The organism is Microbacterium trichothecenolyticum, from assembly GCF_030818955.1.
GTDB lineage: Bacteria > Actinomycetota > Actinomycetes > Actinomycetales > Microbacteriaceae > Microbacterium > Microbacterium trichothecenolyticum_B.
Window position 1 is genome coordinate 2110242 of record NZ_JAUTBF010000001.1, and the last position, 56820, is coordinate 2167061.

Genomic DNA, 56820 nt, shown 5'->3' on the forward strand with positions numbered 1-56820 from the left:
GATCCCTGGCGCTCCTGCGACATCGACTGCAACGAGACCGGTGATACCGTGCTGCTTTGCCAACACCCACGCCCACGTGCGCTCAACCGCCTGCTCATCGGCGGATAAGCCGTAGAACTCTCGGTAGCCGGCATACAAGCGCTGCCAAGACTCAGCGTCCGTCGCCACGGCGGGCCGGACAGTGACTGACATGACCCGAGCGTACAACGACCGGCCTCAGAATGGTCGCCGAGTTCGCAGCCGAACGCATCCGTGCCTGCACGGGTGAGGGGAAGACGACCGCCAGGAACGCGGGCAAGCACCTCCGAATGAAGCCCGAGCTTTCCGAAGCAGCCGCATCGAAGGTCACCGCGTATATAGCAAGGGGTGTTTCTTCAATTGGGACTGTCAACGTGCGAGCCTTGACTGCACCCGTGAAGTACTCCGTCGGGAGAGTCATCGTGCACTCCAGTTACGGAGGAGTTCCGCAGCACCGGCGACAGCCGCATCGAAGGCAGCTGGATCCTGCTGGGCGCGAGCCAGCACGTAGCCGCCCTGGACCGTGGCGACCACCATCGACGCGAGTTGATGTGCATCTGTGCCGGTAGGAAATTCATGTTCTTCCACGCCTCGGCTGATCACCCTGGCGATGGTGGCGACCACCCACTGCAGAGTCTCCGCAACCGGATGGAGAAGCTCCGGTGTCGCCAGCACGTCCGCGTCGTAGGTCATGCGTCCCATGCGACATCCGCGCAAGGAATCGCGCTGACGCTCTAGGTAGGCGATCACCCGCTCCGACGATGAACCCTCGCTCGCCAGCAGCACGTCCACGTCGGCGCGCATCACCGCTGCGCTCTGCTCGAGAGCCGCCGTCGCGAGGTCCTGCTTCCCTGCGAAGTGGTGGTACATGCTGCCTTGCCCGGCGCCGGCGCGTTGCAGGATGTCCTTCGGGCTGGTCGCCGCGTAGCCGCGTTCCCACAGAAGCTCATGCGTCGCTTCCACAAGCCGAGTACGTGTATCCACACCCATAGTGTGGATACCAGTAGTTACAGGTTGTCGATCAAGCTCTCGGTCAGTACAACTGGCCGCAGTGACTCGTCGAACCCCTGACCTTCGTTGAAGCCGCCCGCAGCACCCTCGTCATCGGCATCACCTGACCTGACACAGACCGCAGCGAAAACGACGACACGAAGCGAGGCTGCTCACAGAAGGGCGCTTAGCGCAGCTGCGGATGGGAGTCTCACGAGACGATCCCCAAACGAACACCCCAGGGCCGGTGAAAGCGGCGCCCACAGTGCACATAGTTCAGCAGGCTTGGCCTCGATCGCGGCACCGTCCTTGGGGCATTCGATCGCTCATCCCTAGCCAGCGTGGAGGTCGCGACGAGTCTCCCGTCTGAGCACCATCCCCCGAGGGGGGAAAACTTTACCCGAGAAGAGGGAGCGGAAATTTCGATGATCGCGTTGGCTTACGAATGGAAATTGGCACTGCAACTGGTAGGAGAATCACATGAGACTAGTTACTCGTTCCGCACTCGCTTCGGCACTGATAGTGGGACTTCTCGCGACAGGTCTTCCGGCTTCGGCCAGCACAACTACGACCACTCTGCCCCTGGCACGGGATGTCGTGGGCGCCGTCTTACCCCAAGCAGAAGATTCACAGGGCGAAGCGGAAGCGGCAGATGCGGTACCCACCGAGGAATACACCGTGAGCATCGGCGACGCAGTCTATGACGACAGGGATACTGGGATGATGCTGTCCGCGCCAGGATGTAATGCAGGAGATCCTGAATCTAAGCGGGTTACGAACTGGCAACGCCGCAACCCCAACGGAGTCGCCAAGCTGGTGTGCGGAAACTCTCAGTTTGGCTGGCGCCACATTGCCGGAAGACACGGCCAGGACTACCAAAACATCGTTACCAAATACCGGTTGGGTCGTTCTTGGGACGACTTCGCCAAATGGGCGATGTCCACCACGGTAGGTGCGCCGCAGGCGGCCCCGGTTCGGAACAACAACACCTGGGGGTACACCGCACCAATCCAGATCAAGAACAAACAGGGCCAGGTCGTGCGCACCTATTCGATGCTCGTATCTGTTTCGCGCAGCGATGAGAAAATCATCACCGCCTTCCCCCGATGAGTCACTCCGGATAAGGGGTCAAGTCGAGGCGTATCCCCTTTAATAACCCGCCCGGCTCATCCACTGGAAAATGAGCCGGGCGGGTTGTCGATGAGAAATGTAAGCTGCGTGTGTGGCTGGCCTGAGACTGCTGCGAGCTGTCAGCGTCAGCTTCGGACTGCTGTTTCCCAGTACATCAAGGCAACGTCGTGGCCAGGTAACGCCTCTTTCACCTTCCTGTGCAGCAGCTCCCCCTCCGCTCGGTGAAAAGCGGCCGTCTCCTCATCGGGCCAGCCATGCTCCCAGCTGAACTTGGCATTGAAGCGTGCAGCCCACGCGCGTACCGCGACCGCCAGATCCGTAGGAAGCGAAGGGTCACCGTCAGCGCACAAGCCGGGGTCCTCTTCGCCCCCCCAGAACGGCCAGTCCACCGAATAGTCGTTCATCAAGCGATATCGCATTACGGCACGATATCGGGAAAAATTAAGAATTTCCACGGAGTTCGGATGGAACGAGTGGCTCGTGACATGAGCAAAGCCAAACTTCGCCTTCGTCTCTGAAGCGCCCTGTGAAGCGCCCTGAGTTTGTTGGAGGCTCCTGACCTTGGAAACGAGGATGGAGTTATGCCGAGAGAACAGGCGATCGGGAAACCGACGACGCGTCGCTACTCGCCCGAGGAGAAGGCCGCCGCGGTGCGGATGGTCAGGACCTTGCGGGCGGAGTTGGGCACCGAGCACGGGACGGTGCAGCGGGTTGCATCGCAGCTCGGATACGGCGTCGACTCGGTGCGGACTTGGGTGAAGCAGGCCGATATCGATGACGGCGTCGCGCCCGGGGTGAGCAGCAGTGAAGCGGCTCGGGTGCGGGAGCTGGAGCAGGAGGTCCGGGAGTTGCGTCGCGCTAATGAGATTCTCAAGCGTGCGGCGAGTTTCTTCGGGGCGGAGCTCGACCGCCAACACCAGAAGTAGTTGCGTTCGTCGACGCCAACAGAGACGACGTCGTCGAGGGTCGCCCGCTCGGAGTCGAGCCCATCTGCGCACTGCTGCAGGTGGCTCCGAGCACGTACTACGCCGCCCGTAATCGGTCGCCGTCGGCCCGCGCGGTCAGCGACGCGGTTGTGATGCCGGAGTTGGTGAGTCTGTGGACGGCGAACTACTGCGTCTACGGGGTCCGCAAGCTCTGGAAGACGGCTCGCCGCGCCGGGCTTGAGATCGGCCGGGACCAGACCGGGCGGTTGATGGGTGCCGCCAGCATTCAGGGCACCAAACGGTCGAAGCGGGTCAAGACCACCCGCCCGGATCCGATGGCAGCGCGGCATCCGGACCTGGTGCAGCGGCAGTTCACCGCGACCGCGCCAAATCGGCTCTGGGTGACAGATCTCACGTTCGTGCCCACCTGGGCGGGCGTGGCGTACGTGTGCTTCATCGTCGACGCGTTCTCCCGCATGATCGTGGGCTGGCGGGTCGCGTCGCACATGCGCACCGAGATGGTCCTCGACGCGATCGAGATGGCCCGCTGGTCCCGCGGCGCCCGCCACGATGACCTGCGGTGTCACAGCGATGCGGGCAGTCAATTCACGTCGATCCGCTACGGCGAACGGCTCGCGGAGATCGGCGCGACCCCGTCGATTGGGACCGTTGGCGACAGCTATGACAACGCGCTAGCTGTACCCGGTCAGCACGTTGGTGACATTCGGATAGGGAGAAGGCCTCCACGATTGGTGGTGTCTAACGTCACCGAAGTGGAGGCCTTCTCTTGGTCCACCGTAATGCGCGGCTCACGGTCGCGGGTCGTCTGATTCTCGTGCGCCGGGTTCTCGGCGGACGTCCCGTCTCGCACGTTGCCAAGGAGATGGGCGTCTCGCGCCAGTGCGCTCATCGCTGGCTGGCCCGTTACCGCGCTGCGGGCGAAGCAGGGCTGTCCGATCGGTCTTCGCGTCCGGTGTCGTCTCCGACGGCGACTGCCGCCGCGACAGCAGCCGCCGTCGTTGAGCTGCGCTCGCGTGAGCGGCTCGGGCGCGACAACATCGCCCGCGCTTGCGGGACCAGTCCGCGCACCGTTTCCCGGCTGATCGCGAAGTCGAAGCCGTACCTCACTCACCGCCAGGTCGCCACGCTCGCCGCGTCTTCCGCTCACCCGGAGCTCGTGACGTTCCTGGCGTACACGGGCCTCAGATGGGGTGAGGCGACCGCCCTGCGGGTTCGGCACATCGACACGCTTCGGCGCCGCGTGAGCGTCGAAGAGAACGCGGTGATGGTCGGGACGGTGATCCACGTAGGCACGCCGAAGACGCACGAGACGCGCTCGGTCCCCTACCCGGCCTTCCTGGCTCTGTCGATCGCGAAGCTCTGCGAGGGCAAGGGCCGCGATGATCTGCTCTTCGGTGACGGTCGACTGCACATGCGACTGCCGAACAGCCGCGACGGATGGTTCGCGGCGGCCGTGCGTCGCGTGCTCGACAACGAGGAGCGAGCTGCAGCCGAGGCGAAAGCTCGAGGCGAGGATGAGCCAGCGCGGATGCCGCGCGTCACCCCGCACGACCTCCGGCACACGGCCGCTTCCCTCGCGATCAGCTCGGGCGCGAACGTGAAGGCCGTGCAGCGGATGCTGGGCCACGCGTCCGCGAGCATGACGCTCGACACCTACGCCGACCTCTTCGACGACGATCTGGACGGTGTTGCCACGGCGCTCGACAAGGCGCGGCGCTCGGCAGGTGTTGCCGAAATGTTGCCACGGACACCCGCGACCTCGTGACGAAGGCCCCGGCTTCCGCGTCATTCCGCGGGAGTCGGGGCCTTCGTGGTGGCGGTGACGGTGGGATTTGAACCCACGGTAGGGGGTTACCCTACACAACTTTTCGAGAGTTGCACCTTCGGCCGCTCGGACACGTCACCGCCGACCAGCTTACGACAGATCGAGGGATGCCGCGAATCCGGCCCCGCGCCACCTCGACGGCATCCATTCGTCCACCGTCGAATCACCCCACTGGAAGCCGCCGGAGGCCGCTGCCAGGATCGAGCCATGAGCGTGATCGAGAACTCCAAGCTGACGGTCGTGGGCGCGGGAAGCGTGGGCGCGAGCGTGGCATACGCGGCCCTCATCCGGGGATCGGCGCGGCACGTCGCCCTCTACGACATCGCCGAGGCGAAGGTCGAGGCCGAGGTGCTCGACCTCGCCCACGGCACGCAGTTCACGGGCTCGAGCGACATCGCCGGCGGCCGCGACGTCGCCGTTGCCGAGGGATCTCACGTCGTCGTGATCACCGCGGGCGCGAAGCAGAACCCCGGTCAGACACGGACCGAGCTCGCCGCGACGAACGCCCGCATCATCCGCGACATGATGCCGAAGCTGCTCGAGGTCGCCCCGAACGCGGTCTACGTCATCGTCACCAACCCGTGCGACGTGCTGACCGTGCTCGCGCGGGAGGCCACCGGCCTGCCGACGCGCCGGATCTTCGCCTCCGGCACCGTGCTCGACACCTCCCGCCTGCGCTGGAAGCTCGCCCAACGCGCAGGGGTCGCCACCTCGAGCGTGCACGCGTGGATCGTCGGCGAGCACGGCGACACCGAGTTCCCCCTGTGGTCGACCGCGACGATCGGCTCGGTCCCGATCACCGAGTTCGAGCTCCCCGACGGCAGCTTCTTCACCACGGAGGAACTGGATGCCATCGCCGTCGAAGTCCGCGACGCCGCGTACAAGGTGATCAAGGGCAAGGGCGCGACGAACCACGCGATCGGCCTCTCGAGTGCGCGCATCGTCGAGGCGATCCTCCGCGACGAGCGGACCATCCTCCCCGTCAGCACCGTGCTCGACGACTTCCACGGCATCAGCGGCATGGCTCTGTCGGTCCCCTCGCTCGTGAGCGCCAAGGGGGCGGTCCCGCTGGCCGGCACCCCGTTCTCCGACGACGAGCTGACGCTGCTGCGCCGTTCCGCCGATGCGCTGACCACGGTGGCGGACTCGCTGCGCGGGTGACGCGCCGGTAGCATCCCCGCCATGAGCGATCTCGAGGAACGCTTCGCCGACGCCGTCGCCGCGATCGGCCGCGTCTTGAAGACCCACGGTTTCCGCAAGAAACGCTACGTCTGGACCCGTGTCGGCGACGGGGTCGTTCATGAGGTCGACTTGCAGCGCAGCCACGGCAACAGCCCCGACAGCGTGCGCTTCTACGTCAACGCGTCGGCGTACGTGGCAGCCTTCGCCCGCGCGATCGGCGACCGGGTGCCCGAGAACCTCGCCTCGGCGACCGCGCAGTACTCGACGCGTTTCGAGACGATCAGCGAGTGGCCCACCGATCGGGTCGACATGGAACGAGACGCCGAGGCTGTGAGCTCCGCCCTTCCCTCCGCGATCGAGCAGGTGGTGACGCACCTCGACGGGATCACCGACGAGGCGTCTCTCGCGCGGACTCTCTTCGACAGCGGAAGCTTCCTCGACGACGACCTCTTCGCCTGGTTCTGCGCGACCGGGCGCCTCGCCGACGCTCGCGCCCAGTTCGCCGCCGCCCGCGAGCGCTTCGGGACGCAGGATCGCTGGCCGCGCCTCGCGGCGAACTTCGACGAGACCGCGCAGAAGTACGGCGTCGCACTGTCCTGACGTCGGCCCCTTCCGGATGCCGTGACCCCGGCGCCGACGATGTCGGGGGCCCCGCGTAGCCTGATGCCATGGCATCCCGACGTCCCACCGCAGCCCCCGCGCCCTACCGGTGCACCGAGTGCGGATGGACGACGCTGAAGTGGGTGGGCCGCTGCGGGGAGTGCCAGTCGTGGGGCACGGTGGTCGAGGCGGCGGAGCAGACGGGCATCGTCCGTCGGCCGGCTACGACCCTGCCACCACTCTTCGATCCGCGTACCGTCAGCGGGAGCTCGACACCGCCGACGACGCACCGGCAGTGCTGCACCACCAGATCGAAGCCACGCTCGACCGGCGCCGTACCGCCGACGAGCGTCAGCCGCAGGCGGCCGAACCACCGCCGGTTCCCGAGTGGATCACTGACCCCCATGTTCTCGCCAGCGCGACCCTGCCCGACGAGTGGCGGACACACCTACAGGAACGCTATGACCGCCTCGCTGAGCTCCTCACCAAGCGCGGTGAAGCAGTCGCAGCCGAGCAACCAGCGTGGGCGGCTCAGCTGGGGCGCGTCCCCGACGATGAGGATCGGCGCCGCGCGTGGGTATTGGGGCCCCGACCAGCCAGGTGCGCCCACGCAGACCCGTGGCCCCCGTCTCTAGCGTGCTGGGCGGCCCGGGAGTGTCCGTGACCGAACGTAGTGTGGGGGAGTGCCGCTCGACTCCTACCGCGCCTTCATCGACGAGTCGTCAGCGGTCCGGTCCAGCACCCGCCAGGAGTATCTGATCGGCGCAGGTTTCATCCCCTTCGAGGCGTGCGATGAGATCCGGGAGCAGCTTCGCTGCCTTGCTCTGCCAGGTCAGGTGAAGTTGCACTGGACCGATGAGAGCGAGCCGCATCGCCGCAACATCGTCGAACGAATCTCCGCGCTGGCCCCGATGACCAGGGTCGTCACTCACCGCAGCGAACGGGTGAAGAAGAACGAGCGGTGCCGACGCAACTGCCTCGAAGCGCTGTATCACGACATGGCCGGCATGGAAGTGTTCGATCTTCTGCTCGAGGACCGTTCTCCCAGTCAGAACAGCCGGGATGGTGAACGCATCGTGGCCCTGCAAGGCCAAGGCCTCGACAGCCGCGTCCGGATCGCCCACCGGCGAGGTGGTGACGAGCCACTGTTGTGGATTGCCGATGTTCTTCTGGGGGCGATCAACGCGGCGGCGCTCGGCCAGCCGGCGCACCTGGAGACGCTGCAGGAGACCGTGGTGCTTCGCCGCCGCACGGTGGATTCGTTGGAGTCCTGAAAAGCGAAGGGCTCCAGATCCAGTCGTCCGGCTGGGGTTCTGGAGCCGCGAGAGTCAGCAGCGCTATGAGTACGGTAGGGCGTAACGCCGTCCCGGGTGCAACCGGCCTTCGTGCGTCGATGCCCGATCTCACTCGAACTGAGATCGGGCATCGAACTTTTCCCTGCTGCACCTAAACGGAGTCGACTGATGAACTCTCCGCGACTGTCTAATCCAGGCGAATCACCGCGCCATGGCCGTAACGTCCCGGCGCGATCGCGAACGCGAATCGATCGCCGGGCATAAGCGATTTCAGCATCGTCCGGGGTCCCCTGTTACACGGGATGCGTTGCCCCGTCCCAGAATAGCCAGACCCGCTCAGAGCTCGTCGAGGAGTCGCACGATGAACGCGGCGAAGGAGTCGGCGTACGCGACCGGCACGGCACCGTCACCATCGAGACGATCCACATGCACCATGGGAGTCTCCCCCACCCGGGTACACCCGTAAGCCGAGATCGGAAGCGAACGCTTCGTCGTCGTCCTGCGCATAGAAGACGAAATACCGCGGGTCGGCGCCGCCGAGGCGGATCCGGTAGCGGACGTCGGTGTCGGCGTCGGCGTCGATCTCCGCGGGCACGAGCGAGAACATCTCACCCACCCTGATCCGCGTGTCGTTCATGACGCGCAGCCAGTGTCAATAACTCGGGGGAACCGAATGCGGAGTTCGTCCTCCGCCGCGGCGAGCCTTCCAGACAGGCGTCCGTCACGACCAACCACCTTCTCCCTGTGCGCCCGCATCCGGCAAGTCGCAGTCCATCGATCCGAATCTCCGGGGGAGATCGACAACCTCGTCTACTGGAATTCTCTCACCTGGTCGGTATCCGCCCGACGGTTAGCGCGGTAAGAGGCGCGCCGCGGCCTCGTCGACGATGACGACTACGTCGGGATGGAGCCGAAGGAAGGACGCAGGGCAGGATGCGTCGATCGGGCCGACCACCGCACGGGCCACGGCACCCGCCTTCCCCTCGCCCACAGCCAGGGCGACGATCCGCCGGGCCTCCAGGATCGTCGCTATGCCCTGGGTGACCGCCCACCGCGGCACAGATTCGGCCATCTCGAAGAAACGCGCATTATCGCGACGGGTGCGTTCGTCGAGCTCTACCACGCGTGTGCGGGAGTCGCGTGCGGAGCCGGGTTCGTTGAAGGCGAGGTGTCCGTTGCCCCCCAACCCCACAATCTGCACGTCGACACCGCCCGCCTCGCGGATGTCGGCCTCGAAGCTGGCGCACTCCGCGTCGAGGTCGGCGGCTCGGCCGTCGGGAACCCTGATGCGCCCGGCATCAAGCCCCCATGATTCCGTCACTTGGCGTCGCAGTGTGGCCGCGAAGCTGCGCGGGTCTGCAGGGTCGATACCGACGTACTCGTCAAGCGCGAACGCGCGCAGGCGGGAGGCATCAAATCGGCCGTCCGCACACGCCTGAGCGAGTAAGCGATAGAGCCCCTCGGGGCTCGACCCGGTCGCCACCCCAAGCACCGGACGCTCGAGCCGGGAGAGGGGATCGGCGACGGCGGTGAACGCGTACGCGGCGACCGCTTCGGAGTCGGGAACTATACTCAGGTGAAAATGGATACTCATTATGTTGAGTATAATGAGTAACTGCGAATGTTCCGTTCTTATTCCAGGGCGCAAACGGGACTATGTTTGTCGCCGAGCGTCGATGATCGACGTCGCATTGCGGAGGGACCTCATGCCGCTTTCACCGGACCACGGAGACGACGAGCCAGAGGGCAGCCGCCCGGGGCGGGTGCTGCGCTACCAGCACGTGTACGACCTCGTCGTCGATTTGATTCGCGACCGTGATCTCAAGCCGGGCAGTCAGCTGCCCAGTACCGCCGAACTGGCCAATATGGCCGGGGTGAGTATCATCTCCGTTCGGCGCGCTTTAGATGAGTTGACCCGGCATGGCCGGATTGTGCGCCACCAGGGCGTCGGCACCTTCGTGGCCTCGCCTCGAATCGTGAGCGAGCCCTCTCGGCCCGGAGGGCTGCTGCAGACCCTTCGAGGCCTGGGAGACCACGTTGAGCTGCAAACCGAACTGGTCCGCCTGATCGTGGGGCTGCCCAGCGAGCAGCAGGCCGCCGCGCTGGGCATAGAGACCGGCTCCCCGGTGTGGGAGGTCGCGCGGCTGCGTCGTCTCGGATCGCAGCCGAAGGTCTACGAAACCGCCGTCCTGCCAATCTCGCTCATCTCCTCCCTTGACCAGGAGTACCTCGCCGCCGGCGGATCGCTCTACGAATTGCTTGCCGAACGGCATGGGTTCCGCGACGACCTCGTGGAGCAGGCGTTCGAGGTTGACGAGCCCACCGCCGTCGAGCGTCAGTACCTTCAACTGCCGGGTACCGCTGACGTCGTGCGCATCCGGGGCGTCAGCCTGAACGCCGACGGCGTCGCGTTCGACAGCTTCCAGCAGACATATCCTGCGAAGGAATTCACCTTCTACGTCTCCGGAACCTCCCGCCAACGACTCATCGAGCCGTCGCGGGAGGCCGAGTGGGATGTCCGGCCCCTCGGGCGGTGATCGCGACGGCAGCGATCACCGCAGCAGTGATGCGCACCGAAGTGGCGGGTCTCACGCTCGTCGACGGCGCGGGTCGGGACTAGGCACCGTCTCGATGAGGTGGCGGGTGTAGGGCGAGGCGGGAGAGTTCACGACATCCCACGCGTCTGCCTGCTCGACGACGCGCCCTTCCCTCATCACAACGATGCGGTCGGCATACGCCGCCGCCGTCGACAGGTCATGGGTAATCATGAGGATCCCCATCCGATGCTCGCGGCGGAGGCGATCTAGCAGGGCGAGCACGCCCGTGCGCACCGACACATCAAGCATCGACACCGGCTCGTCGGCCAGCAGCAGGCGCGGCCGAAGGACAATGCTCGCAGCGATCGCTACGCGCTGGCGCTGCCCGCCGGAGAGTTCATGCGGGAAACGTCGCGCCACGACATCCGGGTCGAGGCCCACCTCCCGCAGCGCCTCGTCTACACGCCGTCGCCGGTCGCTGGCGGACGAGGCGATGCGGTGGATACGCAGCGGCTCGGCGACGATGTCGGCGATGCGGTCGCGGGAGTCCAACGCCTCATAAGGGTCCTGATAGATGAGCTGGATGTCGCGCCGCAACGCACGCCAGGTGCGCGCGCCCGCCGCCGATACCTCCTGGCCGCGGAAACGGATGGAACCCTCGGCCACCCTCTGCAAGCCAATGAGTGTCTGCAGGAGGGTGGTCTTCCCGCATCCGGACTGCCCGACCAGTGCCACCAGCTCGCCCTCGCGCACGTCGAGGCCAACGCGGTCGACAGCGGCGCGGCGCGGCGCGTTCGACGCCGTCTCGGTGAGGTCGCGCGAGACATCGTCGGCGGCGACCGAACGGGTCGCGATCATCTCGGTCACTGTCTCGGGGGTGAAGGTCTCGGTGCCGGCGAAGTCGATCGCGCCGGGCGCGCTAAAGGAGCGTCGGCGGCGCCCGCCGTAGACGACAGTGACATCACGGACGCTCAACAGAGTGGTGCCGTCGGCAGCAGGGGTGCGGCGAGGCATCGCTGCCAGGTCGGGCGTCGCTTCGAAGAGCTCCCGCGTGTAGGTGTGAGCGGGAGCGAGGTAGAGGTCCTCAACCCGACCCTCCTCGATTATGCGACCGTCGCGCATAACAGCGGCTCGCGTGCACGCTTGGGCGACGACGCCGAGATCGTGAGTGACCAGGAGCAGGCCGAGCTGCAGCTCTTCGGACAGCTTCACGAGCAGACGCAAGATCTGGTCCTGCACCACCACATCTAGCGCTGTGGTCGGCTCGTCGGCCAAAAGCACTTTCGGTTCGCAGCACAGTGCCATGGCGATGACGACGCGCTGTTTCATCCCGCCGGAGAGCTGGTGGGGATACCTGTCCTCGGTGCCGGCCGGCAGGCCGACCTGGGCGAGTAGTTCGCGAGTGCGGGCCCGAGCGGCTTCGCCGATGGCGACGCCGTGGGCAGCCAGCGTCTCGCGGATCTGCCATCCGACGGTGTGCACCGGGTTCATGGCGCTCATCGCCCCCTGGAACACCATTGCGATGTCGCTCCAGCGATGAGGCCGGATGCCGCGCTCACCTGCTGACAGGAGGTTCGGTCCGTTCGCCTCGAGCGTGACCGCGCCAGCGACGGTTGCGCTGGCAGGGAGCAGTCCCATGGCCGCGAGGATCGTCGTCGTCTTGCCACTGCCGGACTCGCCAACGAGACCGACCCGCTCGCCAGGCGCAACATCAAGGTCGATGCCCTGCAGGGCATGGAAGGCTTGGGCACGTCTGTCATCGCGAGCGTCAAACCACACGTTGAGGTCGCGGATGCGCAGTGCTGTCGGCGACGCTGCGACCGGACCGATGCGGGTGTTCACGACTGCGTCCCTTCTCTCGGAGACATTGCAGCTTGCTCGCTCTGGGGGCCCGGCGCGCGGAAGCGCCACGATCGCAACGCCAGGTGCGACGAGCGCAACCGCGGGTTGAGTGCGTCCTCGAGGGCGTTGCCCATGAGGTAGCAGCCGGTGATCAGCACCGCGACGGCCACCCCGGCCGGGACGATGGCCCACCAGGCTCCGGTGCTAATGGCGTTGCGCTGGAAAGCGTGCTGCATGATGGTCCCCCACGTGATCGCGGTCGGATCGGACAGGCCCAGGAACGCGAGCGCCGTCTCGTTGAAGATGGCGACGGTGATGGCGATGACAGAGGTGGCAACCAGCAGCGGTCCCAGCTGCGGGAGCACGTGGTGCAGCACCACGTGTCCGGCGTTGGCACCTGTTGCTTCGGCGCGGCGCACGTAGGCGCGCTGACGCAGCGCCGCCACCTGCGCGCGCACGATGCGTGCGGCGCTGGTCCACATCAGTAGTCCGATCACGAGGATGACGTGCACGAGGCTCGAGCCCCACACCGCCGCGATGACAATCATGAGCACGATCTGCGGAATGACGATGAAGTAGTCGGTGATGCGCATGAGGAAGGTGTCAACCCAGCCTCCGGCGTAGCCCGCGACGATGCCCACCAGCGTCCCAACCGCAACAGCGATAGCGGCCGCGCTGAATCCGGCGATCATCGAGATCCGACCGCCGATCAGTACAAGGCTCAGCACGTCGATCCCCCCATCGTCACAGCCGAGCGGATGCTGCGGCGACGGCGGCGCATAGACACCACAACTGGGCTCGTTGGTGCTGTAGGGGGAGAGCACGTCGGCGCAGACGGCCAAGAGCATGAAAATCGCCACAGTCACGCAGCCAAGGATGGCGGGGACGGAACGCAGGGCACGCGCCATGTGCATCCAGGCGGAGTCATGAAGGGTGCCGGCCGTGGGACTGGCGGCGCTCATCGGGAGACCCGGGGGTCGAGACGGAAGTACAGCAGGTCGGCGATGTAGTTCACGAGAACGACCGTGATTGTGATCACCAGGAACCCTCCTTGCAGCATGGGGAAGTCGCGTTGCAGGACCGCGTCGTACAAGGCACGGCCGACGCCGGGCCACGAGAAGATCACCTCGACCAGGATGGAGCCGCTCACAATGGAGCCAAGAGAGAGGGCGATCTGGGTCACGGTGGGCAGCGACGCGTTGCGGAACGCGTGCGAGCGGATAATGCGCCCGCGGCGGAGCCCCTTGGCACGCGCGGTGAATATGTAGTCCTCGCCGAGGGTTTCCAGCATCGCCGAACGGACGATGAGCACCGTCTCGGCGGTCAGAGTGAGTGTCAGGGTCACCACCGGCAGGATCATGTGGCGCGCGACGTCGAGAAATTGTTCCCATGGTGAGAGGATCGCCGCGAACGGGTCGCTCATTCCGGCGGAAGGCAAGATGCCCGCGAACAGGATGAGCAGCACGATCCCGAGGAACTGCGTGGAGAAGGCGTAGAAGACCACGGACGTGTTGGTGAGGATGTGGTCGCCGACCGTACCCCGGCGCACCGCGGAAAAAACCCCGATGAGGGTTCCGAGAACGATCGACATCAGCACGCCGGTGGTGACCATGGGGATGGTGTTCCCAAAAGCCTCCAGAAGGTTGTCGACGACCGGCTGACGATTTGCGAACGAGATGCCCATGTTCCCGTGCGCCAGCTGCTGTAAGTAGCGCACGTACTGCTCCCACAGCGGCAGATCGAGACCAAACTGACGTTCGAGAGCCTGCACCATCTCGGGCGACGCGTTCGGCACCCGTGACAGCCGGGTCGCGGCATCGCCGGGCAGGACACGGAAGAGAACGAAGTTCAGCGTGAGGGCGAGGAACACCGTGACGACCGCGAATAGCGTTCGCCTCCAGATGTAGCCCCTCATGCGCTCTCCTCTCGACGGAACGACCGTTGCTCACTTGACCGCGGTGGTCGAGGTCATCATACTAAGCACACTAAGAATAACTAGTTCCAATATTCGTCGACGACCCCTGAGCTGTTGGAGCATGTCATGAAGATGTCCCGCAAGATCTCCGCCTCGTGCGGCGTTGCCGCACTGACCCTGGCAATGCTGACCGCATGTGCCGCCTCATCGGGCGGAAACACTCTTCGGATCGGCGCGACTGCGACCATCGACTCGCTGAACCCGTTCGTGTCGAGCTCTGATTACAGCAATGTGGTCTATCAATATGTCTACCCGCATCTGACCGAGTACGACACCGCAGATATGAGCCTGCAACCCTCATTTGCGAGCTCGTGGACGGAGTCCGACGACAAGCTGACCTGGACCTTCACCACGATCCCGGACGCGAAGTGGTCGGACGGCGAGGCGCTCACCGCGGAAGATGCCGCGTTCACGATGTCAATGGTGTTGGAGTATCAGGATTCCGCCACGGGTCAGCTCGCAGGCTTCCTCACCCATCTCGCCTCGGCGGACGCACCGTCGCCCGACACCCTTGTCCTCACCTACAACGAGCCAGCGTCCAACGTGCTCGCCCAAATGCAGCAGTTTCCCATCCTCCCCGAGCACGTTTGGAAGTCCCTCGCCACAGGGGACGGCGCGGAGATCGCGTCCTTCGCAAACGGCGCACCGATGGTCTCGGGCGGCCCCTTCCTCCTCAATAAATACGAGAAGGATCAGTTCGCGCTTTTCGACCGCAACCCCAACTGGTGGGGACAGACAAAGCCCCAGATCGACGGGTTCGGGTTCCAGTTCTTCGCGAACGACGACGCGATGGTCACGGCTTTAAAGACGGGCCAGGTCGACATGATCGGCGCCACCACGCCGGCGACCGCGGTGCAGTCGCTCAAGGATGCCGGAATGGTCGTGCAGACCGCCCCCAGCGTGGGCTTCTACGACCTGATCATCAACACCACTGCTGGCAAGACGAGGAACCGCGAATTGCTCGATCCTCGCGTCCGCGAAGCACTTGAATATGCCACCGACCGCGCATCCATGGTCGACACCGCCTGGCTCGGCTTCGCCACGCCCGGCTCCACCATCGTTGCCCCGGCGTCGGGATGGCACGACGACTCGATCAGCGGACTGCCGTTCGACCTTGACAAGGCCAACGCGATCCTCGACGAACTGGGATATGCCAAAGGCTCGGACGGCATTCGCAACGCCGACGGTCACCGCATGGCGTACGACCTGATCTTTCCCACAGAGGTCAACGGGGCTGGCGACCGCATGTTCCAGGTGATGCAGACGGGCTTCGCCAAGGCGGGCATTGAGATCACGATGCGCAAGATGGATACCGATTCGGCCACCGCAGCGATCCGCGGCGCAGACGGCTCCTACGCCGACTATGACCTGGCGATGTGGCTGTGGGCACCGCCGGTCGACCCCAACTTCGTACTTAGCGTGCTCACCTGCGATCAGCGGGGCAACAACTCCGACAGTGGCTACTGCAACGCAGATTACGACGCGCTCTTTGCGCAGCAGGCGGCCGCCCCCGACCGGGCGGCGCGGCAGGAGATCATCGACCGGATGCAGCAGGTAGCGTTCGACGAGCGCCCCTACATCGTGCTGCTCTACCAGGACGTCATCGAAGCGCACTCCCCCCAGTGGACGGGATTCACGATGTCGCCCCTGGTGGGCTCGGTGAATAACCTCTCGATGAAAACCCTGCTTTCGGTGCACCGCGCATCATGAGGCACTCCCCGAGGTCGATCGGGGTGGGCGAAGCAGTCGGCCTCCTCGGGGACAACACCACCGTCGTCGTCCCGGTGCGACGGGATACCGACACGGTGCGTCTTGACCCGGCAGCAACCCGTGCCCTCGACGCGTTCCCCGAGGACGTGCGCATCGCTGTTCGATCAATCATGCTCGCGCTGGCTCCGCGCCTGAACGAGGAGATCGCGGTGACGGTGCCGGTGTGCGGTCCTCGCCCGGTCTGGTGGCTCGCGCTATGCGTCCTGGATGACGCGCTGCCGCGGGCTGAGGCGCTCTTCGCTGCCGCGCTCGCCTCCGGCCACCTGGTCGAGTCGGGACGAATGCTGTCGCTTCTTGCGTGCGCCGCGGCATCCGCCCCTGAGGAGGAGGTCGTTGCCGCGGGCCACGCCATTGGCCGCTGGCGGTGGACGAGCGACGACGACGAACCCGTCGAGGTGACGCTGATTGGCGAGACGGACGCCTCGACGGCGTGGGCACTGGAGCGTGCGCGGATCATCGCGACAGAGGCCGATGCAGTGCGCAGGCTGGTCGAGACGCCGCCGAACGCTCTCACGCCTCGCGGACTGGCCGAGCACCTCGCTCGACGGATCGCCGGGAGAGACGAATCGCGGCTGACGGCGGAGATCTGGGACTCCGATGAGTTGCGGCGACGCGGATTTGGCGCCACGCTCGCCGTCGGCGAGGCGAGCGCGCAGGAGCCGTGTGCACTCGTCCTGCGCCTCGACGGCGATGGGCCGCTGTGGGGTTTGGCTGGCAAGGGGATTACCTTCGACAGCGGCGGGCTGAACCTCAAGCGCGACCCTGCTGAGATCGCCTGGATGAAGTCAGACATGGCCGCCGCGGCATCCGTCGCCAGCGCGATGATGGCGGCCGCCGATCTCGGACCCGGACGGCCGGCCCTGGCGGTGCTGCCCCTGGCGGAGAACGCCGTCGGTCCCCAGGGTCTGCGACCGGGGGACGTGGTCACGCACCCGAACGGCCGTCTCACCGAGGTGGTGGACACCGACTCGGAGGGTCGACTAGTGCTCGCCGATGCGTTGGCGTGGCTCGTGCGGGCGGACGTCAAAGAATTGGTCGACGTGGGGACGCTCTCCGACTCGGGCGACGTGGGGACATCATTCTGGGGATGCTGGAGCACAAGCGATGCGCTCGCCCAGACGCTTGTGGACGCCGGGTACCGGGTGGGCGAACCCGGCTGGCGCTTGCCGCTTCATCCGGGATACCGCAGGCTGCTCAGTTCGCGCGTCGCCGACAGTGCCAACGCGCCTACCGGCATCCCCGATTCGGGTCAGCTGGCGGCGACCTTCCTGCGTCCCTTCGCGATGGACGTGCCGTGGGCTCACATCGACAACGGCTCGGGAGCGTACCTCGTAGTCGATGCCGATCCGTGGCCGGCGGGCCCGACCGCAGTCCCGCTGCGGACGCTCATCGAAATTCTGCGTCCGCACTTTCGCTGATCCCGGTTGATACTTAGTATACTAAGAATACTCAGCTCTATCGAAGGAACAGTATGAATGGCCAGCCCAGGTTCGACGAGCGTTTCGCTTCCCGCACCCCTCGCACCCGCGCACTCTTCGAGCGCGCCAAAAAGACCATCCCCGGCGGAGCGGGTAGCACCGCTCGCCTCCCCCGCAACGGCTGGAAGCCATACCCGCTATTCGTCGCCGAGGGCGAGGGCTCGCGACTGCGCGACGTCGATGGAAACGAGTACATCGATTACCTCCTGGGCCTCGGACCGATGATTCTTGGCCACCGCAACCCCGTCATCACACGGGCAGTCTCTGACGCTGTCGCCAACCTCGGCACCTGTTTCGGCCTGCCCTACGAACTCGAGATCGAGGCCGCGGAGAAAGTCGTGGCGGCCGTCCCCGGAATCGACCAGGTGCGCTTCACCAATTCCGGCTCGGAGGCAGTCGGCACGGCGGTGCGCCTGGCTCGCGCGACGACAGGCCGGCGGCTCATCGTGCGGTTCGAAGGGCACTACCACGGCTGGCAGGACACTGTGTACTGGTCGAACCACGTCGACCCCGCACTCGCCGGCCCGATCGAGAACCCCCGGCCGGTTGCGATGGGCGGCGGCGTCCCCACTGAGCTTGAGGACACCCTCGTGGTGCTCAACTGGAACGATCCCGAAGCCCTCATCGCCCTCATGGAGAGCCGCGGCCACGAGATCGCCGCCGTTCTCACTGAGCCCGCCGTTTTCAACACCGGGTGCATCCTCCCCGAACCGGGCTACCTCGAGCTGTTGCGCGAGCAGACCACGAAGTACGGCGCGATGCTCATCTTCGACGAGGTGATCACCGGCTTTCGATTCGCCCGCGGCGGCGCGCAGGAGTGGTTCGGCATCACCGCTGACCTGGTCACCTATGCCAAGGGCCTCGGAGGCGGTTTCCCCGTTGCAGCCGTCGCCGGTACGCGTGAAGCTATGCGACTCATCGCCGACGGCACCTATTCCCACTCCGGCACGTACAACGCCAACGTGGTGCAGTGCGCGGCCGTGTCGGCCACAATGGATTTGCTCGCCGAACCTGGCTTGTACGAGCGCCAGCGCGCGCTCGGCGACCGCCTGGCGACCGGCCTAGAGACCATCGCCCGCGACAGGGGCGTCGCCGCTCACGTGACAGGCATCGGCACTGTGTTCCAGCTATGGTTCGCCGACCAGAAGATTCGCAACTGGCGTGACGCCGCCGCGTACGCTCGAGAGGACGTGTTCACCCGCTGGTACGAAGAAATGGTTTTGCGCGGGGTGCTCTTCCACCCCCTGCAGTTCGAAAACCTCTTCATATCTCTGGTGCACACTGACGCCGACATCGACGCGACGCTGAACGCTGCCGACGATGCCATGAGCGTCATCGCTCGCGAGTTCTAAGCCGTCAGCAGAAAGGACGATGCCCGGATGAGTGTGCACGCAGCGGGGGGCCTGGCCGTCGGGCTCGACCTCGGGACGAGCGGCATGAAGGCCGTCGCCATCGACGACACCGGTGCGGTGGTTGCCCGTGCTTACGCCACGTATCCCACGTCTCGCCCCGAACCCTTTGCTGCGGAGCAGCACACCTCCGACTGGATCTGCGCCCGTGACGTCGTCCTCGACGGGCTGGCCCGCGCCACCGACGCACGTCGGTGGCGCGGGATCGCTCTGTCGGCAATGCTGCCCACCCTCGTCGAACTCGACGACTCCCTCGGCGTCATCCAACCGGCCGTGACCTGGCAGGACGGGCGAGCCGACAACGATGCCAAGCACCTGGTCGCAGCCGTCGGAGCCCATGTCCTCGCTCGCCGCACCGGGCAGCGTGTCGACGGTCATTACCTCCTTCCGATGCACATGCGGCGCCGTGCACGAGACGTCGCGGAGGTGTCCATGCTCGTAGGAGCAAAAGACCTCCTCTTTCACACGCTGACCGGGGAGGTACTCACCGACCCGTCCACGGCGACCGGCTACGGCGCCTTCAACCCGCAGACCGGCGACTGGGACGACACCGTGCTCGCCGCGGCGGGAGTCGATCGACACCGGGTGCCGACCATCGCCCCTTCACTTACGATGCGGTCTCTCCGCGAGGACCTGGCCCGGCGGTGGGGGTGCCCGAAACTAACGCCTGTCGTCCTCGGCGCCGCCGACTCCGTGCTGGGGGCCGCCGGCCTCGGCGTTGGCGGATCCGGCACTGGGGTCTCCCGCTCTGTGGCCTACATCGCCGGCACCAGCACCGTGATCCTCGCCGACGCACCAGATGCCTCGGCCGATCCCGAAGGCCGCTACCTCGTCACCCCGCTCGCCGAGGGCGGTTGGGGACGAGAGATGGACCTGATGGCGACCGGGTCGGCCTTCACGTGGTGGGCGCAGCTGCTCGCCGCGGGGGATGGACCCTCCGACTTGCTTGAGATCGCCGGCGACGCAGACCTCCTGCGCACGCCCGTTTTCGCCCCCTACGTGTCGCCGGGCGAGCAAGGAGCCCTCTGGGACCCGGCCCTGACCGGCATCCTGACCGGACTATCACTGCGCACCACGCGGGCTCAGCTCGCTGGTGCCCTCGCAGCCGGAATCGTCGTGGAGTCCCTCCGCTGCCTGGAGGTGCTCGCGAGCGCCTCGGACGACCCGCACACGCCGGTCGCAGTCACCGGCCGCAGCGCGTCGTCGTCGGTCTTTCTCCAGGCGCTCGCCGACGCCTCCGGCCGTTCCGTACATATCAATCCCGGCGAACACGATCATTCTGCCCTCGGCGCGGCATTGCTCGTCTGGAGTCACCTTGGCCGCCCCGTCCGCGCCACACACTCTCCCGCCTCCTCTCAATTCACTCCCCGGGCGGGCCGCCGCGAAGCCTGGCTCGCCCGACTCGCCGAGCACGACCGCCTTCACGACGCCGCGCGCGCCGGGTAGGCCACACGAATGGAAACCCATGCTCTCCTCGTCCGTCACGTCCCCCTCCGACATCGACCTGTCGCTATACCCTCCGGGCACCTCCCTCGACCCGGCTGGGAGGCTGATGGTCGGCGGCTGCGCCGTCGCCGACGTCGCGGCCGAGTATGGCACGCCCGCCTACGTGCTCGACGAGGGCGCCCTGCGCGCTCGCGCCCGCCAGTACCGAGAGGTATTCGAGAGCCTGCACTCTCGGTCGATGGTCCTGTTCGCTGCGAAGAGCTTCCCGTCTGCCGCGATAATCGGCGCGATCGCTGAAGAGGGGTGCGGTACCGACACAGCCGCAGAGGGCGAACTCCGTCTCACGCTCGCCGGAGGGCAGCATCCGTCGCGCGTCGTTTCTCACGGCAACGCCAAGACCGACGCCGACATCCGTAGCGCAATCGACGCGGGGATTCGCTACATCGTCGTCGACAACGCCGACGACGTGCGCCGCATCGCGCGCTGGGCCACCGCGCCCGTGCCTGTGCTCCTTCGGGTGATCCCCGAGCTCAACGCCCGTACCCACGCCGCGATGATGACCGGTCACTCCGACTCGAAGTTCGGGGTGCCCGCGGCCGCTGTCCCCGCGATGATCGCCGCCATCGCGCGCGAGCCGATGCTCGAGTTGCGCGGGCTACACGTGCACATTGGGTCCCAGCTGACCGACCTGGAGCAGTTTGAGAGCGCCGTCGAAGCGATCGCCAGGTTCGGGCGCTTCGATGTCTACGACCTGGGTGGGGGGCTGGGCGTACGATACGTGTCACGCGACGTCGTGCCGTCGGTGGAGGAGTACGCCGAACGACTCGTGGGAGCCGCACACCGCCACCTCGGCCACGACATCGAGCTACTCGTGGAGCCTGGGCGTTCGATGGTGGCCCAGAACATGCTCACCTGCTACCGCGTCGTCACGGTCAAGCGCGCCGAGCGCGTGCACGTCGCCGTTGATGGCGGAATGGGCGATTCGCTGGAGGTCTCGCTCTACGGCCAGGAATTCGCCCCGTCTATCATCGATCGTTCCGGCCCGACAGAGATCGCCGACATCGTCGGCCGTCACTGTGAGTCGGGTGACTACCTCGCCCACGACGTGCCGGTACCGGCCGCGGAGGTGGGCGACCTCGTCACGGTGCCCGTGACCGGGGCCTACTGTTACACGATGGCGAACAACTTCAACGGAGCCCTGCGGCCCCCGGTCGTGTTCTGCCGCGACGGTCGCACCCGCCTCGCCGTTCGCCGCGAGACTTTTGACGACTTGCTCCGCCGCGAGCAGTTCGTCGGCGTCCGCCCATGACCAATGCGGATGCCGCCTCTGTTGTGGACGCGTGGGCGCGGGTGTGGGCAGTGCCGGGCGTAGCGGTGGCCGTCACGGATGACCAAGGCATCGTCTGGCAGCACGTGCACGGGTTCGCTGACCTCGCCCGCGGCGCGCCTCTCACGGCGGATCACCTGCTACAAATCGGGTCGATCAGCAAGGTCGCCACAGCCATGCTCGTGCTACGCGCAGCAGATGAAGGCCTCCTCGGCCTCGACCAGCCGGTGAGCGAGGCGCTGCCGTGGCTGCCGGAGGCGCTTCGAGGGCCGTCGCTGACGCTGCGCCGGCTCCTCAGCCACACCGCGGGACTGGTAGGCAGCGTCGACGCGCTCCCCGACGAGGGCGCCCAGCTCCTCTCCTTCCGCGGCACGTGCACCCCCGGCGAAACGTTCCGCTACTCCAACGTCGGCTACCTGCTCCTCGGGCAGGCTGTCGCCCGCGCGGTCGGCACTCCCTTCCCGGAGGCGCTGCGGCGCGGCGTCCTGACGCCGTCGGGGATGCGCTCGTCGCCACCGTCGGTCTCGTACGACGACCGTGATCGTTACGCCGTCGGCTGCGAACCAGCCCGGGCGGATCTGCCCTGGACCCCCGGGGATGCGCTCGTTCCCGCGCCGTTCTTCGAGACCACGGCGGGAGACGGCAGCATTGCGGCGACACTCGGTGACCTCGCCGCGTTTGCGCGAGTGCTGCTGCGGCGGGGACGCGGCGACGACGGCACCGTCATCAGCGAGGACGCGTACGCAAAGATGATCGACTCGCTGGCCCCCGAGGGCGAGGAGGTCCTCGTGGTACCGGGCGCTTCAACGCTGAGTTCCAGCCGCTACGGCCTCGGCATCAACGTCGAGACGTGGGACGACGGCGTGGTGCTCTCGCACGGCGGCGGCATGGTCGGGTTCGCCTCCTTCCTCCTCACACGTCCCGGAGACACCCGCGCTGTCGTCGTGCTGACCAACGCCGACGGCGACTCCCCCGTCGCCGAGGCAATCGCCCGCACTGTCGACCTGCTGTTTTCCGACCGCGCGGGGGAACCCGGCGCCGGAGCTGTGCTCGACCCCGAGCTCTGGGCGGGTGCCACCGACGCGGTGCGCACGAGTAAGGGCTACGTCGTGCCACCTCGGCTCCCCCTCGACGCGCACGGCGACTTCGCCACCCCGGGAGGGCGGACGCTGTCGGTCACGGCCACCGAGGATGGCACCCGCGTCACGGCCTCACTCGACGGCGTGTCCGCGCCGCTGCGGTGGACGTGGAACGAGCGCCGGCTGGCCCGGCTCGACGGCGTGAGCCGCTTTGGCCTCACATGGGCCGGCAGGTGCTGGCTCTCGGGAGACGCGGTCTACGCACCCAAAACGACGACTGCAGCAGAGGGGGCGGACGCCGCGACCGCGGTATCCATTTCCAGCGCGGCCGGCGTCGATCCACGCTGCGGGCACTACCGGTCCTACACGCCCTGGTATCCGCATCTGCGGATCGTGCGCCGTGAGGGCGACCTCTTCCTGCTCGCCCCGCGCGGAGTGGAGGCCCCGACCGACGACCAGATCCTGGTGCCCCTCCACGACGGCACCTACCGCATCAGCGCCGACCCTGCCGCCCCGGAGCGGCTGCGCTTCGGGCCCGTCGTGGACGACGCGTGCACGTGGGTCGACCGCGACGGCTGCATCTACTCGCGCACGGCCTCGCCGTGATCCGCGTACGCCCTCGGGTGGTCGGGGCTACAGCTCGACAATCGGGGCGATCTCGACCAGAGGCTTTCTTGGTCCGGCTGCGGCAAACCGGGCACACGGACTCACAAATCCACTCTCGCTCACTCCCGCGCACCTGAAACAAACGGTGCGTGTTTACTGCCAAGACCTCCGACGCCCTCTCAGCCGTCGACGCCGACATCGACAGCCTTCGCGCAGCACCCGACGCCAGCGACCTCACCAGCATCGAGCTCGTGGCGCGTTCCCTCGACCGCATTGCGGCCTACCACCGCTCCGGCATCCGCCTCAACAGTGGGCCAGTGCTTGATCCTCGCGCGTTCGCCGCGGCTCGCGCCTGCGATCGGCGCCGCGCACAAGGGGCGCATGATCGGTCCGCTCGTCGGCGAGTACCTCACATCCGCCCTCGGTCCCGGATTGTCCAACGGATTGGGCACGGCCGCCGAGGCGAGCTTCTGCGCCTCCGGCATGGGCGAGGAGACTTGGTCGTCGAGGCACGCCCCCGCCTCGCACAACGCTCTCGTCGCCTGCACGCCCTCGCGCGGCGTGATCTCGGTGCCCGACAACTGGCCGCTCGTACCCACGATGGGCGTCGGCGCTCCTCAAACGCGCACGATCGGCGACCTGCAGCATGTGCTCGACGCGGTGGTCACCGACGATCCCGAGATTGAGGGCGACCTCCAGCGCACGCAGCCGTTCATTGAGCTGCCGCGCCCGTCCGAGGTGTGTCCCCTGCAGTCGGGGCGCGTCTTGGACGACGACCTCTTCGCCTGGTTCTGCGCGACCGGGCGCCTCGCCGACGCTCGCGCCCAGTTCGCCGCCGCCCGCGAGCGCTTCGGGACGCAGGATCGCTGGCCGCGCCTCGCGGCGAACTTCGACGAGACCGCGCAGAAGTACGGCGTCGCACTGTCCTGACGTCGGCCCCTTCCGGATGCCGTGACCCCGGCGCCGACGATGTCGGGGGCCCCGCGTAGCCTGATGCCATGGCATCCCGACGTCCCACCGCAGCCCCCGCGCCCTACCGGTGCACCGAGTGCGGATGGACGACGCTGAAGTGGGTGGGCCGCTGCGGGGAGTGCCAGTCGTGGGGCACGGTGGTCGAGGCGGCGGAGCAGACGGGCATCGTCCGTTCGATCGTCCCGGTCGCGCCGGGAGCGGCCCGCGCAGCCCGGCGCATCACCGAGATCGACACGCACGACGCCCCGCGACGAACGAGCGGTGTCGGCGAGTTCGACCGGGTGCTGGGCGGCGGCATCGTGCCGGGTGCCGCAATTCTGCTCAGCGGAGAGCCGGGGGTCGGCAAGTCGACGCTGCTGCTCGAGGTCGCCGCGAAGAGTGCGCACGCCGGTCGTCGCGTGCTCTACGCCAGCGGCGAAGAATCGGCGGCGCAGGTACGCCTGCGCGCCGAACGCACGGGCGCACTGCACGACGAACTGTTCCTGGCCGCCGAGACCGATCTCGCCACCATCCTCGGTCACATCGACCAGGTCGAACCGGGCCTGCTCATCGTCGACTCCGTCCAAACGGTGTCGTCGGCCCACAGCGACGGCGCGGCGGGGCAACCGGCGCAGGTGCGCGAGGTGGCCTCCGCCCTCATCCGCGTCGCCAAAGAGCGTGGGCTGCCCATCATCATCGTCGGACACGTCACGAAAGACGGCTCGATCGCGGGCCCCCGCATCCTGGAGCACCTCGTCGACGTGGTCTGCCACTTCGAGGGCGACCGCCAGACGTCGCTGCGGTTCGTCCGGGCGCTCAAGAACCGCTTCGGCCCCACCGACGAGGTCGGCTGCTTCGACATGACCGGCACCGGCATCGCCGAGGTGGCCGACCCCAGCGCCCTGTTCCTCGGGCACGGCGAACCCGAACCGGGAACGTGCGTCACCATCGCGATGGAGGGTCGTCGCGCCCTGCCCGTCGAGATCCAAGCTCTGGCGGTGCGGCAGACGGCCCCCAACCCGCGACGCATCGTCAACGGCGTCGACTCATCGCGCGTCGCGATGGTGCTGGCGGTGCTCGAAAGCCGCATGGGGCTCACCCTCTCCGACCGCGATGTCTACGTCTCGACCGTCGGGGGCGTGCGTCTCGTCGAGCCGGCGGCCGACCTCGCCATCGCGATCGCGGTGGCCAACGCGGTGAAGAACCGCAAGGTGTCGAAACGCCTCGCGGCCATCGGCGAGCTGACGCTGACGGGCGAGATCCGCAACGTCACCCAGGCGGCGCAGCGGGCCTCCGAGGCGAAACGGCTCGGGTATCACACCGTGCTCGACGCCTCGTCGCGCAAGCTGGCGCAGGCGCTCAACGAACTACAGGTGCGCGGTATGCCCCGCGACGACAGCGAGCCCGGCTTCTGAGCTCACGGTCGGCTGGTACGCCGTCCGCGACAGAGCGGTTCAGCGCCCGGGAGGAGCGGAGCGACGACGCCGATGCGGCGACGTCATGCCGAGGACCGCGGGGATGACAAGTCCGGCGGCGCACACGGCACCGGCGATCAGGTACTCCATGCCACGAGTCTTGCACGGGTTCCTCACCCGCGCGAGTCGCGTGCCTCACCCGTAGGGCTCCCGCAGAACGCCCCCGACGCGGCGCGGGAACGGTGCCGCACGGCGAGGCACGACACGGAGCGGCGCAGCGCGCGGCCGATCGACTCAGGCGTCGAGAGCGGCGATCAGGTCAGCGGGCGACGCCTGGATCGGGTGCGGTCCCGCGATGTCGACGAACACCGTGGTGATGGCATCCTGGTGCGCCCCGAGGAACGCCCGCAGCCACTGCGGCGACTGCAACGCCACCTGCAGTGGGAGCGTCGCGGGCTTGTGCGCCGCATCGCTGAAAAGCAGCAGGGCGATCTGTCCCGTGCTCGGGTCGCGATACGTCCACACTTCTCCGACGTCGAGCGGATTGTCGGGATCACCCGCCGTCATGAGCGGCACGACGGTCGGACCGTGCCGCAGAGCGAACGCGATCGCCGCCATGTCCTGGGTCTGCAGGGCATCGGTGAGCGCGGTGTTCTTGAAGTCCACGTCGACCTTCTTTCCCCTGCGCTTCTTGCCTGCGGCCATGCACCGAGCCTATCCACGCGGGGTCGCGCCCCGCGCCCGCGCTCGACGACGTGCAACGGCGGTGCACAACGAGCGCCTATACACCACCACGGCGCGGCCTGATCACGACATTGACAGTGCCGGCCAACGCACGCTTGAGTGAGCACAACCGGCCCGGTCGACACGCATGACCTCCCCAGTGGCACCGGGCGCCGGTGAGACGGACGCGACACCCGCGGTGGAAAGGCGGCTCCCATGACGACAACTCGCAGACCGGGCGCGGGGGTCGTCTGGGCCCGTGTCGAAGAGGGTTTCCACGTCGCGAGCCGCCACGGCGTGTTCATCGGCTACCTCGACCGGGCAGCCGACGACACCTACCTGGCGTTCGACGGGCGTCCCCGTCCGCTCGGTCGCTTCGCGAACCTCGTCGCCGCGATGTCGGCCGTGCTCACCGCCCACGCGCAGCCGCCGTCGCCGGACGACCCGATCGTTCTCCGACAGGTGCACACCTCCGCGCGGAGCCTGCCGTACGTCCGGACCCGCTGATGGGCGGAGGACTCCACGCGATCACGTACGTCAGCACGGCGACGGCGCCCTTCTCTGACACCGAACTCGAAGCCCTTCTCACCTCCAGTCGTGCCACGAACCTCGCCCGCGACCTCACCGGCATGCTGCTGTACCGCGACGGCCGGTTTCTCCAGGTCTTGGAAGGCCCCGAAGACGACGTGCGCGAGATCATCGAGCGCATCGGGAACGACCCGCGCCACCGCGACATGCGCATCGTGTCGTCGGATCCGATCGCTGGGCGCCGCTTCGCGGAGTGGACGATGGGATACGAACCGATCGCCGCGCCCGCGTCTGCGCCGCCGGAGGGGTTCCGCGACAGTTTCGACGATCTCGACGCCCACGATGCGGCCCTCACCGCGCGAGCGCTGGTGGAGCTGACGGTGTGGTTCCACGCCCGCTCGGCCCCCGTCAGCGGCGACCCGGTCGACGCTGCCCGCTCCTAGGCCAGGAATCCCCGCAGGAGGGCCTCGGACCCGGCGAGGTGGTCGCGCATGGCCGCGTGGGCGGCATCCGGGCGTCCGGCGAGGATCGCCGACACCACCGCGGCGTGCTGCGACGTCGAATGATCGATGTTGCGCGGCAGCAGCGGAAAGGTGTCGAGCCAGGCATTCACCCGCGCACGGTTGTCGGCGACCAGCGGCACGAGAGAGGGGATGCCGCTGAGCTCGGCGATCGTGAGGTGCAGCAGCGTGTCGAGCCGGCGGTAATCCCCTCCCCCGGCAGCTGCCGCAGCTTCGTGCCGCGCCCACAGCACCTCGCGATCCTCGGCCGAGAGCGTCCGCTCGGCGGCGGCGCGGGCGGCACCCGTCTCGAGCACGGTGCGGAGAGCCACGACGTCGGCGAGCTCATCGGGCGAGATGGCCGCGGGCACCGTGGGCCGCGGCACGGGGTCGACCACGAACGTTCCGCCGTAGCGTCCGCGGCGCGTCTCGAGCCAACCGGCGTCGGCGAGCTCTCGAATGGCCTCCCGCACCGTGTCGCGGCTCACGCCGTACAGCACGGCCAGCTCTCGCTCAGCGGGCAGGGACTCCCCCGGCGCGACCAGCCCCAACCGCACCGTCTGCACGATGCGCGCCGTGGTGTCTTCGAGCGCGTTGCCGCTGCGCACGGGCCGGTACACGGCCCGGCGCAGGTCGTCGAGGGGCGCTTCGCTCACCCTGTCAGCCTGTCACGCCACGGTTCACAGGGGCGTGACGTACGCGTTGGTGATACCGCCGTCGACGACGAACGCCGTCGCGGTGATGAATGACGCGTCATCGGATCCCAGGAAAGCCACGGCCGCAGCCATCTCCTCCGGCTCCGCGAACCGGCCCATCGGCACGTGCACGAGCCGGCGCTGCGCGCGCTCGGGATCCTTCGCGAAGAGCTCCTGCAGCAGGGGCGTGTTGACCGGTCCCGGGCAGAGGGCGTTCACGCGGATGCCCTGGCGAGCGAACTGCACACCGAGCTCGCGGGTCATCGCGAGCACGCCGCCCTTGGAGGCGGTGTACGAGATCTGCGAGGTCGCCGAGCCCAGCAGCGCCACGAACGACGCGGTGTTGATGATCGACCCCTTGCCCGCGGGCACCATGTGCCGCAGCGCCGCCCGCGAGCACAGGTACACGCTCTTGAGGTTGACGTCTTGCACGCGGTCCCACGCGGGAAGCTCGGTCGTCTCGATCGAGTCGTCGTCGGCGGGCGAGATGCCGGCGTTGTTGAAGGCGATGTCGACGCTGCCGAGGTCGGCGGCGACGCCGTCGAACAGCGCGTCGACGGATGCCTCGTCGGCGACGTTCACCTGCCGGAACACCCCGCCCACCTCGGTGGCGGCAGCGAGCCCGGTCGTCTCGTCGAGGTCGGCGATGACGACGCGGGCGCCCTCGGCGGCGAAACGGCGAGCGGTGGCGAGGCCGATGCCGCTCGCGCCGCCGGTGACGATGGCGACGCGGTCGCGCAGGCGCTGGGTGAGGTCGATGGTCATGTGCGGTGGTTCCTTCTGCGTGTGCGGGTCGGGGAAGGGGGTGAGGTCACTCGGTGGCGTAGAAGACGTTCTTCGTCTCGGTGAAGTGCTCGGCGGCATCCGGTCCGAGCTCGCGGCCGAGGCCCGAGGCCTTCATGCCGCCGAAGGGTGTGGAGTACCGCACCGACGAGTGCGAGTTCACCGACAGCACGCCGCTGCGCACCCCGCGCGAGACCCGGATGCCACGCCCCAGGTTCTCGGTCCAGATCGAGCCCGCGAGGCCGTAGGCGGTGTCGTTGGCGAGGCGGATGGCATCCGCTTCGTCGTCGAACGGCAGCACGGCCAGCACGGGGCCGAAGACCTCGTCGCGCACGAGTCGGTCACCCGGCTGCGCGAGCACGACCGCCGGCGCGAACCAGAAGCCGTCGCCCTCGGGAGCCGAGCCGCGGAAGGCGACGTCGACGCCGTCGAGGAAGCCCTGCACGGTGGAGCGGTGGGATGCCGAGATGAGCGGGCCCATCTGCGTGTCCTCGCTCGTCGGGTCACCGACTCTCCACGCGGCCACGGCGGGTTCGAGCAGCTCGAGGAAGCGGTCGTAGACGCTCCGCTGGACGAGCAGGCGGCTGCGCGCGCAGCAGTCCTGACCCGCATTGTCGAACACCGAGCCGGGGACTCCCGCTGCGGCTTTCTCGAGATCGGCGTCGGCGAAGACGATGTTGGCGCTCTTGCCGCCGAGTTCGAGGGTCACGGGCTTCAGCAGCTGCGCGCAGCCCGCGGCGACCTCGGTGCCGACCTCGGTGGAGCCGGTGAAGACGACCTTGTGCACGTCGGGGTGCGAGACGAAGCGCTGGCCCACGACCGAGCCTGAACCCACGACGACCTGGAACAGGCCTTCCGGGAGCCCCGCCTCGAGCGCCAGTTCGCCCAGGCGGATGGCCGTGAGGGGCGTGAGTTCGGCGGGCTTGAGCACGACGGCGTTGCCCGCGGCGAGCGCGGGCGCGAAGCCCCACGCGGCGATCGTCATGGGGAAGTTCCACGGCACGATGATCCCGACCACGCCGTAGGGCTCGTGGTAGGTCACGTCGAGCCCGCCGGCCACGGGGATCTGCGACCCGATGAGGCGTTCGGGGGCACCGGCGTAGTAGTTGAGCACCTGGGCGACGTGCTGCGCCTCCCACCGGGCAGACCCGATCGGGTGGCCGGAGTTCTTCACTTCGAGGGCTGCCAGCTCCTCGACGTGCGCCTCGACGACGCGGGCGAAGGCGCGCAGCGCGTCGGCACGGGCGACGGGGGCGAGAGCTGCCCAGGCGCGCTGCGCGCGCACGGCGCCGTCGACGGCGGCATCCACCTGGCCGACCTCGGCGCGTTCGAGCGTGGTGATGGCCGACCCCGTCGAGGGGTCGATGACGGTGAAGGTGCTCATGCGGGGACTCCCTGGTGCTCGGAGAAACGTGCGGCCCGGTACGCCGCCGCCGCGGCCACGAGACCGAGGAACAGCCGCCGGTCCTCGGCGTTCTCCTCGGGATGCCACTGCACGGCCACGACGTAGTCGTCGCCCTCGGTCTCGACGGCCTGCACGAGACCGTCGTCAGTGCGAGCGGTCACGCGGAGACCATCACCGACCCGGTCGACGCCCTGGTGGTGGTAGCTGTGCACGGTGAGCGCTCCGGCACCGACGAGGCCTGCGAGCCGGGTGTCGGCATCCACCTCGACGACGTTCTCGGCGAAGACCCCGCCGCCGATGCGGTACCGCTCGGTGCCGAGCGCCTCGGGCAGGTGCTGGTGCAGCGTGCCGCCGAGGGCGACGTTGAGCAGCTGCAGACCGCGGCAGATGCCGAAGACCGGGATGCCGCGCTCCCGCGCCCCCGCGAGCAGCGCGAGCTCCCACGCATCGCGGTCGGCGCGCGCGGGGTCGGTGAGCGGGTGGCGCTCGGCGCCGTAGAGCTCGGGCTGCACGTCGAGGCCACCGGTGAGGATGAGGCCGTCGAGGCCGTCGAGCACGGCCGCGGCGGCCTGCTCGGGCCGGGGCTGCGGGGGCAGCAGCACGGCGGTGGCGCCCGAGGCGGTCACCGCGTCGAAGTACTGCTGGGGCAGGAACGAGGCACGCACGTCCCAGACCCCCTGCTTCGCCCGCTCCAGATAGGTGGTCAGCCCCACGACGGGGGTTCTGCTCGGATCAGAGGCGCTCAAAACCACGCACCCGCTCCCAATCGGTCACGGCGGCGTCGAAGGCCTCGACCTCGATGCGCGCCTGGTTCAGATAGTGCTCGACGACATCGTCGCCGAAGGCTGCGCGGGCGATCGTCGACTCGCTGAAGAGTCGCGCCGCCTCGCGCAGGGTCGTGGGGAGCGTGTCGACGCCGGCGTCGTACGCGTTGCCGGTGAGCGGCGCGGGCAGCTCCAGCTCGTTCTCGATGCCGTACAGACCACCCGCGATGATCGCCGAAATGGCCAGGTAGGGGTTCACATCTCCCCCGGGCACGCGGTTCTCCACCCGCAGCGACCCGCCGTGGCCGACCACGCGCAGGGCGCACGTGCGGTTGTCGACGCCCCACGCGACGCCGGTCGGGGCGAACGAGCCCTTCGCGTAGCGCTTGTACGAGTTGATGGTGGGGGCGTACAGCAGCGTGAACTCGCGGAGGGTCGCCAGAACGCCGGCGATCCAGTGCCCCATGAGCGGGCTGAAGCCGTACTGACCGTCGCCGGCCATGACGGCCGACCCGTCGTCGCCGCGCACCGAGAGGTGGATGTGGCAGCTGTTGCCCTCGCGCTCGTTGAACTTGGCCATGAAGGTGAGCGACTTGCCGTGCCGGTCGGCGATCTCCTTCGCGCCGTTCTTGTAGATCGTGTGGTTGTCGGCGGTCTCAAGCGCCTCGGCGTAGCGGAACGAGATCTCCTGCTGGCCGTAGTTGCACTCGCCCTTGACGCCCTCGCAGTACATGCCGGCGCCGTCCATGCCGAGGCGGATGTCGCGCAGCAGCGGCTCGAGGCGGGTGGTGGCGAGCAGGTTGTAGTCGACGTTGTAGTCGGTCGAGGCGGTCAGGCCGGTGTACTTCTTCGCCCACGCCTCGCGGAACGAGTCGTCGAAGACGATGAACTCCAGCTCCGTCCCCGCGTGCGCGGTGAGGCCTCGCTCGGCCAGGCGGGCACGCTGGGCGTTCAGGATGCCGCGCGGCGACTGCGCCACGTGCGCCCGGTCCTCCCATGCGAGGTCGGCCACGACGAGAGCCGTTCCCGGCTGCCACGGGACGCGGCGGAGCGTGTCGAGGTCGGGCACGAGCAGCATGTCGCCGTAGCCCTTCTCCCAGCTCGACATCGCGTAGCCGTCGACGGTGTTGAGGTCGACGTCGACGGAGAGCAGGTAATTGCAGGCCTCGGCGCCGTGCGGCAGCACCTCGTCGCGCCAGAAGCGCGCGGCCACGCGCTTGCCGACGAGACGTCCCTGGGCGTCGGGGAAGGCCACGACGACCGTGTCGATCTCTCCCGCCTCGATCGCGGCATCCAATTCTGCGGTGGTGAGATTGCCCGCCATGGTCTCCCTCTCACGTGCTGAGCCGCCCTTCGATCGAAGGACGTAACGAGGAACTTACACGTCAAAGGTAGACAGGTCGACCATTAGGCGCCATGATCTTGCGCAAAGGCGAGCCCGAAGCCTGCCCACATCCCTCTGGAGGTCACATGTCCACCTCGAGCAGTTCATCCAAAAAGGTCGCCGGAGCCACCTATGCGGCCACCGACGCCGCATACTTCGAGAAACGCACGCTCAAGCGCTCCGCGGGCGTCTGGGGACTGTGGGGCCTCGCGGTCGCCGCCGTCATCTCGGGCGACTTCTCGGGGTGGAACCTCGGCGTCGGCTTCGCCGGCTTCGGCGGCATGCTGATCGCCTTCGTCATCCTCGTGATCATGTACTACGGCCTCACCTTCTCGATCGGCGAGATGGCCGCCGCCATGCCCCACACCGGCGGCGCGTACTCGTTCGCCCGATCGGCGATGGGCCCCTGGGGCGGCCTGGCGACGGGTCTGGCCGAGACCATCGAGTACGTCGCCACCACAGCCGTGGTGGTCTACTTCTCGGGCCAGTACGCCGACTCCGCGCTCGAACTCCTGACGGGGGTGAGCCTGCCCGCGTTCATCTGGTGGATCATCCTCTACGCGCTGTTCATCGCCCTCAACGCCGCCGGAGCCAACATCTCGTTCGGCTTCGCGATCGTCGTGTCGGTCATCTCCATCGGCATCATCGTGGTCTTCGGCGCGATGTCGGTGTTCTCGGGCGCCTTCGACTGGGGCTCGCTGTGGAACATCGCCCCGACCGACGGCAACACCGAGTTCCTCCCCTTCGGTGTCGGCTCGATCCTGCTCGCCCTGCCCTTCGCGATGTGGTTCTTCCTCGGCATCGAGGAGCTGCCGCTCGCGGCCGAGGAGTCGCACGACCCCGCCCGCGACATCCCGCGCGCCGGCCTCTGGGCCCGCGGCACGCTCATCGTCACCGGCCTCATCGTGCTGTTCCTGAACACCGGCGTCCTCGGCGCCAAGGAGACCGGCGGCTCGCTCGAGCCCCTGCTCGACGGCTTCCGCGCGATGGTCGGCGATCAGGCCGCGGCCCTCCTGTCGCTGCTCGCGCTCGTCGGGCTCCTGGCATCCCTCATGGGGATCATGTTCGCCTACGGTCGCAACATGTACTCGCTCTCGCGCGCCGGGTACTACCCGCGGTGGCTGTCGCTCACCGGTGCCCGCAAGACGCCGTGGGTCGCCCTCGTCTTCGGTGCCGTCCTCGGCTTCCTCGCCCTCGTCGTCGTGCAGGCGGCGGGTGGGGATGCCAGCCCCGCGGGCGCGATCGTGCTGAACATCGCCGTGTGGGGCGCGGTGCTGGCGTACTTCCTGCAGATGGTCGCCTTCATCGTGCTGCGCAAGAAGTTCCCGAACGCCGTCCGCCCGTACAAGAGCCCGTGGGGCCTCTTCGGCGCCTACTCGGCGGCGATCATCGCCGCGGTGGTGTTCGTTGGGCTGTTGTTCAACGAGACCTTCCGTCCGGCGATCGAGGCGATCATCGTGGTGTACGCCGTCATCTTCATCGCTTTCGCGGTCTACGGCCGGCACCGTCTCGTGCTCTCCCCCGAAGAGGAGTACGCCCTCTCGGGCGGCCTGCACGGCGACCCCCAGAAGGAGGGCTACGACGCCATGGAGGGCGAGGTGTTCGGCGACACCCGCCCCTGATCTCGCTCGATTCGGGGCACGTTCTTCCGGTCGGGGCACGGTAGTGCGCGCCCCACACGGAAGAATGTGCCCCGAACCGCGCCGAGCGGCACGCCTCACTGCAGGATGAACGACGCCGTTCCAGCAGAGGGGATGCCACCGATCGACACGCTCAGGTGGTAAGTGGCCCCGCCGCCCGGCGCGTAGGGCCGCTCGCCGCCGCACGATCCGACCGAAGACCGCGTGCGGTCCCACGTGAGCGGCGCCGAACTGCTGACCGTCTGTCCCGCGGCCAGGGTGACTTCCATGTCGCTCGGCTCCGACTGGCAGTCGGTGGAGCGCCACCAGACGTCGGAGCCGCTCGTCACCGTGAACGATTGCGCGCTGGTACCGACGTTCATCGTGCACGGGGCGGCCGAGGTGTTGGTCAGGCGGATCGACAGCTGCGGGTTCTCGCCCTGCGCGTACTCGGTCTTGTCCGAGAGCGCCTCGACCGTGATGTCGGCCGGTGTGCACTCGCGGGGACCCGACGAGGCGCTCTGGGAGGCTGTCGGCGTGAGGGTGGCGGACGGAGTGGTCGCCGCCGGCGGCACCGCCGTCGAGGCGGCGGGGGCGGGGGTGCTGTCGGCGGGAACGGGCGTCGCATCCGCCGTCGGTGCGGAGCGCCAGGGCGGAGCCGCGACGAGCCACACGACGAGGCCGATCACGATCAGGGCGAGCAGCCCCGCCGCGAGACGACGTCGACGATAGACCGCCGGGGACTGCCTCCGCCTACGGGGGGCATCGGTCATGGTTCCAGGGTAGGCGTCACCGCTGACTCCCCGCCGACGGCGCGCTCAGAGCGTGCCGGTCGAATCAACGCTCACAGGTGCTTGAGCATGCGCGTGTTGCCGAGGGTGTTCGGCTTCACATGGGCGAGGTCGAGGAACTCCGCGACACCCTCGTCGGGGCTGCGCACCAGCTGCGAGTAGACGTCGGGATCGACGACCTGCTCGCCGATCGGCGAGAAGCCGCGGCGCGTGAAGAAGTCGACCTCGAACGTGAGGCAGAACAGTCGCGAGACGCCCAGTTCGCGCGCCCGCTCCTCGAGGGTCTCGACGATCGCACGCCCCACTCCGTGGTGCAGCCACTCATCGTGCACGATGAGGGTGCGGATCTCACCGAGGTCCTCCCACATCACGTGCAGCGCACCGCAACCGATGACTTCGCCGTCGGCCTCGGCGACGACGAACTGCTGCACCGAGCCGTAGAGCACGACGAGGTCCTTGCCCAGCAGGATGCGCTTCTGCACGAACGGTTCCAGCAGCTCGTGGATGCGTCGAACATCGGCGGTTCCGGCAGGGCGGACGACGAACGGCGCAGCAGAGGTCATCGAACCAGCGTACGCCGCAACGCAGAAGGGACCTGGATGCCATGGCATCCAGGTCCCTGTCTGTGACGCGTCAGCTGCCCGCGAGCGTGTCGGGCGTCGCGGCGATCTCGCCGACGGTGCCCACCCCGATCGCGACCTTCTCGCCGCGCGGGGCGGTGTCGAACGTGAACTGCCCGTTCTCGACACCGACCTTCACGTGGTCGCCCGACTCGAGCTCGCCGTGCAGGATCTTCTCGCTGAGGCGATCCTCGACCTCGCGCTGCATCGCGCGACGCAGCGGACGGGCACCGAGGGTCGGGTCGAAGCCGATCTCGATGAGCTTGTCCTTCGCGTCGTCCGACAGCTCCACCGTCATGTCGCGGTCGAGCAGGCGATCGGCCAGGCGCTTGACGAACAGGCCGACGATCTGGCGCAGCTCGGTCTTGTTCAGCTGCGGGAACACGATCACGTCGTCGACGCGGTTGAGGAACTCGGGCTTGAAGTGACGCTTGAGCTCTTCGTCGACCTTGCCCTTCATCCGCTCGTACGAGGTCTGGGCGCTGCCCTCGACCTGGAACCCGACCGGGCCACCGGCGATCGCCGACGAGCCGAGGTTGGTCGTCATGATGATGACGGTGTTCTTGAAGTCGATGACGCGGCCCTGACCGTCGGTCAGGCGACCCTCTTCGAGGATCTGCAGCAGCGAGTTGAAGATGTCGGGGTGCGCCTTCTCGATCTCGTCGAAGAGCACGACCGAGAACGGCTTGCGACGCACCTTCTCGGTGAGCTGGCCACCCTCTTCGAACCCGACGAACCCGGGAGGGGCACCGAACAGACGCGAGACGGTGTGCTTCTCACCGAACTCCGACATGTCGAGCGAGATCAGCGCGCCCTCGTCGTCGAAGAGGAACTCGGCGAGCGCCTTGGCGAGCTCGGTCTTTCCGACGCCCGTGGGGCCGGCGAAGATGAACGAGCCGCTCGGACGCTTCGGGTCCTTCAGACCCGCACGCTGACGACGGATCGTGCGCGACAGGGCCGCGATCGCCTCTTCCTGGCCGATGACGCGCTGGTGCAGCGCCTTCTCCATGAACATGAGGCGGCTGGACTCCTCCTCGGTGAGCTTGAACACCGGGATGCCGGTCGCCTGGGCGAGCACCTCGGCGATCAGGCCCTCGTCGACGACCGCGTGGGACGCGACGTCGCCCGAGCGCCACTGCTTCTCGAGGCGCAGGCGCTCGGCGAGCAGCGACTTCTCCTCGTCGCGCAGCGAGGCGGCCTTCTCGAAGTCCTGCTCCTCGGAGGCGAGCTCCTTCTGCTCGCGCACCTTCGCGATCTTCTCGTCGAATTCGCGCAGCTCCGGCGGCGACGACAGGATCGACAGACGCAGGCGGGCGCCGGCCTCGTCGATCAGGTCGATGGCCTTGTCGGGAAGGAACCGGTCGCTGATGTAGCGGTCGGCGAGGTTCGCCGCGGCCACGATCGCACCGTCGGTGATCTGCACCTTGTGGTGCGCCTCGTAGCGGTCGCGCAGCCCCTTCAGGATGTTGATCGCGTGGGGCAGGCTCGGCTCGGCGACCTGGATCGGCTGGAAGCGGCGCTCGAGCGCGGCATCCTTCTCGAAGTGCTTGCGGTACTCATCCAGCGTCGTGGCACCGATGGTCTGGAGCTCGCCACGCGCGAGAAGGGGCTTGAGGATGGATGCCGCGTCGATCGCACCCTCGGCCGCACCGGCGCCCACGAGCGTGTGGATTTCGTCGATGAAGACGATGATGTCGCCGCGCGTGCGGATCTCCTTCGTGACCTTCTTGAGGCGCTCTTCGAAGTCACCGCGGTAGCGGGAACCGGCGATGAGCGAGCCGAGGTCGAGCGAGTAGACCTGCTTGTCCTTCAGCGTCTCGGGCACGTCGCCCTTGACGATGGCCTGGGCGAGACCCTCGACGACCGCCGTCTTTCCCACACCGGGCTCACCGATGAGGACGGGGTTGTTCTTGGAGCGGCGCGACAGGATCTGCATGACGCGCTCGATCTCTTTCTCGCGCCCGATCACAGGGTCGAGCTTGTTGTCGCGCGCGGCCTGCGTGAGGTTGCGGCCGAACTGGTCGAGCACGGCCGAGCCGCCCTGAGCCGCGCCCTGGGTCTGCTCGCCGGCACCGGATGCCACGCCCGCGGGCTCTTTGCCCTGGTAGCCCGAGAGCAGCTGGATGACCTGCTGGCGCACCTTGTTGAGGTCGGCGCCGAGCTTCACGAGCACCTGGGCGGCGACACCCTCGCCCTCGCGGATGAGGCCGAGCAGGATGTGCTCGGTGCCGATGTAGTTGTGGCCGAGCTGCAGCGCTTCGCGCAGCGACAGCTCGAGCACCTTCTTCGCGCGCGGCGTGAAGGGGATGTGGCCGGTCGGCTGCTGCTGGCCCTGGCCGATGATGTCCTGCACCTGCTCGCGCACGGCGTCGAGCGAGATGCCGAGCGACTCGAGCGCCTTGGCAGCGACACCCTCGCCCTCGTGGATCAGCCCCAGCAGGATGTGCTCGGTGCCGATGTAGTTGTGGTTGAGCATCTTCGCCTCTTCTTGGGCGAGGACGACCACACGACGGGCACGGTCGGTGAATCTCTCGAACATCTCAGTCCCTCCAGAAATGGGCTGACAGGCACGCCTCCGCGCGCCGTACATCGAGAGTAACCAGCGGCCGGGAGCCAGGGACGCGTGTTCGCCGTGGGCATACCGCGACCGGGGGGAGCCTTGCGGAACACATCGACATTCGTTATGTTATCGACAATCAATAACACCGATTATCGATAAGGAGCACCATGGGAACGTCGCGCCGTGCACCCCGGATGCAATCCCCCGCAATGTCCGGATCGCCCGGGGATATCCACCCCGCCGACCGCGTCGCCCTTCGCGTCATCCTTGCGGTGGGACTGGTGGCGGGTCTGGGCCTCACCGCGATGGGCGTGTTCACCGCGATCACCCGGGTGCTCGATCCGGCCCGATATCCGGTGAGCGTCCTGGCCGATGTTCCGGTCCCCCTCTCAGGCGGCGACGTCATCGACGCCCAGGCCGACAGCGTGCTCGTGCACACCTCCGGCCTCTCCCCCGAGGCCGTGTGGTTGCTCGCGAGCGGCGACCTGGTCGGCGCGCTGACTCTGGGCGCCGTCACCATGAGCTTCTGCGTCGTGCTCTGGCGCGTGGTACAACACCAACCGTTCCACCGGCACATGTACACAGCCGCCCTGGTCGCCGGCTGCTCGATCGCGCTCGGCTCCCTGCTGTCGCAGGGCCTCGGTGGCCTCGGTCAGCTGATGGCAGCCGCGGAGCTGTCGGATGCGCTCGGTGGGGTCGCCCGGCCCGGATTCCTTTTCACCCCGCTCCCCGTCGTCGCCGGCCTCGGCGTACTGGCGCTGGCGTACGTGTTCCGGGCGGGCAACCGCCTACAGCGCGACACCGAGGGTCTCGTATGACCCCGCCCGCCGCCGATGAGGGACCCAGCGGCATCCATTGCCGGCTCGACGAACTCCTCGAGGAGCGTGGGATGACGCTCACCCGCCTCAGCGAACTCGTCGGGGTCTCGGTGGTGAATCTCTCGGTGTTGAAGAACGATCGCGCCCGCGCGATCCGCTACTCCACGCTGTCGGCCATCTGCCGCGCGCTCGAGTGCGAGGTGGGCGACCTCTTGGTCAGGGAAAGCTGACGGCGCGGCGCATCAGCGGGTGCCGAGCACGGTGATCGGTCCGGTGGCATCGACGTTCCCGCCCGACAGGGTCAACGACACCTCGCCCGCGGGCACATCGCCCCCGACCTCGGCGAGGGTCACGCGCGGCGCGATGTCCATGGTGCAGACCTGGTCGGCCGGGGGCGTCGCGAACTGCACGGCGATGTCGCTGCCCGCGGTGGTGACCGACTCGACCGTGGGCGGGCAGCCCGAGCTGCCGTAGGTCAGGATCGCGATGAGGGAGTCGTCGACCCAGCCGGCGCTGGGCGAAAAATCCGCCTGCCCCGTCGGGGCCGCCGACGTCAGGCCGTCGAGCATCGCCCGCCCCTCGGCGACGCCCTCGACCGACACCGTCCACGCGCGCGCGACATCGGTGCCCGAGGGGAGACCGACGAGCGTCGCGCGCGGCGCCATGTCGCGCGTGCAGTTGTCCCGCGGCGACTCCGCGAGCGTCACCGACACGGTGCCGTCGGCGAGCGTCGGCTCGCCGCTCACGACGGGCGGGCACGACGAGCTGCCCGAAGTGACCACCGCGATCGAACGACCACCGTCGAGCCACGCGGCACCGATCTGCGTCGCGGGCGCCACGCCCGTGGCATCCGGTGTCGACGACGAAGGCCCGGTCGACGACGAGGGCGACGACGCGCCGGTCGCGCATCCGGCGAGCGCGCCGGCGGTGAGCAGGGCGGCGCCGACGACGCCGGCGAAGGACAGAGTGCGACGAGACATGAAACCTCCGGGGGGAAGGACGTTCCGGCCCATGATGGCGAAGATTCCTGGATGCCAGCGGCGAATGCCGCGGCCGACTCACTGCAACGCGGACGTGAGACGGGCGAGGTTGTCGAGGATCGTCGAGCGCAACGGCTGCGTGCGCCACTCCTCGATCGTGAGCTGGCGGCTGAGCCCACGGTAGTGGTCTTCGACCTCACGCATGTCGCGGACGAACTCCTCCGCCGCGCACCAGCATCGAGACCTCCAGGTTCAGACCGAACGAGCGCATGTCCATGTTGCTCGAGCCGATGACGGCAACCTCGTCGTCGATCGTGACGCTCTTGCTGTGCAGGATGTAGGGCTTGCGGTACATCCAGATGACGACGCCGGCACGCAGCAGCGCCTCGTAGTAGCTGCGCTGAGCGTGGTAGACCATCGCCTGATCGCCCTCTTCGGACACGAAGAGCTCGACGTGCACCCCGCGCTGGCATGCCGTGGTGATGGCCAGCAACAGGGCCTCGTCGGGTACGAAGTACGGGCTGACGATGATGATGCGCTCGCGCGCCGCGAACAGCAGCCCCAGGAACAGCTTGAGGTTGTTCTGGAAGTCGAATCCGGGGCCCGACGGCACGATCTGGCAATCCAGATCGCCCGGGCCGGTCGTGACGCTGAACAGGTCGATCTCGTCGCGCAGTGTCTCGTCGGTCTCGCTGTACCAGTCCGACAGGAACACCGCGTTGATGCTGGCGACGACCGGGCCCTCGACGCGCACCATGAGGTCGACCCAGTGCAGCCCCCGGCGGATGTTCTTACGCAGGTTGTAGGAGGAGTCGGTGACGTTCTGCGACCCCATGTAGGCGACGTCGCCGTCGATCACGAGGAGCTTGCGGTGGTTGCGCAGGTCGGGGCGCTGATATCTCCCCCGCAACGGCTGCACCGGCAGCATCAAGTGCCAGTGCGCACCCATCGCGTCGAGGCGGCGCAGGGTCTGTTTGTAGAACGGCTTGCCGCGGTTGGCCCAGTGATCCAGCAGCACCCGCACGACGACACCGCGCTCGGCGGCCTCCTCGAGGGCGCGGAAGAAGTTGTCGGTCGAGTCGTCGGACTGCAGGATGTAGAACTCGACGTGCACGTACCGCTGAGCCCGGCGGATCGCCTCGGCCATGGCATCGAGGCTCTTCTGGTAGTCGGAGATGAGGGTCGCCGCGTTGTCGCCGGCGATCGGCATGGCGCCGAGATTGCGGTTGAGTCGCACCAATGCGCGGAACCAGTCGGGGGCATGCGGCTGCAGGGTGCCGAACTCGAGCGAGGCGCTGGTGTCGTGGATGTACTCGTTGATCGCGGCCTGCTTGCGGCGCCGCCGGCGCGGGAGACGCGGATTGCCGATCAGGAGGAACAGCAGCACGCCGACGAAGGGGATGAAGTAGATGGCGAGCAGCCAGGCCATGGCGGCCGTCGGTCGGCGGTTACGCGGGACGATGATGATCGCCGCGATGCGCACCACCAGGTCGACGACGAACAGCGTGATGACGAGCCAGCTCGTGTCGAACTCGGCGTTGATCACGGATCCTCCTGGGCGGGTTGTGCACCCAGCGTAGCGACGGCGTCCGACACGCGTCGCGCGTTCGTCAGTTCGCCGGGCCCTCGCCGCCCGCGGCGACCGGCGGCAGCCCACGCTTCGCGCGCTCCTGCGCCTCGATGCGGGCGTAGGCCTTGCGCTCGGTGCGATCCATGCGGATGACGTTGCGGAGGATGAAGAAGAAGACCACCGACACGACGAGGGTGGGCAGGAGCGCCCACAGCACCGCGGTCCAGGTGGCATCCATGCACCCAGGATACCCGCGCCGCCGGAACGATCGGCCACGCACCCGTCCTCCCCAGCGCCTCGATCGAGCCGACTGTCCACGATCGAGCCATCTCACGCCGCGCGGTCCACGCGCCCCGGGCCACTCTCGACGCATGACCACCACCGTCGTCCGAGCCTCGTCCTCGTCGTCCTTCCTCGCCCTCGTCCCTCGACTGCTCGAATGCACCCCGCAGCGAAGTCTCGTCATCGTTCCCTTCGGGCACGGGCGCTCCCTCGGCGCCCTGCGCGTCGACCTCCCGTCCGGATCCACCCCGGCCGAGGTCGAGGGCATCGGCTCCACCGTCATCGGCATGGCCTGCAAGATCGCCCGCACCGACGCGATCGCCCTCGCCGTGTACACCGAAGACCAGGTCGCGGGGCAGTCCCCGCTGCCTCACCGCGCGGTGGTCGACACCGTCATCGCCCGGGCCGACATCTGCGGGTTGCGCATCGTCGACGCCCTCGTGGTCGGCCCCGATGCGTGGAACAGCTACCTCGACCCGTCTTCGGCCGCCGGCCGTCCACTCGCCGAGATCGGGGCCGGTGTCGTCGATGTGCCCGGGCCTCCCGTGGCCGCCGATCAATTCTCGGCCGCGGCATTGCCCGACGTCGATGCCGAGTTGGCCCGCTCGGTGTCGCGCCTGCTCGACGACGTCGATCGGGTTCTCTCGCGCCCCCGGGGCGGCGCCCGCCTCGACGATGAGCGCCGACGCGCCGCCGACGACGTCGTGACCGTGCTCGCCGATCCCCCCGCGCTCCTCGAAGAAGCCGTGCGCGCGAGCCCCGGCGATCTGAGCCCGGCACAGCTCGCCGCGGTCGCCTTCTGCCTCGAGCGCCCCGCCCTGCGCGACGTGGCCCTCATGCAATGGACCGCCGACATCACCGTCGGCGACGCCGTGTTCGAAGCGCAGACCACCTTCGGCGAAGGCTCGCCCTTCCCCGCCGACCTGGCACGACCGATGTGGGGCGAAGGCGCTGCTCCCGACATCGACCGGCTGCGCGACGCGCTGGAGTTGTGTCGCCGGATCGCCGGGCTGCTCCCCCGCGTGCGGCGCCCCGGCACCCTGTCGGCGTGTGCGTGGTTGGCGTGGGCCACCGGACGCTCGTCGCACGCGGGGACCTACGCGCAGGCCGCGATCGAGATCGACAGCACGCACGGGTTGAGCTCGATCGTCATGACCATGCTCGACGCCGGGCGGCTGCCGGAGTGGGTCTTCGAGCCGCCTACTTCACGAGCGGGAAGAGGATCGTCTCGCGGATCCCGAGCCCGGTGATCGCCATGAGCAGGCGGTCGATACCCATGCCCATGCCTCCAGTGGGCGGCATGCCGTGCTCGAGAGCACGCAAGAACTCCTCGTCGACGGGCATGGCCTCATCGTCACCACGCGCGGCGAGCTTGGCCTGCTCCACGAAGCGCTGGCGCTGGATCACGGGGTCGACGAGCTCGGAATACCCGGTCGCCAGCTCGAAGCCGCGCACGTACAGGTCCCACTTCTCCACCACACCGGCGATCGAGCGGTGCTCGCGCACCAGCGGACTGGTGTCGACGGGGAAGTCCATCACGAAGGTCGGGCGGGTGAGACCGCCCTTCACGAAGTGCTCCCACAGCTCTTCGACCCATTTGCCGTGGGTCTCGTGCGGCGGAGCGTCAACGTCGTTCTCGGCACCCAGCGCCCGCAACTCATCGAGCGAGGTGTCGGGGGTGATGGAACGACCAGCCGCTTCCGACAGCGAGTCGTACATCGAGATGCGGTCCCAGTCGCCGCCGAGGTCGTACTCGGTGCCGTCGGCCCACGTCACCTTCGTCGACCCCGCCACCGCGATCGCGGCGTCCTGGATCAGCGTCTGCGTGAGGTCGGCGATGCCGTTGTAGTCGGTGTACGCCTGGTAGGCCTCGAGCATCGCGAACTCGGGGCTGTGGGTGGAGTCGGCGCCTTCGTTGCGGAAGTTGCGGTTGATCTCGTACACCCGGTCGATACCACCGACGACGGCGCGCTTGAGGTAGAGCTCGGGCGCGATGCGCAGGTACAGCTCGGTGTCGAATGCGTTCGAGTGCGTGGTGAAAGGACGCGCGCTGGCGCCACCGTGCTGCACCTGCAGCATGGGTGTCTCGACCTCGACGAAGTCGCGGTCGGTGAAGGTTCGGCGCAGGCTCGCATTGACCTTCGCGCGCGCGAGCACCGTCTCGCGGGCGCGGTCGCGCACGATGAGGTCGAGGAAGCGGCTGCGCACGCGGCTTTCTTCGCTCAGCTCGCTGTGCAGGTTGGGCAGCGGCAGCACCGCCTTCGCCGCGACGCGCCACTCGGCGACCATGATCGACAGTTCGCCGCGGCGGCTCGAGATGACCTCGCCCGAGACGAAGACGTGGTCACCGAGGTCGACCAGCTCCTTCCACGCCTGCAGGGACTCCTCCCCCACGCTCGCGAGCGACACCATCGCCTGGATGCGGCTGCCGTCGCCCGACTGCAAAGACGCGAAGCAGAGCTTGCCCGTGTTGCGGCTGAACACGACGCGACCCGCGACACCGGCGGTCTCGCCGGTCTCGGCGCCGGCCTCGAGCTCCCCGAAACGGGCACGCAGCTCGGGAATGGTCGTGGTGACAGGGACAGCGACCGGATAGGGGCCGCCGGCGGCGTCGGCGCGCTCCGCGAGCAGCCGCTCGCGCTTGGCGAGGCGCACCGCCTTCTGCTCGAAGACCTCGTCTTCGGTGGGTTCGGCGGCGTCGTTCGCGGGCGCGTCGGTCATCAGGGAAGCTCCTCGGGGTCGCGTCCCAGTCTATTCGTCGCGATGGGGGCCGCCGTGGCGCGGAGCCCTCGCCGTCCCGAGCGACGACGGGCACCAGATCGAGAACCTGCCGCGCCGCGGATCTCACATCCGGGTGCGGATCATCCGTCGAGCGGAACGCTGCCGTCGAGAGGATTCCGTCCGGCGCCCTCGATGAGCGCCTGGTCGACGCTGGAGCGCACGAGCGCCGAGAGATACCCACCGGGGTTGTCGACACCCACGCGCGACAACAGGTCGGAGGACTGGCGCACGATGGAGCGCGAGAACTCCGTCGCGGTCGCGATCGCCTCGGCGTACACCTCTCGGTCGGCCTCGGCGACGACGACCGGCTCGCAGCCGAGCTCGACGGCGAGCGCCTGCGCGATCGGCAGCACGGGGGCGGGAGCGGTGACCGCGGCGTACGACTGGGCGAGCTGGCGCAAGTCGATCGACGAGGCACCGGTGAAGACGATCGCCGGGTGGATCGCGAGCGGGATCGCCCCGCGCTGCATCGCCGGATCGAGCACGCGCACGCCGTAGGCGGGGTCGGTGTGCAGCACGAGCTGACCCGGCTGCCAGGCGCCGACGTCGGCGAGGCCCGAGACGAGCCCGGGCAGCTGATCGTGGGGAACGGCGACGATCACCAACTCGCTGCGGCGCACGACCTCGTCGGCGGTGAGCACCGGCAGCCCCGGCAAGATGGCCTCGACGCGGTCGTCGTCGGATCCCGAGGTGATCCCGGTGAGCGCGTGCCCGGCGCCGGCGAGAGCCGCCGCGATGACGGGCCCCACCCGCCCCGCGCCGATGACGCCCACGCCCAGACGCCCGTCGCGTTCGCCGCTCATCCGGCCCACCGATGGCTGCGGTCGCCCGCCGCGGCCGAGATCGTCGCCCGCGAGGTGTTCTCGAACAGGGCGAGGGCGTCGTCGCGGTCGAGCGCGCCCAGCGACGTGTGCACGACACCGGCGATCACGTGCCCCGTGAGCGTCGTTGTGCGCAGCGCACGGGCGAGCGGGCCCTGGCGCAGACCCACCGACTGCAGGCGGGCGAGGGGGATGACGCTGAGCGAACGCCAGACGAATCCGCGGCGCAGCAGCAGAGCGTCGGGCGTGAGCCGTGCGCCGTTGCGGCGCCACGAGAGCGGCCGCAGCAGGCGCGCGCGGCGCGGGGTCGTCACGTAGGGGTCGTCGTCCATCGGACCCAGGATGCCGTCGCGGAAGACGAGTGTCCACTCGGCTCCCGACAGAGTCGGGGCCAGAATCCGCAGCACCCGCTCGACGTCGTCGCGCGTGCCGATCGGCAGCACCGCGGCGAACTGGTCGGTGCTCGTGTCGGTCGACGACCGGCCCGACAGGCGGTTCACCGAGACGCTCCACCACCCGAACGGGCGCCACATCAGCGGCTGACGCACCTCGATGGCGTGCACGCGACCGGGCGGGACGATCTCGGAGACCGTCGTGAAGAGGCCGAACGTCACCCGCACGCCGTCGGCCGTCGGGGCGATGGAATAGCGGAGCCCCCGCGCGATCGAGCGCACGTAGTACGCGCCGAAGGCCAGGAACATCGGCACGACGGTGAACAGCAGCCACAGCGTCGACACCGACGCCGCGATCGCGATGCCGACGACGAAGGCGATGAGCACGAGCGTCGAGCCGCTGAGGACCCGGGATGCCACGAGTCGACCGATCGGGATGCGCACGATGCTCGCAGGCTCTGCGTCGGAGAGGTCCTCGCCGTCGACGATCCCCTGCAGCCCCGAGCCCACCGCCGCCGCGGCATGGCGGACGAGAGAGGACCGCTCATCGGCGGCCGTCCCGGTCTCGGCGAGACGGCGACCGGAGGCGAGGCGGAGGATGTCGCCGCGGATGGCCTCTGCATCCTTGCCCGACAGGTACTCGAGCTTGACGTTGGCGTCGAGACCCGCCCCGACCACCTCGAGTTTCGCCAGCCCCAGCAGGCGCGCGATCATCGGCCGGGTCAGGTTGACCCCTTGCACCCGGTCGAGGGGCGCGCGCCGATGCGTGCGGAAGAGCACGCCCGAGCGCACCTCGACGTCGTCGTCGCCGATCCGCAGGGTGTGGAACCGCCACGACAACCGGAAGAGAACGAGCAGCACGACCAGCACCCCGAGCGCCACGCCCCCCGCGATGAGAAGGAGGTTGTTGGCGAAGAGGTAGTCGACCGGGTCGGGGGGCAGGTCGGTGAAGGCGGGGAAGAACAGCTCCAGCAGCCGCTCGCGAAGGTTGGCGACGATGAGCCCCACGATGACGACCAGGGTCAGTCCCCCGCGCAGCAGCGGCGTCAGCGGGTGCAGTCGGTGCCATGCGCCGTCGCTGAAGGGCGAGCGCACGAGCGGCCGCCCCGGTGCAGGGCCGGGCGAAGCGGCGGGGCCCGAAGAAGGCGCGGGGCCCGCCGAACTCGCCGCCTGCGGCGGGGGCTCGACGGCCGGCACGGACGCGTCGGCTCCCGCGGGGTCGTCGGGCAGGCGGGGCTCGGTCACAGCCCGGTCCGGCGGGTCTCGGCGACGGCGACGAGCGTGTCGCGCAGGTGCTCCGCGGCCTGCTGGGTGAGACCGGGGATGGTCACCCCGGTCGACGCCGCCGCGGTCACCAGCTTGAGCTGCGCGATGCCGAAGCCACGGTCGAGCGGCCCGTGAGTGATGTCGACGAGTTGCATACGGCCGTACGGCACGGCCACCACGCGCTGCCAGAGGATGCCGCGGCGAAAGACCAGATCGTCGCGGCGCAGCTGGTAGCCGAACGAGCGCGCCTGGCGCGGGGTGATCACGAGGCCGGCCGCCGTGATGAACAGGATCACCCCTGCGGGGATCCACGGCCACGCAAGGCCGGTGACGACCTGGATGCCGATCGCCACGGCCAGCACGACGAGGAACACCGCGCCTTGCGAGATGAGCTGCACCCGCACGTAGGCGCGTGCGAGCTGATGCCAGGTGCCGTCGCCGAGCGGGAGTCGTCCCTCGCCGCGCGGTTCGCGGACACGCGTGAACGTCTGCTCGTCGAGCGGGGTGTCCGCCGTTCCGCCGGGCTCAGGCGCCGACGGGTCCGACGGGGGTGTCTCCGGGGGTGTCGTCATCGTCGTCCTTCCGGATGGTGCAGAGCTGCTCTGCCACGAGACCCGCGACGACGAGGACGACTCCGCACACGACCGTCGCGATGATCGATCCCATCGAGCCTATCGACGGGGTCACTGGGCGGGTGGCCAGGAACGCCAGGAGTCCGGCTCCGAAACCGGTCGCGGCCGCGCCCACGAGCGACGAGGCCTTGGCGAGCATCGCGATGCGCAGCGCCCGGAACGGATCGATGGGTCGTGCGGTGCGTCCGCGGGTCGCGCGGTACACCGGCACCGCGAGCGCCACGATGATCGCCCCGAGCAGGGCGAGGATCGTCGGCAGGCTCGCCGCGGGGGCGAAGGTTGCCCGCCCCATCGCGGTGAGCAGGGTGTCGAGCACGAAACCGCTCACGGCCCCGATGACGAGGGCGATGACGAGAATGCCTGCACCGGTGCGCTTCACGTCGGTCCTCGCAACCCGTCCAACAGATCGGTGACCCGACCGCGGCCGGGGATCTCGGCATCCGGATCCACCTCCGCCCACGGCGCGAGCACGAACTCGCGCTCGTGAGCCCGGGGGTGCGGGACGACGAGGCCGTCGCGGTCGATGGTCTCGTCGCCGTAGGTGATCAGGTCGAGGTCGAGCGTGCGGTCGCCCCACCGCTCGCGACGCACGCGCCCATGCCGCGCCTCGATACGGTGCAGCGACGCCAGCAACTCGGCCGGGGCGAGGCGGGTGCGCAGGAGCGCGACGGCGTTGAGGTAGCGGGGCGCGGCGGTGTTCTCGCCGTCGAGCGTCACCGCGATCGTCTCCAGCGGGGTCGACACCGCGACGATCGAGGTCAGCGGCAAGCGCCCGAGCTCGTCGACGGCCGCCGCGAGGGCCTCGGCACGCTCGCCCAGATTGGCTCCGAGCGCGACCACCGCCGGCACGTCGGACGCGCGGGGGGCGGCGTCGATCCCGTGCGCCAGCCGTACGTTCACGCGCGGCTCCGCTCGATGGTGACCGAGACGTCGCCGAACGGCACGGTGATGGGCGCCTGCGGCTTGTGGACGGTGACGGTGACGGATGCCACCCGCTCGTCGTCCAGGACGTCGTCGGCGATGCGCTGCGCGACAGTCTCGAGCAGATCGACCGGCTCCCCCTCCACCAGGGCGACGATGCGTTCGGCCAGCTCGCCGTAATGCACGGTGTCGGCGACGTCGTCGGTCTCGGCGGCACGTCGCAGCGACAGATGCAGCGTCACATCGACGACGAACTCCTGCCCGTCGCGCCGTTCGTCGGGATACACCCCGTGAAAGCCCACGGCGCGCACCCCCGTCAGCGTGATCCGGTCGGCGACGGTGGTCATGGGGCCTCCCCGGCCTCGGTGAATGCGCGAGCCACGGCGAGCGCGTCGCGTGTGCTCGGAACGTCGTGAACGCGCACGGCCCACGCACCGGCCTGCGCCGACAGCACGCTCGTGACGGCGGTGGCGAGATCCCGTCGGGCGAGATCGGCCTCGCCGCCGAGCACCTCCGTGAGGAACCCCTTGCGGCTCGTGCCCACGAGAACGCGGTACCGCGAGGGCGACGATCTCGGGGACCGCTCGCAGGGTGAGCCAGTTCTGCGAGGCGCGCTTGCCGAAACCGATGCCGGGGTCGACCACGATGCGCTCGGGATGCACCCCGGCCGACAGCGCGGCATCGACGCGCTCTCGCAACTCGGCCGTCACCTCGCGGGCGAGATCGGCGTAGTCGGCGCGGGCGTACATCTCGCGAGACGGCCCGCGCCAATGGCCCAGGGCGATGTCGGCGCCCGTCTCGGCCACGGCCGCGAGCATCTCCGGATCGGCGAGACCCCCCGACACGTCGTTGACGAGTCGCGCCCCCGCGCGCACCGCGGCGACCGCGGTCGCGGCGTTCATCGTGTCGATGCTCACGAGCGCGCCCTCGGATGCCAGCACCTCGACCACCGGCAGAACGCGCTGCTGCTCGATCCGCGGCGCCACCCGCTCGGCACCGGGCCTGGTCGACTCCCCGCCGACGTCGAGCAGATCGGCGCCCTGCGCGCGCAGCGCCCGCGCGTGGGCGATGGCGATATCGGGATCGAGGTAACGCCCGCCGTCGCTGAACGAGTCGGGGGTGACGTTGACGATGCCCATGACGACAGTCACGCGCGCGCTCCGATCAGCGCCACGAGCTCGGCGCGCGCGGCGGGCTCGGCATAGGCGCCGCGCGCGGCGATCGTGACCGTCGACGCGTCGGGCTGGCGACCACCGCGCATCGTGACGCACTCGTGCGAGGCGTCGAGCACGACGAGCACGCCCCGCGCGTCCAGCGCCCCGTCGATCGTGTCGGCGATCTGCTCGCCCAGACGCTCCTGCACCTGCGGGCGCGCGGCGAGCACGTCGATCACGCGCGGCAGCGCGCCGAGGCCCACGACTTCCTCACCGGGGAGGTAGGCGACGTGCGCGCGACCGCGGAACGGCAGTAAGTGGTGCTCGCACATCGAGCGGAACGCGATGTCGCGCAGCATCACCGCACCCGAGGGGAGGGTGTCGGGCGCCGGTCCTCGCGACACCGAGATGGTGCGCTGCAGCGGGGCCGTGGCATCCTGACCTACTCCCCCGAAGAACTCGGCCCAGGACTCCGCCACGCGCGCCGGGGTTTGGCGGAGCCCCGGTCGGTCGGGGTCCTCGCCGATCGCCTCCAGGAGCTCGCGCACCAGAGCGGCGACACGCTCACGATCGACAGCCACGGCGCCTCAGGCGGTGGCCGGGCGCGTGTGTCCGCTCGGACGCTGCTGCGCCGGGGCCGCGGACGTCGATTCCGCCTCGGCGGACGCCGCGATGCCCGCGGGCTGCGCGCGACGCGGCACGTCGACGGGCGGCTGCGTCGAGACCGGACGGTCGCCCGACGACAGCCACTGCGGGCGCGGGGGCAGACGCTTGACGTCGGTGAAGATCTCGGCGAGCTCGTTGTGGTCGAGGGTCTCCTTTTCGAGCAGCGCCAGAGCGAGGCGGTCGAGCACCTCGCGGTTGTCGTTGATGACCTGGTACGCCTCGTTGTGGGCCTGCTCGATCAGCGCGCGCACCTGGGCGTCGACGCGCTCGGCGATGCGCTCCGAGAAGTCGCGGCCGTGACCCATGTCGCGGCCCATGAAGACCTCGCCCGACGACGAGCCGAGCTTGACCGGGCCGACCTCGTTGGTCATTCCGTACTCGGTGACCATCTTGCGGGCGATGCTGGTCGCCTTCTCGATGTCGTTGGACGCACCGGTGGTGGGGTCGTGGAACACGATCTCCTCCGCCACGCGACCGCCCATCGCGTACGTCAGCTGGTCCTGCAGCTCGTTGCGGGTGACGGAGTACTTGTCGTCGAGCGGAAGCACCATCGTGTAGCCCAGTGCCTTGCCGCGCGGCAGGATCGTGACCTTCGTGACGGGGTCGGTGTGGTTCATCGCTGCCGCAGCGAGAGCGTGGCCGCCCTCGTGGTAGGCCGTGATGAGCTTCTCTTTGTCCTTCATCACGCGCGTGCGGCGCTGGGGACCGGCGATGACGCGGTCGATGGCCTCATCGAGGGCGCGGTTGTCGATGAGCTGCGCGTTCGAACGCGCCGTCAGCAGGGCGGCCTCGTTGAGGACGTTCGCCAGGTCGGCGCCGGTGAAGCCGGGCGTCTTGCGCGCGACGACCTCGAGGTCGACCGAGTCCGACAGCGGCTTGCCGCGACCGTGCACCTCGAGGATGCGCTGACGGCCCTTGAGGTCGGGAGCGTCGACGCCGATCTGACGATCGAAGCGGCCCGGGCGCAGGAGAGCGGGGTCGAGGATGTCGGGGCGGTTGGTCGCCGCGATGACGATGACGTTGACCTTCGGGTCGAAGCCGTCCATCTCGACGAGCATCTGGTTGAGCGTCTGCTCGCGCTCGTCGTGACCGCCGCCCATGCCGGCGCCGCGGTGACGGCCGACGGCGTCGATCTCGTCGATGAAGATGATGGCCGGTGAGCTCTCCTTGGCCTGGTTGAACAGGTCGCGCACGCGGCTCGCGCCGACGCCGACGAACATCTCGACGAAGTCCGAACCCGAGATCGAGTAGAACGGCACGCCCGCCTCACCCGCGACGGCGCGCGCAAGCAGGGTCTTGCCGGTTCCGGGAGGGCCGTACAGCAGCACGCCCTTGGGAATGCGCGCGCCGACCTCCTCGAACTTCTTCGGGTCCTTCAGGAACTCCTTGATCTCGTCGAGCTCCTCGATGGCCTCGTCGGATCCCGCGACGTCTTGGAAGGTGACCGTCGGTGTCTCCTTGGTGACGAGCTTGGCGCGCGACTTGCCGAACTGCATCACCTTGCTGCCGCCGCCCTGGGCGCTGGAGAGCAGCCACCAGAACAGCAGGCCGAGCAGCACGAGCGGCAGCATGAGCCCGAGGAACCCGTCGAACCAGCTGGGCTTGGGCACGACGTCGTTGTAGCCGTCCGCCGGGGCGGCGGCGTCGATCGCACTGGCCACCTCGTTCGCGCGGGCCTGACCGTAGTAGAACTGCACGTTCTCGGCGCCCTCGAAGGGCTGCGACAGCGTGAGATCGACGCGCTGGTCGGGATCATTGGTCACCGCCTGGGTGACCGTCCCGCCCTTCAACAGCTGCAGGCCCTCTTGCGTCGAGATCTGACGCGCACCGCTGAGGTTCGAGATGAGCGAGAAACCGATCACCAGAAGCAGACCGACCAGCAGAACGTAGACGATCGGATTACGCGTGATCTTCTTGAAATTCATGGTGGGCGAGCCCAGCCCTTTCGTGATCTCCGCAGAAATGCGGTCGCATCAGGCTAACGCCCGAGGACTATGCCGGGCCTGTGCGTTCGTCATGGGCGTACAACGGCACGAACCGGCCCCCTGCACGCCGCCCTCGATCAGGAGTAGACGTGGGGCGCGAGCACCGCGACGTCGCGGAGGTTCCGGTACTTCTCGGCGTAGTCGAGGCCGTAACCGATGACGAAGTCGTTCGGGATGTCGAAGCCCACGTACCGGCAGTCCACCTCGACCTTCATGGCATCCGGCTTGCGCAGCAGCGCCAGCACCTCGACCGACGCGGCGCCGCGCGACGCGAAGTTCTCCAGCAACCAGCTCAGCGTGAGGCCCGAGTCGATGATGTCCTCGACGATGAGGACGTGCTTGCCGGTGATGTCGGTGTCGAGGTCCTTCCGGATCTGCACGACACCGCTCGAGCGCGTGCTCGCGCCGTACGACGACACCGCCATCCAGTCCATCGTGAGGTGAATGGGCAGGTGACGGGCGAAGTCGGCCATGACCATGACCGCACCCTTGAGCACCCCCACGAGCACGACGTCCTTGCCCGAGTAGTCGGCGACGACCTGCTGCGCCAACGCGGCGAGCTTGTCGTGGATCTGCTCTTCGGTGAGGAGGACTTCGCTGATGTCGTCGGAGATATCGGCCGCGCGCATTGGGAAAGTCTACGTCGAGGGATTCAGGATGCCGCCCGCGCGGCGATCTCGATACGAGCGCCGACGCGACGGGCGAGGCAGCCGGGCAGATCGATCGGGCCCTGCCCGCGCCACTCGGTCGCAAGGCGCGCCACCTCGAGGGTCTGCGAACGCGACAGCGAAACACCGAACTCGCTCTCGACGACATACCGCACGATGCGGTTTCGCAGCGCCGCGGGATTGGCGGCGAGGGCGGCGACCGAGACCGAGATGCCCGCCTCGGCGTGCTCGACGATGTCTTCGATCGTCTCGTCGATCATCTCCTGGAACGCCGCGGCATCCTCCCGAAGCTGCTCGGCGGTGCGGGCGAGGGCCTCGGCGATGCCCGGGCCGAGCTCGGCCTCGAGCACGGGCAGCACACGTTCGCGCACCCGTACACGCGCGAACGCCGGGTCGGCGTTATGAGGATCCGTCCACGGGGAGAGCCCCTCGGCGGCGCAGGCGGCGACGGTCGTCCGCCGGTGCACCGACAGCAGCGGGCGCACCCACAGCGGGCCCGTCGCGTCACGTCGCTCCACCGGCATCCCGGCCAGGCTCAGGGCGCCCGAGCCGCGGGCGAGCCCGAGCAGCACGGTCTCGGCCTGATCGTCGAGCGTGTGGCCGAGCAAGACGACATCGGCCCCGACGTCGTCGGCCGCGCGGGACAGAGCCGCGTACCGCGCCTCGCGGGCCGCTGCCTCGGGACCCTCGCCCGGTGCCACCTCGACACGCACGACCCGGGCATCGAGTCCCAGGCGCCGGGCGGTGTCGGCGGCACGGGACGCGATGGCATCCGACCCCTCCTGCAGACCGTGGTCGATCACGACGGCGTGAGCCGGGATGCCGCGGCGCTCGGCCTCGAAGGCCGTCGCGGCCGCGAGGGCGAGCGAGTCCGGACCCCCGGAGAGGGCGACGACGGCAGACCCATCGACCCTCTCGAGCACCGCGCGCACGGCGCGGCGCACTTCGGCGACGGACGGATCGAGCCCGGGACGGTTCTCCATGCCTCCACGGTATGGCCCGTCGGCCGTGACCCGCGGCTTCCGCGGGGTGAGGCGCTTGTCCGTGCGGACGCGTGCACGACTCCTGCACATCGACGCGTCAGTGGGTCGACGCGCGATGGCACGCCGGCTCTGCAGGAGTTGTGGGGGCGGCGCGCCCCGGCGGCGCCCGGATAGGCTGGGCGCGGAAATCCACAGATCTAAGGAGCACGAGTATGGGCGCGTACGACGCCGTCATCGAGATCCCCCGCGGCAGCCGCGTGAAGTACGAAGTCGACCACGGAACCGGCCGTGTCTACCTCGACCGCATCCTCTACACGGTGTTCGGCTACCCGGCCAACTACGGCTTCTTCGAGAACACCCTCGGCGAAGACGGCGACCCCCTCGACGTGCTCGTGCTGCTGGACCGCGAGCTGCACCCCGGCATCCTCGCGAAGGTGCGCCCCGTCGGCGTGCTCAAGATGAGCGACGAGGCCGGCGGCGACGACAAGGTCGTCGCGGTGCTGGCGAAGGACCCGCGCTGGGACCACATCCAGGACGTCGGCGACATCGACGAGTGGACGAAGAAGGAGATCACCCACTTCTTCGAGCACTACAAGGACCTCGAGCCCAACAAGTGGGTCAAGGTCGACGAGTGGGCGGATGCCGCCGAGGCCGAGCGCCTGGTCAGCGAGGCGTTCACGCGTTTCGACGAGCACGACGCGCAGACCAAGACGCAGGGTTCGGGCGAGGCCCCCAACACGCTCTGATTCCGCCGCGTACGCGAAGAACCCCCGGTCCGAGACCGGGGGTTCTGTCGTATCAGACGTCGATGCCGCGCCAGCGCAACCACGGCGCCGGGTCGGTGGTCCCACCCCACGGGGGGTAGACCTCGAAGTGCAGGTGGCACCCGAACGAGTTGCCGGTCTGGCCCGCAGCGGCGATCTGCTGGCCCGAGTTGACCCACTGACCGTTCGAGACGTAGATGCCGCCGTTGACGATGTGGGCGTACCCGGTGGCCGAGCCATCCGGGTGCTCGATGCGGATGTAGTTGCCGTAGCCGCCGTTGTAGCCGGCGTAGCTCACTCGACCCTCGAAGGCCGCGTAGATCGGCGACCAGCACCCGGCCCCGAAGTCGAGCCCGAGGTGCCACGAACTGGCGCAGTAGCTGCCGTTGCACTGGCTGGAGCGCGGGCCGTAGCCCGAGGTCGTGCCGGCCCAGGACGGACGCGACCAGCCGCCCGGTCCACCGCCGCCGCCGTTGCCGCCACCGCCTCCACCGCCGCTGTCGCCACCACCGCCGCCGCCGTTGTTGCTGTTGTTGTTGGCGCGGTCGCGCTCCTCCTGCTCGCGACGCTCGCGCTCGGCACGGTCGCGCGCCTCGGCCTCTTCGCGGGCCTTGCGCTCGCGCTCTTCCCGCGCCTTGCGCTCGGCCTCGACGCCGGCCTGGTAGTCGGCGACCGTCTTGGCCGTCGTGTCTTGCAGAGCCGCCAGCTGCGCCTCGAGGGTCGCCTGGTTCGCCTGCTGCTCGGCCAGCGCGGCCTGCGCCGCATCGGCGGCCTGCTGGGCGGCCTGCATCTTCTCTTCGGCGATCTTCTGCAGACGGTCGCGCTCGGTGCGGGCATCGCTGGCCTGGTTGCTCAGCTGCTGCGCGGAATCGCGTGCGGTGACGGCGGCGGCGTACACCGAGCGGTTGCGCTCGATGAGCTTGTCCATGGTGCCGAGCTTGGCCAGCAGATCGTCTGCCGTGGCGGCCGAGCCCGAGAAGAACAGGTCGAGCGAGGTGTCATCACCGCCGGAGCGGTAGAGCTGCGCGGCGACCTTGCCGGCTTTGTTCGCCGCGTCGACGGCCTCAGCGGCCTTCGCATCGGCCTGGGTCTGGATCTGCTGCGCCCGATAGTCGGCATCGAAGTAGGCCTGCTGCGCCGCGTAGTACTCATCGGAGCGGGCGACCACCTCGGCTTGCGTACGGGCGACCTCGGATTGCAGACCCTGGATCAGTCCTTGGATACGCGAGATCTCGCCGGCCTTGGCCGCCTCGTTCGCGCGAGCCGCTTCGACGTCGGCCCACGACGGGTAATCGGCCGCGAACGCCGGCGAACCGAGGCTCGGCGCCACCGCGCCGAATGCTCCCACGGCGACCGCACCGAACGCACCCAGTTTGAGCGCGCTGCGTCGATCGAACGACGGCCAGAGACGCCGCCGCTCTTCCGCGGTGGGCGCGCAGCCGCAGTCCTCTGATTCGTCGGGGCGCTCAAGCGTCACGGGAATACCTCATCTCACCGGTTCGCAACTCGGCAACAGTAGCAACACGAGTCACACGAACAACAGGGCGAGTTCCCGCTGTCCCGGCTCATCCTGCGCCCTCGACACGCTCGGGACGCGTACGCCACGCCCTCGATTGGCAATCTCGGAGATTGTGAAGTAGGCTCGGTCGTCGGCAAGCGAGGTTGGAATCGCAAGGTTCCCGGCTCATCCGGCCCCATCGTTTAGCGGCCTAGGACGCCGCCCTTTCACGGCGGTAGCACGGGTTCGAATCCCGTTGGGGTCACTTTCCGGTAATAATTGAATAAGCATGGCCCTGTAGCGCAGTTGGTTAGCGTGCCGCCCTGTCACGGCGGAGGTCGCGGGTTCAAGTCCCGTCAGGGTCGCTCCATAGCGACGGGCCTTCTTTCGAGGAGGCCTTTCGTCTCGGAAGCGGCAGACATGCCGCTCGGCTCTGTAGCTCAG

The 56820-nt window shown here is 68.5% G+C and carries 52 protein-coding genes, 4 tRNA genes and 4 pseudogenes (2 of these 60 running past the window's edge); 26 read left to right on the top strand and 34 right to left on the bottom strand.

What is annotated here, in order from left to right; translation table 11 throughout:
• Together QE412_RS10090 and QE412_RS10095 are read right to left on the bottom strand one after the other, a co-directional pair.
• Positions 1–192 carry the 5' end (the start) of a GNAT family N-acetyltransferase gene (locus QE412_RS10090; protein WP_307483032.1) on the bottom strand. It extends 276 nt beyond the left edge of the window, so only the first 192 of its 468 coding nucleotides appear in the window; its start codon is at positions 190–192; the stop codon falls past the left edge of the window.
• A gap of 243 nt (positions 193–435) precedes the next feature.
• Positions 436–1008, bottom strand: a complete 573-nt coding sequence (locus QE412_RS10095; protein ID WP_307483034.1) for a TetR/AcrR family transcriptional regulator — start codon at positions 1006–1008, stop codon at positions 436–438.
• A 678-nt stretch (positions 1009–1686) separates the two neighbouring features.
• Here QE412_RS10095 and QE412_RS10100 point away from each other — a divergent pair.
• Positions 1687–2118 (top strand): hypothetical protein, encoded by a 432-nt coding sequence (locus tag QE412_RS10100; protein ID WP_307483036.1) that lies wholly within the window; start codon positions 1687–1689, stop codon positions 2116–2118.
• A gap of 146 nt (positions 2119–2264) precedes the next feature.
• On the opposite strand, the gene QE412_RS10105 is transcribed toward QE412_RS10100, so the two are convergent.
• Positions 2265–2558 (bottom strand): hypothetical protein, encoded by a 294-nt coding sequence (locus QE412_RS10105; protein WP_307483038.1) that lies wholly within the window; start codon positions 2556–2558, stop codon positions 2265–2267.
• Between the two features lie 162 nt (positions 2559–2720).
• Between QE412_RS10105 and QE412_RS10110 the strand changes: the two are divergent.
• A pseudogene (locus QE412_RS10110) lies at positions 2721–3763 on the top strand (IS3 family transposase); the annotation flags it as partial.
• An 89-nt stretch (positions 3764–3852) separates the two neighbouring features.
• Positions 3853–4851: a tyrosine-type recombinase/integrase gene (locus QE412_RS10115; RefSeq protein ID WP_307483040.1), complete on the top strand. Its 999-nt coding sequence runs from the start codon at positions 3853–3855 to the stop codon at positions 4849–4851.
• A gap of 49 nt (positions 4852–4900) precedes the next feature.
• Here the strand turns inward: QE412_RS10115 and QE412_RS10120 are convergent.
• A tRNA-Ser gene (locus tag QE412_RS10120) sits at positions 4901–4991 on the bottom strand.
• 127 nt (positions 4992–5118) lie between these two features.
• Between QE412_RS10120 and QE412_RS10125 the strand changes: the two genes are divergently transcribed.
• The 4 genes and pseudogenes from QE412_RS10125 to QE412_RS10140 all read left to right on the top strand — a co-directional run bounded on the left by QE412_RS10125 (position 5119) and on the right by QE412_RS10140 (position 7967).
• A complete protein-coding gene (locus QE412_RS10125) occupies positions 5119–6072 on the top strand; it encodes an L-lactate dehydrogenase (protein WP_307483043.1) in 954 nt (317 codons plus the stop codon).
• 21 nt (positions 6073–6093) lie between these two features.
• A complete protein-coding gene (locus QE412_RS10130) occupies positions 6094–6693 on the top strand; it encodes a DUF4304 domain-containing protein (protein WP_307483046.1) in 600 nt (199 codons plus the stop codon).
• Positions 6694–6761: 68 nt separating this feature from the next.
• A pseudogene (locus QE412_RS10135) lies at positions 6762–6905 on the top strand (DNA repair protein RadA); the annotation flags it as partial.
• A gap of 471 nt (positions 6906–7376) precedes the next feature.
• Entirely contained in the window at positions 7377–7967 is a 591-nt protein-coding gene (locus QE412_RS10140) for a hypothetical protein (protein ID WP_307483049.1), read from the top strand.
• A gap of 427 nt (positions 7968–8394) precedes the next feature.
• Here QE412_RS10140 and QE412_RS10145 read toward each other — a convergent pair whose 3' ends face one another.
• Positions 8395–8625 carry a hypothetical protein gene (locus tag QE412_RS10145; RefSeq protein WP_307483052.1) on the bottom strand — a complete coding sequence of 77 codons (231 nt, stop codon included), beginning with the start codon at positions 8623–8625 and terminating at the stop codon, positions 8395–8397.
• 213 nt (positions 8626–8838) lie between these two features.
• Positions 8839–9582, bottom strand: coding sequence for a glucosamine-6-phosphate deaminase (locus QE412_RS10150; protein ID WP_307483054.1), 744 nt, complete (start codon positions 9580–9582; stop codon positions 8839–8841).
• 82 nt (positions 9583–9664) lie between these two features.
• Between QE412_RS10150 and QE412_RS10155 the strand changes: the two genes are divergently transcribed.
• On the top strand, positions 9665–10525 hold the full coding sequence (locus QE412_RS10155) for a GntR family transcriptional regulator (RefSeq protein ID WP_307483058.1): 861 nt from the start codon (positions 9665–9667) through the stop codon (positions 10523–10525).
• A 51-nt stretch (positions 10526–10576) separates the two neighbouring features.
• On the opposite strand, the gene nikE is transcribed toward QE412_RS10155, so the two are convergent.
• The 3 genes from nikE to QE412_RS10170 are packed head-to-tail and all read right to left on the bottom strand — an operon-like array spanning position 10577 to position 14282.
• Complete coding sequence (gene nikE, locus QE412_RS10160) at positions 10577–12367, bottom strand: nickel ABC transporter ATP-binding protein NikE (protein ID WP_307483061.1); 1791 nt, start codon at positions 12365–12367, stop codon at positions 10577–10579.
• Positions 12364–13275: an ABC transporter permease gene (locus QE412_RS10165; protein ID WP_307483063.1), complete on the bottom strand. Its 912-nt coding sequence runs from the start codon at positions 13273–13275 to the stop codon at positions 12364–12366. Before QE412_RS10165 ends, nikE begins: the two co-directional genes overlap by 4 nt.
• A gap of 50 nt (positions 13276–13325) precedes the next feature.
• Positions 13326–14282, bottom strand: a complete 957-nt coding sequence (locus QE412_RS10170) for an ABC transporter permease (RefSeq protein WP_307483066.1) — start codon at positions 14280–14282, stop codon at positions 13326–13328.
• 126 nt (positions 14283–14408) lie between these two features.
• On the opposite strand from QE412_RS10170, the gene QE412_RS10175 reads away from it, so the two are divergent.
• From QE412_RS10175 to radA, 8 genes are all read left to right on the top strand, one after another.
• Positions 14409–16052, top strand: a complete 1644-nt coding sequence (locus tag QE412_RS10175; protein WP_307483068.1) for an ABC transporter substrate-binding protein — start codon at positions 14409–14411, stop codon at positions 16050–16052.
• Between the two features lie 23 nt (positions 16053–16075).
• On the top strand, positions 16076–17530 hold the full coding sequence (locus tag QE412_RS10180; RefSeq protein WP_307483070.1) for a M17 family metallopeptidase: 1455 nt from the start codon (positions 16076–16078) through the stop codon (positions 17528–17530).
• 53 nt (positions 17531–17583) lie between these two features.
• Complete coding sequence (locus QE412_RS10185) at positions 17584–18942, top strand: aspartate aminotransferase family protein (protein ID WP_307483072.1); 1359 nt, start codon at positions 17584–17586, stop codon at positions 18940–18942.
• Between the two features lie 27 nt (positions 18943–18969).
• Positions 18970–20445 (top strand): xylulokinase, encoded by a 1476-nt coding sequence (locus QE412_RS10190; protein ID WP_307483075.1) that lies wholly within the window; start codon positions 18970–18972, stop codon positions 20443–20445.
• Between the two features lie 19 nt (positions 20446–20464).
• Positions 20465–21754, top strand: a complete 1290-nt coding sequence (lysA, locus tag QE412_RS10195; protein WP_307483077.1) for a diaminopimelate decarboxylase — start codon at positions 20465–20467, stop codon at positions 21752–21754.
• Positions 21751–23457: a serine hydrolase domain-containing protein gene (locus QE412_RS10200; protein WP_307483081.1), complete on the top strand. Its 1707-nt coding sequence runs from the start codon at positions 21751–21753 to the stop codon at positions 23455–23457. The genes lysA and QE412_RS10200 overlap by 4 nt, the downstream gene beginning before the upstream one ends.
• A 381-nt stretch (positions 23458–23838) precedes the next feature.
• Positions 23839–24387: a hypothetical protein gene (locus QE412_RS10205; RefSeq protein WP_307483083.1), complete on the top strand. Its 549-nt coding sequence runs from the start codon at positions 23839–23841 to the stop codon at positions 24385–24387.
• A 68-nt stretch (positions 24388–24455) separates the two neighbouring features.
• Positions 24456–25823, top strand: a complete 1368-nt coding sequence (gene radA, locus QE412_RS10210) for a DNA repair protein RadA (protein WP_307483086.1) — start codon at positions 24456–24458, stop codon at positions 25821–25823.
• A 294-nt stretch (positions 25824–26117) separates the two neighbouring features.
• Here radA and QE412_RS10215 read toward each other — a convergent pair whose 3' ends face one another.
• Positions 26118–26528 carry a dehydrogenase gene (locus QE412_RS10215; RefSeq protein WP_307483091.1) on the bottom strand — a complete coding sequence of 137 codons (411 nt, stop codon included), beginning with the start codon at positions 26526–26528 and terminating at the stop codon, positions 26118–26120.
• 234 nt (positions 26529–26762) lie between these two features.
• Here QE412_RS10215 and QE412_RS10220 point away from each other — a divergent pair, with 234 nt between their 5' ends.
• A complete protein-coding gene (locus QE412_RS10220) occupies positions 26763–27053 on the top strand; it encodes a hypothetical protein (RefSeq protein WP_307483094.1) in 291 nt (96 codons plus the stop codon).
• Positions 27053–27517, top strand: a complete 465-nt coding sequence (locus tag QE412_RS10225) for a BLUF domain-containing protein (RefSeq protein WP_307483096.1) — start codon at positions 27053–27055, stop codon at positions 27515–27517. Before QE412_RS10220 ends, QE412_RS10225 begins: the two co-directional genes overlap by 1 nt.
• On the opposite strand, the gene QE412_RS10230 is transcribed toward QE412_RS10225, so the two are convergent.
• Genes QE412_RS10230 through QE412_RS10250 form a run of 5 tightly spaced genes read right to left on the bottom strand, consistent with a single transcriptional unit; the run spans position 27514 to position 32545 of the window.
• Positions 27514–28230 (bottom strand): FadR/GntR family transcriptional regulator, encoded by a 717-nt coding sequence (locus tag QE412_RS10230; RefSeq protein ID WP_307483098.1) that lies wholly within the window; start codon positions 28228–28230, stop codon positions 27514–27516. The genes QE412_RS10225 and QE412_RS10230 overlap by 4 nt on opposite strands.
• 24 nt (positions 28231–28254) lie before the next feature.
• Positions 28255–29034 (bottom strand): 3-oxoacyl-ACP reductase, encoded by a 780-nt coding sequence (locus QE412_RS10235; protein WP_307483101.1) that lies wholly within the window; start codon positions 29032–29034, stop codon positions 28255–28257.
• Positions 29035–29080: 46 nt separating this feature from the next.
• Positions 29081–30436, bottom strand: a complete 1356-nt coding sequence (locus QE412_RS10240; protein ID WP_307483105.1) for an aldehyde dehydrogenase family protein — start codon at positions 30434–30436, stop codon at positions 29081–29083.
• Complete coding sequence (locus QE412_RS10245; RefSeq protein WP_307483108.1) at positions 30433–31209, bottom strand: gamma-glutamyl-gamma-aminobutyrate hydrolase family protein; 777 nt, start codon at positions 31207–31209, stop codon at positions 30433–30435. Before QE412_RS10245 ends, QE412_RS10240 begins: the two co-directional genes overlap by 4 nt.
• Positions 31190–32545: a glutamine synthetase family protein gene (locus tag QE412_RS10250; RefSeq protein WP_307483111.1), complete on the bottom strand. Its 1356-nt coding sequence runs from the start codon at positions 32543–32545 to the stop codon at positions 31190–31192. The genes QE412_RS10245 and QE412_RS10250 overlap by 20 nt, the downstream gene beginning before the upstream one ends.
• Before the next feature lie 146 nt (positions 32546–32691).
• On the opposite strand from QE412_RS10250, the gene QE412_RS10255 reads away from it, so the two are divergent.
• A complete protein-coding gene (locus tag QE412_RS10255) occupies positions 32692–34227 on the top strand; it encodes an amino acid permease (RefSeq protein WP_307483114.1) in 1536 nt (511 codons plus the stop codon).
• Between the two features lie 95 nt (positions 34228–34322).
• Here the strand turns inward: QE412_RS10255 and QE412_RS10260 are convergent, their stop codons facing one another.
• The 3 genes from QE412_RS10260 to QE412_RS10270 all read right to left on the bottom strand — a co-directional run bounded on the left by QE412_RS10260 (position 34323) and on the right by QE412_RS10270 (position 38174).
• Positions 34323–34997, bottom strand: coding sequence for a hypothetical protein (locus QE412_RS10260; RefSeq protein WP_307483117.1), 675 nt, complete (start codon positions 34995–34997; stop codon positions 34323–34325).
• A 71-nt stretch (positions 34998–35068) separates the two neighbouring features.
• A complete protein-coding gene (locus tag QE412_RS10265; RefSeq protein WP_307483118.1) occupies positions 35069–35578 on the bottom strand; it encodes an amino-acid N-acetyltransferase in 510 nt (169 codons plus the stop codon).
• Between the two features lie 70 nt (positions 35579–35648).
• Positions 35649–38174 carry an ATP-dependent Clp protease ATP-binding subunit gene (locus tag QE412_RS10270; protein ID WP_307483120.1) on the bottom strand — a complete coding sequence of 842 codons (2526 nt, stop codon included), beginning with the start codon at positions 38172–38174 and terminating at the stop codon, positions 35649–35651.
• Positions 38175–38404: 230 nt separating this feature from the next.
• On the opposite strand from QE412_RS10270, the gene QE412_RS10275 reads away from it, so the two are divergent.
• Positions 38405–39013: a hypothetical protein gene (locus QE412_RS10275; RefSeq protein WP_307483122.1), complete on the top strand. Its 609-nt coding sequence runs from the start codon at positions 38405–38407 to the stop codon at positions 39011–39013.
• Positions 39010–39243 carry a helix-turn-helix domain-containing protein gene (locus tag QE412_RS10280; RefSeq protein ID WP_307483125.1) on the top strand — a complete coding sequence of 78 codons (234 nt, stop codon included), beginning with the start codon at positions 39010–39012 and terminating at the stop codon, positions 39241–39243. The genes QE412_RS10275 and QE412_RS10280 overlap by 4 nt, the downstream gene beginning before the upstream one ends.
• 12 nt (positions 39244–39255) lie before the next feature.
• On the opposite strand, the gene QE412_RS10285 is transcribed toward QE412_RS10280, so the two are convergent.
• The 3 genes and pseudogenes from QE412_RS10285 to QE412_RS10295 form a co-directional block, all read right to left on the bottom strand.
• Positions 39256–39993, bottom strand: a complete 738-nt coding sequence (locus tag QE412_RS10285) for a hypothetical protein (RefSeq protein WP_307483127.1) — start codon at positions 39991–39993, stop codon at positions 39256–39258.
• A 78-nt stretch (positions 39994–40071) separates the two neighbouring features.
• Positions 40072–41536: pseudogene (cls, locus tag QE412_RS10290) on the bottom strand (cardiolipin synthase).
• 67 nt (positions 41537–41603) lie between these two features.
• Complete coding sequence (locus QE412_RS10295; protein WP_307483130.1) at positions 41604–41801, bottom strand: hypothetical protein; 198 nt, start codon at positions 41799–41801, stop codon at positions 41604–41606.
• A gap of 133 nt (positions 41802–41934) precedes the next feature.
• Here QE412_RS10295 and QE412_RS10300 point away from each other — a divergent pair, with 133 nt between their 5' ends.
• Positions 41935–43095, top strand: coding sequence for a DUF4192 family protein (locus tag QE412_RS10300; RefSeq protein ID WP_307483132.1), 1161 nt, complete (start codon positions 41935–41937; stop codon positions 43093–43095).
• On the opposite strand, the gene lysS is transcribed toward QE412_RS10300, so the two are convergent.
• From lysS to tilS, 12 genes and pseudogenes are all read right to left on the bottom strand, one after another.
• On the bottom strand, positions 43046–44566 hold the full coding sequence (lysS, locus tag QE412_RS10305; RefSeq protein ID WP_307483136.1) for a lysine--tRNA ligase: 1521 nt from the start codon (positions 44564–44566) through the stop codon (positions 43046–43048). The two genes, QE412_RS10300 and lysS, sit on opposite strands and share 50 nt — an antisense overlap.
• A 140-nt stretch (positions 44567–44706) precedes the next feature.
• Positions 44707–45429, bottom strand: a complete 723-nt coding sequence (locus tag QE412_RS10310; RefSeq protein WP_307483139.1) for a DUF2520 domain-containing protein — start codon at positions 45427–45429, stop codon at positions 44707–44709.
• Positions 45426–47084: a PH domain-containing protein gene (locus QE412_RS10315; protein WP_307483141.1), complete on the bottom strand. Its 1659-nt coding sequence runs from the start codon at positions 47082–47084 to the stop codon at positions 45426–45428. The genes QE412_RS10310 and QE412_RS10315 overlap by 4 nt, the downstream gene beginning before the upstream one ends.
• Positions 47081–47677 (bottom strand): PH domain-containing protein, encoded by a 597-nt coding sequence (locus QE412_RS10320; RefSeq protein ID WP_307483143.1) that lies wholly within the window; start codon positions 47675–47677, stop codon positions 47081–47083. Before QE412_RS10320 ends, QE412_RS10315 begins: the two co-directional genes overlap by 4 nt.
• A complete protein-coding gene (locus QE412_RS10325) occupies positions 47631–48116 on the bottom strand; it encodes a DUF3180 family protein (protein ID WP_307483145.1) in 486 nt (161 codons plus the stop codon). Before QE412_RS10325 ends, QE412_RS10320 begins: the two co-directional genes overlap by 47 nt.
• Positions 48113–48637 (bottom strand): 2-amino-4-hydroxy-6-hydroxymethyldihydropteridine diphosphokinase, encoded by a 525-nt coding sequence (gene folK / locus QE412_RS10330; RefSeq protein WP_307483147.1) that lies wholly within the window; start codon positions 48635–48637, stop codon positions 48113–48115. Before folK ends, QE412_RS10325 begins: the two co-directional genes overlap by 4 nt.
• On the bottom strand, positions 48634–49005 hold the full coding sequence (gene folB, locus QE412_RS10335) for a dihydroneopterin aldolase (protein ID WP_307483149.1): 372 nt from the start codon (positions 49003–49005) through the stop codon (positions 48634–48636). The genes folK and folB overlap by 4 nt, the downstream gene beginning before the upstream one ends.
• Positions 49006–49263: 258 nt before the next feature.
• Positions 49264–49797 (bottom strand): annotated as a pseudogene (gene folP, locus QE412_RS10340) (dihydropteroate synthase); the annotation flags it as partial.
• 8 nt (positions 49798–49805) lie between these two features.
• On the bottom strand, positions 49806–50393 hold the full coding sequence (gene folE / locus QE412_RS10345; RefSeq protein WP_307483152.1) for a GTP cyclohydrolase I: 588 nt from the start codon (positions 50391–50393) through the stop codon (positions 49806–49808).
• 6 nt (positions 50394–50399) lie between these two features.
• The gene (gene ftsH, locus QE412_RS10350) at positions 50400–52403 is read right to left on the bottom strand and encodes an ATP-dependent zinc metalloprotease FtsH (RefSeq protein WP_307483155.1); all 2004 of its coding nucleotides are present in this window, start codon (positions 52401–52403) and stop codon (positions 50400–50402) included.
• Positions 52404–52540: 137 nt separating this feature from the next.
• On the bottom strand, positions 52541–53092 hold the full coding sequence (gene hpt, locus QE412_RS10355; protein WP_307483158.1) for a hypoxanthine phosphoribosyltransferase: 552 nt from the start codon (positions 53090–53092) through the stop codon (positions 52541–52543).
• Positions 53093–53115: 23 nt separating this feature from the next.
• The gene (tilS, locus tag QE412_RS10360; RefSeq protein ID WP_307483161.1) at positions 53116–54114 is read right to left on the bottom strand and encodes a tRNA lysidine(34) synthetase TilS; all 999 of its coding nucleotides are present in this window, start codon (positions 54112–54114) and stop codon (positions 53116–53118) included.
• Positions 54115–54326: 212 nt separating this feature from the next.
• Between tilS and QE412_RS10365 the strand changes: the two genes are divergently transcribed.
• Complete coding sequence (locus tag QE412_RS10365) at positions 54327–54860, top strand: inorganic diphosphatase (RefSeq protein WP_275801531.1); 534 nt, start codon at positions 54327–54329, stop codon at positions 54858–54860.
• Positions 54861–54912: 52 nt separating this feature from the next.
• Here QE412_RS10365 and QE412_RS10370 read toward each other — a convergent pair whose 3' ends face one another.
• The gene (locus QE412_RS10370; RefSeq protein ID WP_307483164.1) at positions 54913–56355 is read right to left on the bottom strand and encodes a M23 family metallopeptidase; all 1443 of its coding nucleotides are present in this window, start codon (positions 56353–56355) and stop codon (positions 54913–54915) included.
• A 213-nt stretch (positions 56356–56568) separates the two neighbouring features.
• Here QE412_RS10370 and QE412_RS10375 point away from each other — a divergent pair.
• The 3 genes from QE412_RS10375 to QE412_RS10385 all read left to right on the top strand — a co-directional run.
• A tRNA-Glu gene (locus QE412_RS10375) sits at positions 56569–56641 on the top strand.
• 26 nt (positions 56642–56667) lie between these two features.
• Positions 56668–56741 (top strand) — tRNA-Asp (locus tag QE412_RS10380).
• A 64-nt stretch (positions 56742–56805) separates the two neighbouring features.
• Positions 56806–56820 (top strand) — tRNA-Phe (locus QE412_RS10385); it runs 58 nt beyond the window's last position.

What these genes read in the sequence shown, in the direction of transcription:
- QE412_RS10095 (WP_307483034.1), bottom strand. Translation starts at nt 1,008, where the DNA reads ATGGGTGTGGATACACGTACTCGGCTTGTGGAAGCGACGCATGAGCTT.
- QE412_RS10105 (WP_307483038.1), bottom strand. Translation starts at nt 2,558, where the DNA reads ATGCGATATCGCTTGATGAACGACTATTCGGTGGACTGGCCGTTCTGG.
- QE412_RS10125 (WP_307483043.1), top strand. Translation starts at nt 5,119, where the DNA reads ATGAGCGTGATCGAGAACTCCAAGCTGACGGTCGTGGGCGCGGGAAGC.
- QE412_RS10130 (WP_307483046.1), top strand. Translation starts at nt 6,094, where the DNA reads ATGAGCGATCTCGAGGAACGCTTCGCCGACGCCGTCGCCGCGATCGGC.
- QE412_RS10145 (WP_307483052.1), bottom strand. Translation starts at nt 8,625, where the DNA reads ATGAACGACACGCGGATCAGGGTGGGTGAGATGTTCTCGCTCGTGCCC.
- QE412_RS10150 (WP_307483054.1), bottom strand. Translation starts at nt 9,582, where the DNA reads ATGAGTATCCATTTTCACCTGAGTATAGTTCCCGACTCCGAAGCGGTC.
- QE412_RS10155 (WP_307483058.1), top strand. Translation starts at nt 9,665, where the DNA reads ATGATCGACGTCGCATTGCGGAGGGACCTCATGCCGCTTTCACCGGAC.
- QE412_RS10165 (WP_307483063.1), bottom strand. Translation starts at nt 13,275, where the DNA reads ATGGCGCGTGCCCTGCGTTCCGTCCCCGCCATCCTTGGCTGCGTGACT.
- QE412_RS10170 (WP_307483066.1), bottom strand. Translation starts at nt 14,282, where the DNA reads ATGAGGGGCTACATCTGGAGGCGAACGCTATTCGCGGTCGTCACGGTG.
- QE412_RS10175 (WP_307483068.1), top strand. Translation starts at nt 14,409, where the DNA reads ATGAAGATGTCCCGCAAGATCTCCGCCTCGTGCGGCGTTGCCGCACTG.
- QE412_RS10185 (WP_307483072.1), top strand. Translation starts at nt 17,584, where the DNA reads ATGAATGGCCAGCCCAGGTTCGACGAGCGTTTCGCTTCCCGCACCCCT.
- QE412_RS10190 (WP_307483075.1), top strand. Translation starts at nt 18,970, where the DNA reads ATGAGTGTGCACGCAGCGGGGGGCCTGGCCGTCGGGCTCGACCTCGGG.
- lysA (WP_307483077.1), top strand. Translation starts at nt 20,465, where the DNA reads ATGCTCTCCTCGTCCGTCACGTCCCCCTCCGACATCGACCTGTCGCTA.
- QE412_RS10200 (WP_307483081.1), top strand. Translation starts at nt 21,751, where the DNA reads ATGACCAATGCGGATGCCGCCTCTGTTGTGGACGCGTGGGCGCGGGTG.
- QE412_RS10205 (WP_307483083.1), top strand. Translation starts at nt 23,839, where the DNA reads ATGATCGGTCCGCTCGTCGGCGAGTACCTCACATCCGCCCTCGGTCCC.
- radA (WP_307483086.1), top strand. Translation starts at nt 24,456, where the DNA reads ATGGCATCCCGACGTCCCACCGCAGCCCCCGCGCCCTACCGGTGCACC.
- QE412_RS10215 (WP_307483091.1), bottom strand. Translation starts at nt 26,528, where the DNA reads ATGGCCGCAGGCAAGAAGCGCAGGGGAAAGAAGGTCGACGTGGACTTC.
- QE412_RS10220 (WP_307483094.1), top strand. Translation starts at nt 26,763, where the DNA reads ATGACGACAACTCGCAGACCGGGCGCGGGGGTCGTCTGGGCCCGTGTC.
- QE412_RS10225 (WP_307483096.1), top strand. Translation starts at nt 27,053, where the DNA reads ATGGGCGGAGGACTCCACGCGATCACGTACGTCAGCACGGCGACGGCG.
- QE412_RS10235 (WP_307483101.1), bottom strand. Translation starts at nt 29,034, where the DNA reads ATGACCATCGACCTCACCCAGCGCCTGCGCGACCGCGTCGCCATCGTC.
- QE412_RS10240 (WP_307483105.1), bottom strand. Translation starts at nt 30,436, where the DNA reads ATGAGCACCTTCACCGTCATCGACCCCTCGACGGGGTCGGCCATCACC.
- QE412_RS10250 (WP_307483111.1), bottom strand. Translation starts at nt 32,545, where the DNA reads ATGGCGGGCAATCTCACCACCGCAGAATTGGATGCCGCGATCGAGGCG.
- QE412_RS10255 (WP_307483114.1), top strand. Translation starts at nt 32,692, where the DNA reads ATGTCCACCTCGAGCAGTTCATCCAAAAAGGTCGCCGGAGCCACCTAT.
- QE412_RS10260 (WP_307483117.1), bottom strand. Translation starts at nt 34,997, where the DNA reads ATGACCGATGCCCCCCGTAGGCGGAGGCAGTCCCCGGCGGTCTATCGT.
- QE412_RS10265 (WP_307483118.1), bottom strand. Translation starts at nt 35,578, where the DNA reads ATGACCTCTGCTGCGCCGTTCGTCGTCCGCCCTGCCGGAACCGCCGAT.
- QE412_RS10270 (WP_307483120.1), bottom strand. Translation starts at nt 38,174, where the DNA reads ATGTTCGAGAGATTCACCGACCGTGCCCGTCGTGTGGTCGTCCTCGCC.
- QE412_RS10275 (WP_307483122.1), top strand. Translation starts at nt 38,405, where the DNA reads ATGTCCGGATCGCCCGGGGATATCCACCCCGCCGACCGCGTCGCCCTT.
- QE412_RS10280 (WP_307483125.1), top strand. Translation starts at nt 39,010, where the DNA reads ATGACCCCGCCCGCCGCCGATGAGGGACCCAGCGGCATCCATTGCCGG.
- QE412_RS10285 (WP_307483127.1), bottom strand. Translation starts at nt 39,993, where the DNA reads ATGTCTCGTCGCACTCTGTCCTTCGCCGGCGTCGTCGGCGCCGCCCTG.
- QE412_RS10295 (WP_307483130.1), bottom strand. Translation starts at nt 41,801, where the DNA reads ATGGATGCCACCTGGACCGCGGTGCTGTGGGCGCTCCTGCCCACCCTC.
- QE412_RS10300 (WP_307483132.1), top strand. Translation starts at nt 41,935, where the DNA reads ATGACCACCACCGTCGTCCGAGCCTCGTCCTCGTCGTCCTTCCTCGCC.
- lysS (WP_307483136.1), bottom strand. Translation starts at nt 44,566, where the DNA reads ATGACCGACGCGCCCGCGAACGACGCCGCCGAACCCACCGAAGACGAG.
- QE412_RS10310 (WP_307483139.1), bottom strand. Translation starts at nt 45,429, where the DNA reads ATGAGCGGCGAACGCGACGGGCGTCTGGGCGTGGGCGTCATCGGCGCG.
- QE412_RS10320 (WP_307483143.1), bottom strand. Translation starts at nt 47,677, where the DNA reads ATGACGACACCCCCGGAGACACCCCCGTCGGACCCGTCGGCGCCTGAG.
- folB (WP_307483149.1), bottom strand. Translation starts at nt 49,005, where the DNA reads ATGACCACCGTCGCCGACCGGATCACGCTGACGGGGGTGCGCGCCGTG.
- ftsH (WP_307483155.1), bottom strand. Translation starts at nt 52,403, where the DNA reads ATGAATTTCAAGAAGATCACGCGTAATCCGATCGTCTACGTTCTGCTG.
- hpt (WP_307483158.1), bottom strand. Translation starts at nt 53,092, where the DNA reads ATGCGCGCGGCCGATATCTCCGACGACATCAGCGAAGTCCTCCTCACC.
- tilS (WP_307483161.1), bottom strand. Translation starts at nt 54,114, where the DNA reads ATGGAGAACCGTCCCGGGCTCGATCCGTCCGTCGCCGAAGTGCGCCGC.
- QE412_RS10365 (WP_275801531.1), top strand. Translation starts at nt 54,327, where the DNA reads ATGGGCGCGTACGACGCCGTCATCGAGATCCCCCGCGGCAGCCGCGTG.